47 protein-coding genes are annotated in these 56,250 nt (G+C 61.9%); 20 read left to right on the plus strand and 27 right to left on the minus strand.

All coding sequences use genetic code 11. The features are described 5' to 3' along the window. Positions 1-496 precede the first annotated feature (496 nt). From trxB to OXI69_16040, 4 genes are all read left to right on the plus strand, one after another. A complete protein-coding gene (trxB, locus tag OXI69_16025; GenBank protein MDE2667650.1) occupies positions 497-1,447 on the plus strand; it encodes a thioredoxin-disulfide reductase in 951 nt (316 codons plus the stop codon). A 484-nt stretch (positions 1,448-1,931) separates the two neighbouring features. Beyond that, positions 1,932-2,609, plus strand: coding sequence for a CDP-alcohol phosphatidyltransferase family protein (locus OXI69_16030; protein MDE2667651.1), 678 nt, complete (start codon positions 1,932-1,934; stop codon positions 2,607-2,609). Continuing rightward, positions 2,606-3,145 carry a GtrA family protein gene (locus OXI69_16035; GenBank protein MDE2667652.1) on the plus strand — a complete coding sequence of 180 codons (540 nt, stop codon included), beginning with the start codon at positions 2,606-2,608 and terminating at the stop codon, positions 3,143-3,145. The genes OXI69_16030 and OXI69_16035 overlap by 4 nt, the downstream gene beginning before the upstream one ends. Then, a complete protein-coding gene (locus tag OXI69_16040) occupies positions 3,142-4,032 on the plus strand; it encodes a hypothetical protein (protein MDE2667653.1) in 891 nt (296 codons plus the stop codon). The genes OXI69_16035 and OXI69_16040 overlap by 4 nt, the downstream gene beginning before the upstream one ends. A 37-nt stretch (positions 4,033-4,069) precedes the next feature. Here the strand turns inward: OXI69_16040 and OXI69_16045 are convergent, their stop codons facing one another. Continuing rightward, positions 4,070-4,462: a RidA family protein gene (locus tag OXI69_16045; protein MDE2667654.1), complete on the minus strand. Its 393-nt coding sequence runs from the start codon at positions 4,460-4,462 to the stop codon at positions 4,070-4,072. A gap of 181 nt (positions 4,463-4,643) precedes the next feature. Here OXI69_16045 and OXI69_16050 point away from each other — a divergent pair, with 181 nt between their 5' ends. Further along, positions 4,644-5,435, plus strand: a complete 792-nt coding sequence (locus tag OXI69_16050) for a prolipoprotein diacylglyceryl transferase (GenBank protein MDE2667655.1) — start codon at positions 4,644-4,646, stop codon at positions 5,433-5,435. A gap of 45 nt (positions 5,436-5,480) precedes the next feature. Here OXI69_16050 and OXI69_16055 read toward each other — a convergent pair whose 3' ends face one another. From OXI69_16055 to OXI69_16070, 4 genes are all read right to left on the minus strand, one after another. Next, the gene (locus tag OXI69_16055) at positions 5,481-7,811 is read right to left on the minus strand and encodes a DNA translocase FtsK (GenBank protein MDE2667656.1); all 2,331 of its coding nucleotides are present in this window, start codon (positions 7,809-7,811) and stop codon (positions 5,481-5,483) included. Between the two features lie 2 nt (positions 7,812-7,813). Continuing rightward, positions 7,814-8,632: an undecaprenyl-diphosphatase UppP gene (uppP, locus tag OXI69_16060; protein MDE2667657.1), complete on the minus strand. Its 819-nt coding sequence runs from the start codon at positions 8,630-8,632 to the stop codon at positions 7,814-7,816. Positions 8,633-8,677: 45 nt separating this feature from the next. Further along, positions 8,678-10,351 (minus strand): ribonuclease J, encoded by a 1,674-nt coding sequence (locus tag OXI69_16065; protein MDE2667658.1) that lies wholly within the window; start codon positions 10,349-10,351, stop codon positions 8,678-8,680. Positions 10,352-10,415: 64 nt separating this feature from the next. Beyond that, complete coding sequence (locus OXI69_16070) at positions 10,416-12,053, minus strand: thiamine pyrophosphate-requiring protein (protein MDE2667659.1); 1,638 nt, start codon at positions 12,051-12,053, stop codon at positions 10,416-10,418. 698 nt (positions 12,054-12,751) lie between these two features. On the opposite strand from OXI69_16070, the gene OXI69_16075 reads away from it, so the two are divergent. From OXI69_16075 to OXI69_16085, 3 genes are all read left to right on the plus strand, one after another. Beyond that, positions 12,752-14,131 (plus strand): MFS transporter, encoded by a 1,380-nt coding sequence (locus OXI69_16075; protein MDE2667660.1) that lies wholly within the window; start codon positions 12,752-12,754, stop codon positions 14,129-14,131. Between the two features lie 72 nt (positions 14,132-14,203). Beyond that, positions 14,204-14,434 carry a hypothetical protein gene (locus OXI69_16080; protein MDE2667661.1) on the plus strand — a complete coding sequence of 77 codons (231 nt, stop codon included), beginning with the start codon at positions 14,204-14,206 and terminating at the stop codon, positions 14,432-14,434. Next, positions 14,431-14,838, plus strand: coding sequence for a type II toxin-antitoxin system VapC family toxin (locus OXI69_16085; protein ID MDE2667662.1), 408 nt, complete (start codon positions 14,431-14,433; stop codon positions 14,836-14,838). Before OXI69_16080 ends, OXI69_16085 begins: the two co-directional genes overlap by 4 nt. Positions 14,839-14,919: 81 nt before the next feature. Here OXI69_16085 and OXI69_16090 read toward each other — a convergent pair whose 3' ends face one another. The 3 genes from OXI69_16090 to OXI69_16100 form a co-directional block, all read right to left on the minus strand. Then, positions 14,920-15,318 carry a type II toxin-antitoxin system VapC family toxin gene (locus OXI69_16090; GenBank protein MDE2667663.1) on the minus strand — a complete coding sequence of 133 codons (399 nt, stop codon included), beginning with the start codon at positions 15,316-15,318 and terminating at the stop codon, positions 14,920-14,922. Beyond that, positions 15,318-15,572, minus strand: a complete 255-nt coding sequence (locus OXI69_16095; protein ID MDE2667664.1) for a type II toxin-antitoxin system VapB family antitoxin — start codon at positions 15,570-15,572, stop codon at positions 15,318-15,320. Before OXI69_16095 ends, OXI69_16090 begins: the two co-directional genes overlap by 1 nt. 173 nt (positions 15,573-15,745) lie before the next feature. Continuing rightward, positions 15,746-17,047, minus strand: a complete 1,302-nt coding sequence (locus OXI69_16100) for a PQQ-like beta-propeller repeat protein (GenBank protein ID MDE2667665.1) — start codon at positions 17,045-17,047, stop codon at positions 15,746-15,748. A 322-nt stretch (positions 17,048-17,369) separates the two neighbouring features. Between OXI69_16100 and OXI69_16105 the strand changes: the two genes are divergently transcribed. Next, positions 17,370-19,055, plus strand: a complete 1,686-nt coding sequence (locus OXI69_16105; protein MDE2667666.1) for a gamma-glutamyltransferase — start codon at positions 17,370-17,372, stop codon at positions 19,053-19,055. 134 nt (positions 19,056-19,189) lie between these two features. After that, positions 19,190-19,636 (plus strand): DUF2141 domain-containing protein, encoded by a 447-nt coding sequence (locus OXI69_16110; GenBank protein MDE2667667.1) that lies wholly within the window; start codon positions 19,190-19,192, stop codon positions 19,634-19,636. Positions 19,637-19,669: 33 nt separating this feature from the next. Here the strand turns inward: OXI69_16110 and OXI69_16115 are convergent, their stop codons facing one another. After that, entirely contained in the window at positions 19,670-20,788 is a 1,119-nt protein-coding gene (locus tag OXI69_16115) for an FAD-dependent oxidoreductase (GenBank protein MDE2667668.1), read from the minus strand. 132 nt (positions 20,789-20,920) lie between these two features. On the opposite strand from OXI69_16115, the gene OXI69_16120 reads away from it, so the two are divergent. Beyond that, entirely contained in the window at positions 20,921-21,796 is an 876-nt protein-coding gene (locus OXI69_16120) for a sugar phosphate isomerase/epimerase (protein ID MDE2667669.1), read from the plus strand. Between the two features lie 10 nt (positions 21,797-21,806). Here OXI69_16120 and OXI69_16125 read toward each other — a convergent pair whose 3' ends face one another. Both OXI69_16125 and OXI69_16130 read right to left on the minus strand, forming a co-directional pair. Further along, the gene (locus OXI69_16125; GenBank protein ID MDE2667670.1) at positions 21,807-22,229 is read right to left on the minus strand and encodes a Rieske (2Fe-2S) protein; all 423 of its coding nucleotides are present in this window, start codon (positions 22,227-22,229) and stop codon (positions 21,807-21,809) included. Beyond that, a complete protein-coding gene (locus OXI69_16130; GenBank protein ID MDE2667671.1) occupies positions 22,222-23,367 on the minus strand; it encodes an amidohydrolase family protein in 1,146 nt (381 codons plus the stop codon). The genes OXI69_16125 and OXI69_16130 overlap by 8 nt, the downstream gene beginning before the upstream one ends. 822 nt (positions 23,368-24,189) lie before the next feature. Here OXI69_16130 and OXI69_16135 point away from each other — a divergent pair. After that, positions 24,190-25,389 (plus strand): integrase arm-type DNA-binding domain-containing protein, encoded by a 1,200-nt coding sequence (locus tag OXI69_16135; protein MDE2667672.1) that lies wholly within the window; start codon positions 24,190-24,192, stop codon positions 25,387-25,389. A 599-nt stretch (positions 25,390-25,988) separates the two neighbouring features. Here OXI69_16135 and OXI69_16140 read toward each other — a convergent pair. From OXI69_16140 to OXI69_16150, 3 genes are all read right to left on the minus strand, one after another. After that, a complete protein-coding gene (locus OXI69_16140) occupies positions 25,989-26,306 on the minus strand; it encodes a hypothetical protein (GenBank protein MDE2667673.1) in 318 nt (105 codons plus the stop codon). A gap of 8 nt (positions 26,307-26,314) precedes the next feature. Next, complete coding sequence (locus tag OXI69_16145) at positions 26,315-27,271, minus strand: hypothetical protein (GenBank protein MDE2667674.1); 957 nt, start codon at positions 27,269-27,271, stop codon at positions 26,315-26,317. An 87-nt stretch (positions 27,272-27,358) separates the two neighbouring features. Continuing rightward, complete coding sequence (locus tag OXI69_16150) at positions 27,359-27,916, minus strand: sigma-70 family RNA polymerase sigma factor (GenBank protein MDE2667675.1); 558 nt, start codon at positions 27,914-27,916, stop codon at positions 27,359-27,361. A gap of 742 nt (positions 27,917-28,658) precedes the next feature. On the opposite strand from OXI69_16150, the gene OXI69_16155 reads away from it, so the two are divergent. Beyond that, positions 28,659-28,847, plus strand: coding sequence for a hypothetical protein (locus tag OXI69_16155; protein MDE2667676.1), 189 nt, complete (start codon positions 28,659-28,661; stop codon positions 28,845-28,847). Between the two features lie 851 nt (positions 28,848-29,698). On the opposite strand, the gene OXI69_16160 is transcribed toward OXI69_16155, so the two are convergent. The 3 genes from OXI69_16160 to OXI69_16170 form a co-directional block, all read right to left on the minus strand. Next, the gene (locus OXI69_16160) at positions 29,699-31,036 is read right to left on the minus strand and encodes a DNA polymerase IV (protein ID MDE2667677.1); all 1,338 of its coding nucleotides are present in this window, start codon (positions 31,034-31,036) and stop codon (positions 29,699-29,701) included. Positions 31,037-31,522: 486 nt separating this feature from the next. Beyond that, a complete protein-coding gene (locus OXI69_16165; protein ID MDE2667678.1) occupies positions 31,523-33,229 on the minus strand; it encodes a carboxypeptidase-like regulatory domain-containing protein in 1,707 nt (568 codons plus the stop codon). A gap of 110 nt (positions 33,230-33,339) precedes the next feature. Beyond that, positions 33,340-34,122, minus strand: a complete 783-nt coding sequence (locus OXI69_16170; GenBank protein MDE2667679.1) for an ankyrin repeat domain-containing protein — start codon at positions 34,120-34,122, stop codon at positions 33,340-33,342. A gap of 389 nt (positions 34,123-34,511) precedes the next feature. Between OXI69_16170 and OXI69_16175 the strand changes: the two genes are divergently transcribed. Then, on the plus strand, positions 34,512-35,312 hold the full coding sequence (locus OXI69_16175) for an SDR family NAD(P)-dependent oxidoreductase (protein MDE2667680.1): 801 nt from the start codon (positions 34,512-34,514) through the stop codon (positions 35,310-35,312). A gap of 10 nt (positions 35,313-35,322) precedes the next feature. On the opposite strand, the gene OXI69_16180 is transcribed toward OXI69_16175, so the two are convergent. Both OXI69_16180 and OXI69_16185 read right to left on the minus strand, forming a co-directional pair. Then, positions 35,323-36,087, minus strand: coding sequence for a sugar phosphate nucleotidyltransferase (locus tag OXI69_16180; protein ID MDE2667681.1), 765 nt, complete (start codon positions 36,085-36,087; stop codon positions 35,323-35,325). Next, positions 36,084-37,520 (minus strand): phosphotransferase, encoded by a 1,437-nt coding sequence (locus tag OXI69_16185; GenBank protein MDE2667682.1) that lies wholly within the window; start codon positions 37,518-37,520, stop codon positions 36,084-36,086. The genes OXI69_16180 and OXI69_16185 overlap by 4 nt, the downstream gene beginning before the upstream one ends. Before the next feature lie 176 nt (positions 37,521-37,696). Between OXI69_16185 and OXI69_16190 the strand changes: the two genes are divergently transcribed. Together OXI69_16190 and OXI69_16195 are read left to right on the plus strand one after the other, a co-directional pair. Beyond that, positions 37,697-40,732 (plus strand): DUF1553 domain-containing protein, encoded by a 3,036-nt coding sequence (locus OXI69_16190; protein MDE2667683.1) that lies wholly within the window; start codon positions 37,697-37,699, stop codon positions 40,730-40,732. 38 nt (positions 40,733-40,770) lie between these two features. Then, entirely contained in the window at positions 40,771-42,246 is a 1,476-nt protein-coding gene (locus OXI69_16195; GenBank protein ID MDE2667684.1) for a DUF1501 domain-containing protein, read from the plus strand. Between the two features lie 3 nt (positions 42,247-42,249). Here the strand turns inward: OXI69_16195 and OXI69_16200 are convergent, their stop codons facing one another. The 3 genes from OXI69_16200 to OXI69_16210 all read right to left on the minus strand — a co-directional run bounded on the left by OXI69_16200 (position 42,250) and on the right by OXI69_16210 (position 44,184). Next, positions 42,250-42,462: a cold-shock protein gene (locus tag OXI69_16200; protein ID MDE2667685.1), complete on the minus strand. Its 213-nt coding sequence runs from the start codon at positions 42,460-42,462 to the stop codon at positions 42,250-42,252. 214 nt (positions 42,463-42,676) lie between these two features. Next, positions 42,677-43,426: an amidohydrolase family protein gene (locus OXI69_16205; protein ID MDE2667686.1), complete on the minus strand. Its 750-nt coding sequence runs from the start codon at positions 43,424-43,426 to the stop codon at positions 42,677-42,679. Further along, the gene (locus OXI69_16210; GenBank protein MDE2667687.1) at positions 43,423-44,184 is read right to left on the minus strand and encodes a hypothetical protein; all 762 of its coding nucleotides are present in this window, start codon (positions 44,182-44,184) and stop codon (positions 43,423-43,425) included. Before OXI69_16210 ends, OXI69_16205 begins: the two co-directional genes overlap by 4 nt. A 225-nt stretch (positions 44,185-44,409) precedes the next feature. On the opposite strand from OXI69_16210, the gene OXI69_16215 reads away from it, so the two are divergent. Then, complete coding sequence (locus tag OXI69_16215; GenBank protein ID MDE2667688.1) at positions 44,410-45,258, plus strand: phytanoyl-CoA dioxygenase family protein; 849 nt, start codon at positions 44,410-44,412, stop codon at positions 45,256-45,258. Between the two features lie 331 nt (positions 45,259-45,589). Here OXI69_16215 and OXI69_16220 read toward each other — a convergent pair whose 3' ends face one another. Further along, positions 45,590-46,366 carry a hypothetical protein gene (locus tag OXI69_16220; GenBank protein ID MDE2667689.1) on the minus strand — a complete coding sequence of 259 codons (777 nt, stop codon included), beginning with the start codon at positions 46,364-46,366 and terminating at the stop codon, positions 45,590-45,592. A gap of 27 nt (positions 46,367-46,393) precedes the next feature. Then, positions 46,394-47,161, minus strand: coding sequence for a phytanoyl-CoA dioxygenase family protein (locus OXI69_16225; GenBank protein MDE2667690.1), 768 nt, complete (start codon positions 47,159-47,161; stop codon positions 46,394-46,396). 301 nt (positions 47,162-47,462) lie between these two features. Between OXI69_16225 and OXI69_16230 the strand changes: the two genes are divergently transcribed. After that, positions 47,463-48,689, plus strand: coding sequence for a M24 family metallopeptidase (locus tag OXI69_16230; protein MDE2667691.1), 1,227 nt, complete (start codon positions 47,463-47,465; stop codon positions 48,687-48,689). A 134-nt stretch (positions 48,690-48,823) separates the two neighbouring features. Here OXI69_16230 and OXI69_16235 read toward each other — a convergent pair whose 3' ends face one another. The 3 genes from OXI69_16235 to OXI69_16245 all read right to left on the minus strand — a co-directional run bounded on the left by OXI69_16235 (position 48,824) and on the right by OXI69_16245 (position 52,243). Further along, a complete protein-coding gene (locus OXI69_16235; protein ID MDE2667692.1) occupies positions 48,824-49,237 on the minus strand; it encodes a type II toxin-antitoxin system VapC family toxin in 414 nt (137 codons plus the stop codon). Next, entirely contained in the window at positions 49,234-49,476 is a 243-nt protein-coding gene (locus OXI69_16240) for an Arc family DNA-binding protein (protein ID MDE2667693.1), read from the minus strand. The genes OXI69_16235 and OXI69_16240 overlap by 4 nt, the downstream gene beginning before the upstream one ends. A gap of 136 nt (positions 49,477-49,612) precedes the next feature. Continuing rightward, the gene (locus OXI69_16245; GenBank protein MDE2667694.1) at positions 49,613-52,243 is read right to left on the minus strand and encodes a hypothetical protein; all 2,631 of its coding nucleotides are present in this window, start codon (positions 52,241-52,243) and stop codon (positions 49,613-49,615) included. 129 nt (positions 52,244-52,372) lie between these two features. On the opposite strand from OXI69_16245, the gene OXI69_16250 reads away from it, so the two are divergent. Both OXI69_16250 and OXI69_16255 read left to right on the plus strand, forming a co-directional pair. After that, the gene (locus tag OXI69_16250) at positions 52,373-54,121 is read left to right on the plus strand and encodes a sodium:solute symporter family protein (GenBank protein MDE2667695.1); all 1,749 of its coding nucleotides are present in this window, start codon (positions 52,373-52,375) and stop codon (positions 54,119-54,121) included. Positions 54,122-54,407: 286 nt separating this feature from the next. After that, positions 54,408-56,009 carry a hypothetical protein gene (locus tag OXI69_16255; GenBank protein MDE2667696.1) on the plus strand — a complete coding sequence of 534 codons (1,602 nt, stop codon included), beginning with the start codon at positions 54,408-54,410 and terminating at the stop codon, positions 56,007-56,009. Positions 56,010-56,250: the final 241 nt, after the last annotated feature.

The raw sequence follows: 56,250 nt of genomic DNA on the forward strand, positions 1-56,250 counted from the left end.
ACGACTTGCAGGCAACCCTTGCCGCTATGTTCGATCATCGGTCGTTTCTCCCGCTTCATTGCAAATAGGAGTCCTCACAGGATCGGGACATGCACCCCGGGCGGCCGCACGATTGTGGTGTCGATCAGTAGCCCCAGCGACCATGATGACTTTGGAGCACTGTCGGTAAACATCAGAGAGTCCGCCAGGAGACCAGGTGCCGCCGCCTACGATCGCGGCCACACCAACCCGGAGTTCGCGTCTGCAGTGGGTGTTTTGGTTAAGCATAACGTAAATTTACCACACGAGTAACCGAAACTTACCATATAAAGATCGAAAGGGTCCCTGCCAATCGCTCACTTGTCCTCACTTCCCGGATTTGTTTCAAATAGGAAACGGGGAATTCCATGCGAGGGCGTCTTTGCATCCAATACCGAGCAGGGTATATTACATCTCCCGGTTCGGGAAGCCGGCAGTAGTCATTCCAAGGGCGGGGTTACAAAAAACGAGGTAAGCGGTGTCAGATCGAGTCGAAAAACTAGTGATTGTGGGGTCGGGGCCGGCTGGGCATACGGCTGCCATCTATTCGGCGCGTGCCGATCTCTCCCCCCTGATGTTCGAGGGATTCATGGCGGGCGGCGTGGCGGCCGGAGGTCAACTGACCACCACCAACGATGTAGAAAACTATCCGGGCTTCCCCGAGGGCATTAACGGGCCGGAGATGATGGACCTGTTCCGTCAACAGTCGCTGCGCTTCGGCACCCGAATTCTGACGGAGACGGTGGAGAAGGTGGATCTGAGCCGGCGCCCCTTCCGGGTGACGGCCTCCAGTGGGGAAACCCTGACCGAGACCTTGATCGTGGCTACGGGCGCTACGGCGCGGCGGCTGGGCATCCCCGGGGAAGAGCTTTTCTGGCAGCAGGGCATTTCCGCCTGCGCCGTTTGTGACGGTGCCCTCCCCATATTCCGCAACAAGGTATTGATGGTCATCGGCGGCGGCGATACCGCGGTAGAGGAGGCGACTCATCTGACCAAGTTCGGGACCGAAGTCATCGTGGTTCACCGCAGGGACACCTTGAGAGCCTCCAAGATCATGCAGCAGCGGCTCCTTTCCCACCCCAAGATACGGATGCGCTGGGACTCGGTAGCGGAAGAGGCCCTGGGTGACGACGCGCTCAAGAGCGTTCGCATCCGCAACGTCAGGTCGAATGCAACCGATGTGGTAGAGGTCGAGGGACTCTTTTATGCCATCGGCCACCTTCCCAACACGGGCTTTCTGGACGGACAACTCGAGCTGGACGACACCGGCTACATCGTGACTACCCCGGGGACCACCCGCACCTCTGTGGAGGGTGTTTTTGCCGCCGGCGACGTCCAGGACAAGGTGTGGCGCCAGGCCGTGACCGCCGCCGGAACCGGATGCATGGCGGCGCTGGAGGCCGAGCGCTTCCTGACGGAAAAGGCCTGAAGGAGTTCCCCGCGCTGCCGCACGCGCTCGGGTGAACCCCACACTGCGTCAGCCGCTACCGGAACGGGTGCGATCCTGGCTCGGTCAATGACTTCCCCCGCCGTGACCCTTTCCCCCAGACATCCCGCTCATCCCTGCGCCATCCCAGGGTGCCGGTTCGATTACTGCCGGATGCGGTTCGCCCTCCCGCAGTAGCGATTCCACCTTCTTGGCGTACACCTGGTGTGTCGTCTTCCTGAATTCTTCCCATGGTGTCGGGGCCTCCGGACACTGTCAGGGAAAACCTGCATTTCATCCTGCCCGATTCCGCAAGCAAAATCCCTGTAAGTCATTGAATTAGAGTGCGGATGTGAAGTTGGTGCGTCTTTGGCCACCAGCTTGCACAAAGACACCCCAGTCAGACGTTGCGGTCTGGCCGGCGACGACCCCGGCTGTGGATTGCGATTTCGATCGGACACCGCGGGAAGCGGAAAGGAGGCCGAAGATGAAGAAGGACAGGTCGATGCACCAGCGGGAACATGGGAGCCTGCTGGCCGTTGCGGAGAAACGGGCCCTGCTATGGATGGCCCGCCGCATGCCCTACTGGATAAATTCAGACCACTTGACCCTGCTGGGCCTGGTGGCGATGTTCGGAGCCGGCATGGCCTACTTTGCGGCCGGTCGGTATCCAACGGCGCTGCTGCTCGTGGTTCTTGCCCTGGCCCTGAATTGGTTCGGGGATAGCCTGGACGGCACGCTGGCCAGAGTCCGCGACCGGCAGAGGCCGCGCTACGGATTTTACGTGGACCATGTGATCGATATGCTGGGTTCCTGCTTCCTCTTGGGGGGAATGGCCTTGTCGGGTTACATGAGCCCCTTGATTGCGCTGGGACTGTTGGTGGCCTTCCTGATGGTGGCCGCGGAGGTGTTTCTCGCCACTCACGTCCGCCAGGTATTTCGCCTTTCCTTTCTGCGGGTAGGACCGACCGAGCTTCGCATTCTGCTGGCCGTGGGTACCCTCTTCCTGCTCCACAAGCCCTGGGTGCGGTTGGGAGACCTGGGTCCGTATCTGCTGCTGGACGTAGGAGGCGTGGCCGGCATGGTGGGTCTGACCGTGACGCTGATCGTTTCCGTTGTCCGCAATACCCGAGCGCTCTATCTGGCCGAGAAACTGCCGCAATGAACGGAAAAAGTCCCGGGGAAATTTCGCAATCGGCCAGTTCTTGGCCTGCCTCCGGCGTGCTGAGGCGCTGGGTCCTCTTTTATGCCGTGGGGGCAATGGGCATGATCGTGCAGTTATCGTTCCTGGGAATCCTTGTCCTGGGATTGGGTGTGCACTACCTGGTTGGAACGGGTCTGGCAGTGTGGATCGCAATCCTCCACAACTTCCTTTGGCACGAGAAATGGACCTGGGCCGAACGGACCCGTTCCGACCGTTCGCGCCGGTGGCGGCGTCTGGCCCGCTTTCACATGAGTAGCGGGATCGTGTCGCTGACTGGAAACCTGTCCCTGATGCAACTGTTTGTGGGCCTTTGCGAAATGGGGCATGTGCCCGCCTGCCTGCTCTCGATTGCGGGCTGCTCCATCCTGAACTTCTACGCCAGCGACCGGCTGGTGTTTTCGGTCACACCGGACCTATCGAATGCCCTGGGTCTGTGCAGGCTGGGGTTGGTCGTATCGCCGGGAGAACGGACGATCCATGAAAGGACACCATCATGAAAAATTCAAGGTCCAGCGGGAACCGCCGGATGCTGCTCGGGCTGGCCGCAGCGGTCTGGATTCTGCAGGCTCAATCACTGACCGCCGTCACCCTGGAGAGTCGGACCCTCCAGGCCTGGAGTGCCTATGTTGAAGCCACCGAACGGCGAATCGCTCAAGAAATTGAATCGGGAAGGCGCTTCCTGGCGTTGGACTTTCAACCATTCTCCCTGGCCGACCGGGAGTTGAGAACCATTGCCTCCGGAGGCATTCCAGTGGCCCGGATGGCGACCTTCGACCCGCGGGGGAGGGAATTCACCGTCGACGGCGGCGCCATCCATCACTGGCGTGGATGCGTCCTGGTGCCGGGTGCAGACCTGGAGGAGGTGCTGTCGCGAATCGCCAATCCGGGTCCACCCGATGAACTCCAGGAGGATGTCCTGGACTCGGCGGTGCTGGGCCGGGGGCCCGATTGGCTGAAGATCTACCTCAAGCTGCAGCGCTCCAAGATTGTGACCGTCGTCTACAATACCGAGCATCTGGTCAGCTATCGCCGACACAAGAAGGGGAGGGCTTCCAGCCGGAGCGAAGCCCTCAAGATTGCGGAGTTGGAGTTCCCCAACTCCGCCAGGGAGAAGGAGAAGCCCCAGGGATCGGACCACGGGTTTTTGTGGCGATTGAATTCCTATTGGCGCTACCAGCAGGTGGATGGCGGTGTCCTGGTCGAGTGCGAATCGCTTAGCCTGAGTCGTTCCGTTCCGGTCTTGCTGGAGTTCTTGATCCGGCCGATCATCAACCGGACGGCCCGCCAGTCCATGCAGAGGACGCTGGCCGAGTTGCGGGACCGTCTGATCCGATCCCGCCGGCAGAAAATAGCTGCCATCGCGCTGGGAGTGGCTCCCCGTTGAAGAATGCGGATTCAGGACGTCCTTTTTCTGATGCGGCTCAAGAGATGATAGCCGTGGCGTTGATTTCGATCAGATAGTCGGGGTGAACCAGGCCCGCCACCTGCACCAGGGTGCTGGCCGGATAATCACCACTCCAGAATTCGGCTCTCACCTCGTGAACGGCCTGGAGGTGTTCCATGTTCACCAGAAAGACGTTGATACAGGCAATGTCCTCCAGGGCGCCGCCGACGGGTTCCAGGGCAGCCAGGATATTATGGAGCACCTGCCGCGTCTGCAGCCGAATGTCCCCCTTGCCAACCAGATTTCCCTTGGCATCGATGGCTACCTGGCCGGAGACGAAGCAGGTGCGGCCTTGGTCCGCCACGGCAACGTTGGAAAAGATGCCGAAGGGGCGGCAGAGGGTCGGGGGATTGTAAACGGTCTTGCCCATGCTTGCTTCCTCCTGTGATAGAGATAAGAAGGGAATGCGGTCGCGGAAGTCGTGACGACACAGTCTAACCCAAACACGTCCCGAAACTCCGGCGCGGGTTCGGTCCATCCCATCGGACGCCGCCAACTTCGCGAAGACACAAACTCTCGATCGGTCAACGACTGTCCCTGAAGGGATCCTCATGTTCCCCTACTTCGAAGCTCCGGCCATCACGCTGGGCCCCGTCACCCTGCATGCCTTCGGGATGTTGGTTGCAGCGGCGATTCTGTTGGGCCGCTGGATGCTGGTGCGGCGGGCCGAGAAGCGAGGACTGGACGGAGAGACGGCCTCCCGGCTTGTTCTCTGGATGGTCGTCTGCGGTCTGGTGGGAGCGCACCTGGTCGCCGTGACTCTCACCGATCCGAGGGACCTGGTCCGGGACCCCCTGGTCCTGATTCGACTGTGGGAGGGACTGTCTTCGGTAGGTGGAATTGTGGTGGGGATTCTGGCCGGACTATGGTGGATGCGGCGTTCCGGCTTGAAGCCCTCCGAGGTTCGGGTCTATCTGGATCTGGTTGCCTTCGTCTTTCCCTTTGCCTGGATCCTGGGGCGGGCCGGCTGCGCCGTGGCCCATGACCATCCGGGAATTCCCACCCAGGGGTGGTGGGCCGTGCAGTATCCGGATGTCCCGCGCTTTGACCTGGGACTCTTGGAATTCTTCTACGCCCTGTTTCTGGCGGGATTGTTCCAGTGGCTGGATCGACGTCCCAGGAGCGACGGCTTTTATTTGGGACTCTTATTCCTGCTCTACGGGCCGGTTCGCTTCTTTCTGGACGAGCTTCGGGTCGGTGACGCCCGGTACCTGGGCTTCACGCCGGCGCAGTATGGGTGCGTGGTGGCAGTGGTTCTGGGGGGCGTGGTTCTATGGAACCTGGGAGGCAGCTCCAAGCGAAGAAGCGCTGCGCCTTCCAAGCGGAAGAAGCCGGTAGGTTGACCGGCGGGAAAGGAATGCCCGGAGGATTTCCGGAAAAGTGTGACCTCACTCCACCCGGGATTCGTCCATCTCTCGGAAATAATCCGGACGCTTCAGCACCTCTCGTGGCTTGCTGCCGTCGGGCGGACCCACGATGCCATCGTCTTCCATGATGTCGAGCAGCCGGGCCGCCCGTCCGTAGCCGATGCGTAGACGGCGCTGCAGGGTGGAGGTGGAGGCTTTGCCCATTTCCACCACGATGCGGACTGCCTGGTCATAGAGCTCATCCGTCTCACGCTCCATATCGTCAGTGTCTGCTTTCTCGGAGCGCTCTTCCACGACACTTTGATCGTAGGCCGGTTGCGATTGGGTCTTGAGGTGCTCCACTACGCGGTTGATCTCCTCGGTGGTTACCAGGGCGCCGTGGACCCGGGTCATCCTCGAGGTGCCGGGAGGAATAAAGAGCATGTCTCCCTTCCCCAGGAGCTGTTGAGCTCCCATCTGGTCCAGAATGGTGCGCGAGTCCACCTTTTGGGCGACACGAAAGGAAATGCGGGAGGGGAAATTGGCCTTGATGATTCCCGTGAGTACGTCCACCGAGGGGCGTTGGGTGGCCACGATCAGGTGGATGCCCACCGCCCGGGCCATCTGGGCCAGTCGCATGATGGAATCTTCGATGTCTTTTGAGGCCACCATCATCAGGTCGGCCAGTTCATCGATCACGATGACAATGTAGGGCAGGGGCGTGAGAGGAGCGTTATGCTCCTCCGAGAACAGCTCCATATTGCGGGGCTTGCGCGCAAAGGTATTGAACTGGTCGATGCTGCGAACGCCCACCGAGGCCAGCAGCTTGTACCGGTTCTCCATTTCCTTGGTCGCCCACTTCAAGGCATTGGAAGCCCGCTTGGGTTCCACCACCACCGGAGTCAGCAGATTGGGAATATCCTCGTAGACACCCAGCTCCAGGCGCTTGGGATCCACCATGATGAATTTCACTTCTTCCGGCGCGGACTTGTAGAGGATGGAAAGGATCATGGCATTGATCCCTACGCTCTTGCCGGCGCCGGTCTGACCGGCAATGAGCAGGTGAGGCATCTTGGCCAGATCGGCGACCACGATTTTCCCAACAATGTCCTTGCCCAGGGCAATGGTCAGCCGGGAGGTGGACTTCTGGAATTCATTGGACCGGATCACCTCGCTCAGCAGAATCTGCTCCCGATCGGCGTTGGGGACCTCGACTCCGACCGTTGATTTTCCCGGCAATCGATTGATGCGCACCGACTCCGCCTTGAGGGCCAGGCACAGATCGTCAACCAGGTTGGTGATACGGCTGTACTTGACTCCGGCTTCCGGCTTGAATTCATAGGTGGTGACGACCGGGCCGGGATGAATATGCAGGACCTTCCCGTGGACGCCGAACTCCTTGCACTTCTCCGTCAATTGGCCGGCACACTCCAGCAGTTCCTCCTCTCCGACGTCAGCCCTTCTGCCAGGGGCCTGGAGGAGGTCGATGGAGGGCATCGGGAAATCGGTCTGTGATCTCTGTGCCGCCGGCCTGACTTTGGTCTTCCTCGCGACAGCCTCGGGAGCAGCCTCGGCGGAGTCCTCTTGGCCGGCGAATAACGTTGGTGGGGAAGGCTCTTCCTCCGCGGATTCCCACTGCTTGATCTCGGAAACCTTTTGCGTGGTGACGGCTTTCCTCTCCTCGCCCCGCTTCAGTCTGGCCTCCAGCCTCTCTTTCTGTCTCTTCTTTTCCGATGCCTTGCGCCAATTCCGCCATTGAGCCTGCCATACACTCAGGAATCGCAGCCGTCTTCCCAGCCAGTCCAGACAAACCCTGAAGGAGAAGCGGGTGGCGACAAAGAGAGAGGCCATGAAGATCATGAAGCCCAGGATGCAGGCGCCGGCCCAATTGAAACGGCCCTGAAACCATTCCGCCAGAAGGTCTCCGACCACCCCTCCGGCTTTGGTGGTGCCGCCGGTGCCGACAATCGCTCCGTCCTGGATCAACCACCCCACCGTTACAGGCTGGGGAAACTGCAATGCCAGAAGAAGACACCCCGAGCCGGCCAGGCAAAGCAGACCGAAAATCTTGGTGGACGGTGTGTTGATTTTCCGAGAGCGCAACCATTTCCAGCCGAAAATCAAGAAAATGACGGGAAACAGGAAAGAGGTGTATCCGAAGGCATTCAACAGCAGATCAGCCAGGATGGATCCATATTTACCGATGAAGTTGTGCACCGAATCCTGGCCGATCAACTGGCGGGATACGTTGAACGAAGGATCCATCGGATGGAAGGAGACCAGGCTCAATATCAGTAGAAGGGCCAGACTGAGCAGCATCAGCCCTACGGCCTCGTTGAAACGAGAATGCGCGGTGGGTGCCAGAAAGCCCATGCCTACAGTCCACCCCGTTGGAGGATGATGAGAATCACGATACCCAAAAGGATACGGTACTGGACAAAAACATAAAGCGTTTTTTTCCGGAGGAAACGGATGAAGACCTTGATGGTGAGGTGACCAACGATCAGGGCCGTGAGAAACCCGGCTGCCAGACTCATGGCCTCGCCCTCAGGAATTCCTAACTGATTGATTTCGAGGAGCTTTTTGAGGCTGGCTGCCGCAAGGATGGGAACCGCAAGCAGGAAGGAGAAGCGGGCGGCTGCCTCCCTCGTCATCCCCCGAAACAGTCCGGCCGTTATGGTGATGCCGGAGCGTGAGGTCCCTGGAATCAGGGCTGCCGCTTGAGCCATCCCCACCCACAGCGCATCCGTCAGCGAAATCCCTTCCAGCTCCTTGGTCAATGCCGCTCGGCGTTCCGAAAGCCAGAGAAGCAGGGCGAAGAAGATCAGTGTTACCGGAATGATTTCGGCAGTCCGAAGCTGGGTAGCGACCCAATCCTCCGCCAACATCCCGGCAATGGCGGCGGGAAGGGTTCCCAGGACCAGAAACAGGAGCATGTGGCGCCCGTCGGACCGCTCCTGGGAGCGGGCTCGGGAGGGCCAAATGCTCTCCCGGAGGATTTCGGCGCAGTCTCGCCAAAAGCAGGTGAGAATAGCCAGCAGGGTGGCGGCGTGCAGAACCACGTCAAAGGTGAGCCCCTGATCCGGCCAATCCGTTATCCAGGGAACCAGAATCAAATGGGCGGAGCTGCTGATGGGCAGGAACTCTGTCAGGCCCTGCACGGCACCCAGGACAATCGCCTGCTTCAAGGTCATGGAGTTACCTGGGGACGCCCTCGAACAGGACTGCCGGGCGCCCTGTCAAATCTCCAGGATAACCGGCAGCACCAGCGGCCGCTTGGACGTCTGCTTGAACAGGAAGCGGCGCAAGTCGGTACGGATTTTCTCCTTGATGAGGGACCAGTCGGTCCTCTCTTCAACGCTGGAATCCTCCAGGGTTTCCAGAACGCGGTCGCGGGCCTCCTCCAGGAGCGTGTCGTCATCGTCCACGAAGACGAATCCCCGAGTGATGATCTCGGGCTGTGTCTCCATCTGCCCGCTGGCTTTATTGATAGCCAGAATGGGAAGCACAATGCCGTCTTCGGAAAGATGGCGGCGGTCCCTCACCACCACTTCCTCCAGCTCGTCCAGGCTGCCCTCATCGATAAAGATGCGGCCAACCGGAGCCTTGCCGTTGACCTCGGCCCCCTGCCGGCTCAGTTGAATGCGATCGCCAGTCTCGGCCACCAGCACCGTGTCTCCCACCGCGTGCAGGTTTCTGGCCAACTCCGCGTGGCGATAGAGCTGGCGGTATTCTCCGTGGATGGGCACGAAATGCCTGGGGCGTACCAGGTTCAGCAGGAGCTTGAGCTCCTCGGAGCTGGCGTGGCCCGAAACATGAATGGGAGGTTGGGATCCGTCGTCGTAATGGACGGCCGCACCTCTCTTGTAGAGATGATTGACCATGCGGGAAATGGTCTTTTCGTTTCCGGGTATGATCCGTGCCGAAATCACCACGGTGTCATCGGACCCGATCCTGATGTTCTTGAAGTTGTCCACGGCCATCTGGGGCAAGGCGGCCAACGGTTGCCCTTGACAGCCCGTCAGAATCAGGACTACGTGTTCCGGCAGCATCCTCCTGACGTCCTGTATCTTGACCAGCAGTCCGTCCGGAATGTTGAGGTAGCCCAGTTGGTGGGCGATCTTGGTCGTCGACAGCATGCTCCGTCCGGCGATGGCCACCTTGCGCCCGTAGCGCTGGGCCAGGTTGAACACGGTCTGAATGCGGTGGATGGAGGAGGTAAAGCAGGAAACGATCACCTTGCCCGGAGCGTGGTGAAAGATCTCGTCCAGCTTCTCGATCACGGCGGTTTCCGAGGGAGTGATGCCGGGACGGTCCACGTTGGTGCTGTCGGAGAACAGGGCCAGCACACCCCGGCGCCCGTACTCGGCAATTCGGGGGAGGTCGGTGACCCGGCCATCCAGGGGCGAGGAGTCGATCTTGAAATCCCCCGTGTGGAGGATCACTCCCGCCGGAGTGGTAATCGCCAGCATGACGGCATCCACCACGCTGTGGGTGACATGGATGAACTCTACCTGGAACTCGCCCATTTGCCGGGTTTGCCCGGCCTCGACGGTGACAAGCTCGGCCTGGTCCAGTAACTGGTGTTCGGCCAGCTTGGCCGAGGCCAGACCCAGAGTGTAGCGGGTGCCGTAAATGGGAACGTGGCTCAGAGCGGGGAACACGAAGGGCAGCGCTCCAATGTGATCCTCGTGGCCGTGGGTCAGCACGATGGCCTGAACCTGGGAGGCGTTGTCGATCAGGAAGGAGATGTCGGGAACGATGACGTCGATTCCCAAGAGCTCTTCATCGGGAAACATCAAGCCGGAATCCACCACGATCATCTGAGATCCGTAGCGGAACACCAGCATGTTCATCCCGAACTCTCCCAGGCCGCCGAGCGGGATGGCTTCAATAGACTCCTGAGAATTCAAGCATTGACCTCCTGTTTGGGCGCCAGGCCCGTTTGCCGGGATTTCATCCTGTCCTGGATGTGGGCTAGGGGAAGACCGACATGTCCGTTTCCTGGGTGGTCATGAACTCCAGCAGCACCGGCACGCCTTCCTGGGTTTGGCGGATTCCTCGCTGGAGGGCCGGCACAATGGCCTCGGCCTTTTCCACCCGCTCGGAATAGCAACCCAGGGAGCGGGCCATCTCGGCGTAGTTTCCTGAAATATCGGTGATTCGGTGCCTCACGCTGGCAGTGGGATAGAACTGCAACTCGGCAGCCATGCAGAAATTGTTGAGCAGGATGGAGAGGATGGGGATCTCTTCCCGAACCGCAGTTTCGAGGTCGGTGCCGGTAAACCCGATGGCGGCGTCTCCCCAGAGGTTGATGCACAGTTTGTCCGGCCGGGCCAGCTTGGCTCCCATGGCCAGGCCCAACCCGTAGCCCAGCTGGGTCGACTTGCCCCAGCCGATGTAGGACAGGGGGCTGACGCATTCCCAGAAAGGAGAGAGCTGGTCCCTGGGACTGCCGGAGTCGTGGGTGATGATGGTATTGGCAACGTCCACCGTCCGCATCAGGTCCCGGATCACCCGATAGGGGGAGAGGGGCTGATGAGAGGCGGTCAATTTCGGCATCCAGGCAGCCATCCACTCGTTCCTGATGGCTTGAATCCGTTGGGCGATTCCCTCGGCCCGCCCTCGGCCCTCCGGATTCAGTCGGGGCCTGATTTCATCGATCAAGGCTTCCAGCGCCAGGCGGGCGTCGCCGACCAACCCGTGCTCCACGGCAACGTCCTTGTTGATGTCGGCGGAGTCGAGCGTCGCGTGCAGGATCCTGGCGCCGCCCGGCATCGACAACCCGAAGGGAGTGGTGGTAAAGCTGCATCCTACCCCGAAGACGAGATCGGCCTGGTTGAGGAACTCATGCACCATCCGGGTGGTGGAACGTCCGCCCGAACCCAGGGAGAGTGGGTGGTTTTCCGGAAAGGCGCTCTTGCCGCCCAGGCTGGTCGTCACCGGCGCTTCCAGCAACTCCGCAAATTCCCGCAGGGCCTCCCAGGCCTTGGCGTAGTGGATCCCCTGACCGGCATAGATGACCGGTCGTTCGGCCTGGAGCAGCATCTCGGCCGCCCGCATCACCGATGGTCCGTCCGGACCATACTGGATTCTTGGCGCCGGCTGGTAGGAGAAAGACTCGGGGACTGCCTCCGACAGCAGGTCGGAGGGGAACTCCACCAGCACCGGACGAGGGCGTCCGTTCCTGACCTGGGTAAAGGCGCGGCGGAGCGTTGCCGACAGGTGAGCCGGAAGCGTGACCTGCTCGCAGGACTTGGTCACCTGGCGGTAGTTGAGCGAGGAATTGAAGTTGGGCTGCACCTGGGCCCATTCCCGGGGATGGCCCATGGGCAGGACCATGATGGGGGCCGACTCGGAGTAGGCCTGGGCCACGCCGCCAAAGGCGTTTTCGGCGCCGGGCCCGTTCTGCATGCAGAAGACGCCGATCCGTTCCCCGCTGTGCATCCGGCTGAAGGCGTCGGCCATGTGCAGGCCGGTTCGTTCCTGACGCACGATGACAGGCCGGATGCCTGCCTTGGACGCCGATTCGATAAGGAAGTTCAGAGGGTAGGCGAAAAGGACATCCACGCCCTCGGAAATCAGAATGCGGGCAACTGCATCGCCAACGGTCATGGAAACACAGTCTAGCACAGGTCCCGGACAACACCCGCCATCCATGGGATGCCGTCCGAGGCAGAAGGTGGCGCTTACCTGAAACAACAGAAAAAAGAGTGATCCACGAAGCTACACGAAGGACCACTAAGGTGTTGGAGAAGGATCAAGAGGGATTCACCAAAGGTCGGCAGGGGGGTCAACGAAGGCTACAAGGGACAAAAAGAATTTGTCCACGAAGGGGCCACAAGGACCGTGGCGAAGCCAGTAGGGGGCGCTTCCCACCGCATCGAGACTTACAGGGATTATTAACATCGATGCACAGGATGCACAGGATCTTGTTCAGGAAACGGCCAGCTACCAATGCCGGGAATCCGCAAGTCCGCACCGGATCATCGCCCGAACCAGCTTCTGGTGCAGGAAGCTCTCGTCCTGTTAATCCTGTGCATCCTTTGCATCGATGTTCAATAGGTAGAACACTCTGCTAACGGAAAGCGGTCCGTCTTCCTGACAGGCTATGAAGATTCCTTGTTTCACTCTCGTATGATCCGCCCGGCAGGGGGGGTGGTCTTGCCTGCAAATTCCCCGGCAGCAATCCGAAGTTCCCTTTAGAATGGGAGACGGGAGCACGCCGGCAATCGCACGGGTCCCCTGCCTGAAAGAATGCGCGGGCAGCCCTCCCAAAGCGTCCTTGTGCGAACAGCCCCCTCAGAGACATCTTGGACAAGACCCCCGATCAAAAAGTCGCCCTGGTCATCGCCACCCTGGCCGCCTTCTTCATCCCCTTCATGGGATCCTCGGTGAATATCGCCATACCTACCATCGGCGAGCATTTCGGCATGGACGCGGTTTCGCTGAGCTGGGTGGCCACCTCGTTTCTGCTGGCGGCCGCCATGTTTCTTCTGCCCTTCGGGAGGCTGGCGGACATCCATGGCCGCAAACGCGTCTTTGCCTGGGGTATCGCCATCTACACCCTGGCTTCCTTCCTTTCGGCCATTGCGCCTTCGGGATTGACGCTGATCCTGTTTCGAGGGCTCCAGGGGCTGGGGGGGGCCATGATCTTCAGCACCGGGATCGCGATCCTGACCTCCGTTTACCCGCAGGAGGAGCGGGGCAAGGTGTTGGGTTTCAGCGTGGGGGCCGTCTACCTGGGACTGAGCTTCGGTCCCTCCATCGGCGGGTTTCTGACCGAGCAGTTCGGCTGGCGGTCGGTGTTCCTGGTGCACGTCCCTATCGGACTGCTGATCGTTTCGCTGATCGCGGCCAAGCTCAAGGGGGAGTGGGCCGACGCCCGAGGGGAGAGCTTCGACTGGGTGGGTTCTCTGATCTACACCATTTCACTGATGGGGGTGGTCTACGGGCTCTCCCTGCTGCCCCAAGCGCTGGGAGGCTGGCTGGCCCTGGCCGGAGGCGCCGGGCTGATCCTGTTTGTGGGATGGGAACTGAAGGTCGACAGTCCGCTGATGAACATCAAGCTGTTCCAGACCAGTACCATATTTGCCTACTCCAACCTGGCCGCCCTGATTCACTACAGCGCCACCTTTTCGGTGGGATTCCTGCTGAGCCTCTACCTGCAATACATACAGGGCTACGGGGCCCAGAACGCCGGCATCATCCTGATCGCCCAACCGATCGTGATGGCCGTCTTTTCTCCCTACGCCGGAAGGCTCTCGGACCGCATCGAGCCCAGGATGGTGGCCTCCATCGGAATGGCCTTGACGGCCCTGGGACTGTTCCTGCTGGTCCTGCTCGACAGCGGGACCGGCGTCGGGATGGTCATTGCCAATCTGATCCTTCTCGGAATCGGGTTCGCCCTGTTTTCCTCGCCCAACACCAATGCCGTCATGAGCTCGGTGGACAAGAAATATTTCGGAGTGGCCTCCGGCACCCTGGGGACCATGCGGTTAACGGGGCAAATGCTCAGCATGGGCATCGCCACCCTGATTTTCGCCGTTTATATCGGCAGAGTGCAGATCACGCCCGAGCAGTATCCGATGTTTCTGAAAAGCACCCAGGTGGCCTTCCTGATTTCCGGCCTGCTCTGTCTGATCGGCATCCTGGCCTCCCTGGCCCGGGGGAAATTGCGGGCTGCTGATTGAGGTTGAACATCCGAACGAGGGATCGCCAATTTCAGGCTTGACATGTGGAGAACATGTAAGTAGGTTGTCCACATGTCAAAGATGATTCAGTTGCGGAATGTCCCCGACGATCTTCACCGGGTTCTCAAGTCTCGAGCTGCGTTGGCAGGGAAATCTCTTTCGGACTATCTGATTGCGGAGATTCGGCGTCACGCCGAACGCCCGACCATCGAGGAACTTCGCCTGCGGCTCCTGGCTCGAACCCGGGTTCGTCCGACTGTGCCACCGGCTCAAATGATCCGGGAAGAACGGGACACGCGGTGATTGTTGCAGACGCTTCGGCGGTCCTTGAGTTGCTCTTGGGAACAACTGCCTCGGTTGACATTCAGAGGCGACTTCTTGAGAGCGGAGAGTCTCTGCATGCGCCTCATCTGATTGATCTTGAGATAGCTCAGGTCCTGCGGCGGTACGTACTAATTGGGGAAATGACTCCGCAACGAGGGAAGCAAGCACTGGACGACTTGCCGGATCTGCCGATTATTCGCTACCCGCACGACTTGTTTCTCTCGCGTATTTGGGCACTTCGTCACAACGTAACGGCCTACGATGCGGCCTACCTGGCCCTTGCAGAATCGCTTCCGGCGCCATTGATTACTTGTGACGCTCGATTGGCCGCCACCCTCGGTCATCGAGCGACCGTCGAGCTTGTCCGGACGGGTCGCGCTTGACCATTCATATCTTTACCTCAAGAACGGGGCTCCGAATTCCGTCTGCCTCGAATTTCATGCGGCCCAGAGGGGCTGGTCTCTTCACGCTTCTGCAGCCGACCGAACGTCCGTTTTTGCAAAGTCCTCGCCCTTGAACAGGAGTGGGGCGTCCAGATGCCTGGCTAAGGCGTAGGAGAAGCAGTCGCCGTAGTTCAGGGACGCGCCATGACCGCTGCTCTTGCCGTACCTTCGATAGGCATCGAAGGCAATGTCGGCAATTCGGGGCGCAACCTCCATGACCATCATGCCGCTCTTGAGAAGGAAGGCATCCAACGCCAGGACCGCGCTGTCGCCGGTTCGAGCGAACAAGACTATTCTGGTCTCAAGCAGGCTAGCCGCACTGACATAAGTGGCGGTCGCCGCTTCGATCAATTCATTGAACTGGCGGCGTTCCGGTTCGTCGTTCATGATGGCGACGAGTGCCGATGTGTCGACAACCATCAGTCGGGAAGCCCCCGTTCGTCGTAGCCGATGATCTCTTCGGCACTCCGCCTGTCGTGGCGAGGCAACCCGGCGCAATGCAGGGCAATGTGGTCCAGTTCATCGGCAAGCCGGACGGCACGGCGGGTTTTTTCTACCTGCTCCAGTCTCTCCAGCACAGCCCGTTTGACGGCTTGGGTCAACGATTCTCCGGTCAGGGATGCGAGCCGTCTGGCCAAGGCGTGTGTGTCGGCGTCCTTGATGTTCAGTGGCATGGATGATTCCTCCATGGTGTAGTTTATGGAGGAAGTACAGAAAATTCAACCAAAGACGTCCTGCCCGCGCCAAGAGCCGGCAGGCTACACGTCACTTCAATCACGACGGAGCCTTCACAAGAATCGTTTCACATGCCAGCGCAACCATGCGGCCTCGATTTCTCCAGCGCTCCTCAGTACTCCAGGCTCGGCGACGCCCCGCCGTTCCTGCTTGCCCGGATGTCGTAGCAGTTGAGCACGCCCTGGTTGCGGATGTAGAGTCTGCCGCCGCTGACCACGGGGTGGGCCCAACTGGGCCAGCCCTGGTCAGCCACCTCGAAGCGCCCTTTCTCCCGATACCCATCCGTCGTGGCTTCGGCCAGGCCCACCACGTTCTTTTCGCTGAACAGGTAGAGATGGCCGTCGGCATAGGTCAACGATCCCTTGCCCACGCTGCGGTCCTTCCACATCACCTTCCCGGTCTCGAATTCCATGCAGGTGAGGATGGCGGCCGAGAACCCGTAGAGATAGCCGTCGACCAGGACGACCCCTCCGTGGTGGTTTCTCATGTCGCGGTTGAAGTAGACCTCCTTGGCCTCCATGGACCCGTTGTCGGCCTTGAGTTGAAGCAGCGCGCATCCGGTGCCGTAGTCGGAGCTGTAGAAGGCCTGGTCCTGGTAGAGGATTGGCGTGGTGACGTTGGCGGTGCGGTTGGCCACCGGCTCATAGCGCCACAACAGTTGGCCGTCCTCGGCTCTCAGTCCCACGGCCGCGGCAGCGGTAAAGGCCAGCAGGGTGCGGATGCCCTGGACTTCAGCCACCACGCAGGAGGAGTAGCCGGCCCGGTCGCTGAGTTCCTTGCTGGTCCAGATGGTCTCTCCGGTATTCTTGTTCAGAGCCACCAGGCTGGCCTGATCCCCGCCGGGCATCACGATCAGCCGGTCGCCGTCGACCAGGGGGGACTCGCTGATGAGCCACCTGGGATTCTCGCCCTTGAAATCCTTGAGGATGTTGCGGTGCCACAGGGTCTTGCCGTCGGCGGTTTGCAGGCAGGCCAGGTCGCCGTTTTCGGTCAGCACGTAGATGCGGTCCTCGTGAATGGTGGGAGTGCCCCGGGGACCGGGTCCGCGGCCGTGGTCCAATCGATCTCCCAGGGATGTAGTCCAGAGGGTCCGGCCGCTGCTTTCCTCCAGGCAAAACAGGGTGCTGTCGTTTTCGCGGGTGCCCTGGGCGAAGATCCGGCCTCCCTGAATGGCGACGCTTCCGTAGCCTTCTCCCAGGTCGGACGTGGACCAGACCAGGGAAGGACCGCCGGCCGGCCACTGCCCGAGCAATCCGGTTTCGGTGGAAAGGCCGGTTCTATCAGGTCCCCGCCACTGGGGCCACAAGCCCTCGGGAAAGGAATTGTTGGAATGGGGAAGCTGTACCTGGCTGCAGGAAGCCAAAACGAGAACAATGGCAAGCAGTGCAGTAATCGGGAGGCCCTTGTGGCTCATGGCGATTCTCCTTTCGCTGAAGATGGCCGCATTGTACACCTTTGCGGCCGGGCTTGGCCTCACTCAATTCGGGGTCGACGGGCCCTTTGCGTCCAGGCCGAACGACCTGTTTTCGACTTGAAACCAGTCCGGTTCCTGCCGGGCGATCGGCGTAGTGGCCGGACGACGTGCGCGGGGCGTCACAATCCCCGGCTGTGGTTTGCGATCGGCCGCAATTGTGATAAGACTTTAGCTAGATTCCCCTGGCCGAGTCCGTGAGCGCGTGGTTGGGGCAGCAGTCCCTGCAGGCTTTTGGCGCGGCCGGGTTCACAGGGAGGTCCTGATGAAGCTGGGATGGATTGGCTTGGTGGGCGTCGCCCTGGCGTTGACCGTCGCCTATTTTCCGAGAGAATCGGAAGAACCATTGGATACTGAAATGAGTTGGAACGCTTCGGGTCATGTCGGGGCGGTGGCCGCGGGCGACAGTCGCGCGGTGGACGCCGGGATCGAGATTCTGCGTGAGGGCGGCAATGCCGCCGATGCCGCCGTCGCCGTCATCCTGGCGCTCAGCGTGACCGACTACGGGCAATACTGCATCGGTGGAGAGGTCCCGTTTCTCATTTACGACACCCGGCGTGAGGCCGTGGAGGTGCTCTCGGGTCAGGGAGCGGCCCCCAAGCTGGCGACGCTGGAGCATTTCAGCAAGATCGGCGGGATTCCGGAGGGAGGGGATCCCAACAACCTCCAGGCTGCGGCAGTCCCGGCAGTCATCGACCTGTGCGTGACCGCGCTGGAGCGGTACGGCACCCGAACCTTTGCCCAGGCCGCCCGCCCCGTGGTGGAGATCCTGGACGCCGGTCAGGAACCCTGGCACCCGAAACTGGCCGGAACGCTGCGGCGCCTGATCGAGGCCGAAACGCAGGCCGAAGGAGATCGGCTTCAGGGACTGCGCGCCGTATCCGACCGCTTCTACCGGGGAGACATCGCCGAAGAGTTGGATGCCTGGTACCGGAAGCATGGCGGACTGCTGCGGAAGGAGGACCTGGCCGCCCACCGGACCTGGGTGGAGGAGCCGGTTGCCATCGACTATCGGGGCTATACCGTCTGCAAGGCCGGGGCCTGGACCCAGGGGCCCTATCTCTCCCAAACGCTTCGATTGCTGGAGGGGTACGACCTCCGGCAAATGGGCCATCTTTCGGCCGACTACATCCACGTGGTCGCCGAGGCCATGAAGCTGGCGCTGGCCGACCGCGATCGCTACTACGGCGATCCGCGTTTTGTGGAAGTGCCTCTGGACAGCCTCCTGTCGGATCCCTACACGCTTTTGCGCCGACCGCTGATCGACCTCGCCAAGGCCTCGCTCGAGGTTCGCCCGGGAGATCCCTACGGCATGCGTCCGATCCAGGTGTCCAGCAAGCAGGTTCCACGCAGTGTCGGCGAGTCCAGCGATACCACCACCTGCGTGGTGGCCGACCGTTGGGGCAACGTGGTGGCGGCCACCCCCAGCGGATGGGGCAGCCAGGTGGATGAAGGCGGAAGCACGGGCGTTACCCACGGGACCCGCCTGGTCAGCCTGAATACCTGGGAGGGACACCCCAACGTGGTGGCTCCCGGCAAACGGCCCCGTATCACATTGACGCCCACCATCGTTCTCAAGCAGGGCAAGCCGGTCATCGCCATCAGCGTGGCCGGGGGCGATCATCAGGACCAGGTGAGCCTGCAGTTGCTGCTGGACGCCATCGAATTCGGGATGGAGCCGGCTCGGGCCGTCACCGTTCCACGCTTCGCCACCGCTCATCACACGGGATCCTTCAGCCAGCCTGCTCCCCAGTTGGGAAGCCTGAGCCTCTATGAGGGCACTGACCAGGGGGTAGCCGACGATCTCAAGAGCCGCGGCCACCGCCTGCAATTCGTGGAGCGGGTGGCCAGTCCGGTCATGCTTCAGGTGGACCCGGAAGAGGGAACGGTTCTGGTGGCCGGCGATCCCAAGGCGGGCCGCCACGCCGCGGCATTGGAGAGTGAGGAGTGATGCAGGTCAAGCGCGCCCACGAATTCCGCCGTGCTCGCCGCGGATTCTCGGAGTGGAAGCGTTCTCGGTTGAATCATTGGCCTGACCCTCAACCAGTTTTGGTACTCGTCTCATTCAGGGGAAGGAACAGGCCCATGCGACACTCAATTCCCGTTTCAGTTGCCCTCCTGCTGCTGTTTTCCAGCATCCCCGAATCCCTGTTTGCGGCCTCCAGGGTAGCTGTCACCGTCAACAAGGTCAGGCCCGGAAGGGGAAAGTTGCACATTACGCTGGTCAACAAGGCACAGTTTCTGATGCGGAAGAAGTTGAAAAAGCCCTTGCAGAAAGGCATCGTCAAGCCATTGGGCAAGTCGGTTCAGTATGAGTTCCAGGATGTGCCCCCGGGGGATTACGCGGTTCAGGTGCTGCAGGACTTCGACGAAGACGGATTTATGACCGACAACTGGCTGGGTCTTCCTAAAGAGCCTTGGGGGATGTCCAACAATCCGCCCGTCGGACTCGGTGGGCCGAAATGGGAGCGCGCCAAGTTTACCGTCACCGAGAGCTCCGAGGTGGTGAAGGTCAGCCTTGACTTGAGATAGATCGGGAAAGCGAGGGTGCAACCCCTTTGCCCCTCAGTGGAACCGACCCGGAGAGAACGCGGCGGGGGCCGCGCCGGAAGGCTCTCGCAGGACCAGGCTGGCGGCCAGAAGTCCTACCGAGTAGCTGGCGGCCACACCGTGCCCTGCCAGCCCCGCCAGCCAGAAGAACCCCTCCACCGAAGAGTCCCATCCCACTACCAATCGACCGTCGGGAGCCAGGGTTCTGAGTCCGGCCCAGGATCGCCGAATGGGCAGGTCGGCCAGCCTGGGGTAGTAGCGGGTCACCTTGTCGGCCAGCATTTGCAGGGCTGCCGGATCGTCTGCCGCAAGACCGGGTTCTTGAGCTTCTTCGTCACATGGGCAGAGGAGAAGGCCGCCCGATTCGGGGCGAAAGTAGAGGTCCCGGCTGAGGTCCCAGACGATGGGCCATTGGGACTCGACCCAGTCCAGGGGCTCGGTCACGAACAGATGGCGGCGGTAGGGAACCAGCGGAACCGGAGAGGCCCCGGCCAATTGCCCGATCTGTCGGGCCCAGGCGCCGGCCGCGTTGACAACAATATCGGCTTTTATTTCTTCGGATTCGGTTTGGACGCCGCAAACCCTGCCCTGGCGGACCACAATCCGGCGCAGCGGGCTCGAAGTTTTCAGCCGGGCTCCCAGCGAGGCTGCCGCCTTCAGATAACCTTGCAGGAGGTTGTGGATGTCGACCACCCCGTCGGTCGGGCACCACAAGCCCCCCTCGGCCGGAGAACCCTCCAGGATCGGCACGGCCTCGACGATGCGTTCGATGGGCCACCATTCCGCCGGCACCCCGCGTTCGCAACTGCGGGCGCCGTCCTGCTTCAGCCTGGCCGAGTCCCCGGCCGAGGCCAGCAAGAAGGAGCCATTCTGTTCGAAGTGGGTTTCGAGCGGCCAATCCCGGGGCAGATTGCGAAGGAAGGCCGCTCCCCCTCGGGCCAGGGCGGCAATGGATTCGTGAGGCACCACTTGGCGCACCATGGCCGCGTTTTGTCCCGAGGCATGCATCCCGGGAACCTCTTCCTGTTCCAGGATGGTGACCCGTTCCATGCCCATGCGGGCCAGGTGAAAGGCCGTGGCTGCTCCGGCAAACCCGGCGCCCACCACCACAATGGAGGGCTGATGGTTGCTCACGGGAAGAATCCGATGTTGAGGTTCAGAAACGGCCGCCCGCGCGCACTCGTGCCGGGAGTGTTCCTTGCGGGCGGCCGTCCGCTATTGAGATAATGCAGTTCCAGCTAGTCCGTTCGCGAAAGGAACTCTGCCATGAAATTCGCCATGCACAACTGGATGCGCCAGGAATCCATTGAAACCACTATCGAGCGCCTCCACCGCCTCGGTTATGACGGGATCGAGATCAGTGGAGAACCGACCCAATATGATACAAGCCAGGTCGCCCGATTGCTGGAAAAGTACCAGTTGGCTTGCTGGGGCTCACACAGCATCATGATGCCGGGGCGGGACCTGGTATCCGAGGAGGCATCGGTTCGGGCCGAAACAGTGAAGTACATGCAGGCCTGCGTGCGCATGGTTCATGAGCTTGGCGGGTCGATTTTCGTGATTTTCCCCAGTGAGTGCAACCGGCTCGCGCGGGTGGCCGGTCCGGACCAGGAATGGAGGTGGGGGATCGAAGGGGTCCGCCAGATTGCCGAATATGCTGCCGAGCGCGGTATTCGCGTCGGTGTCGAAGCCCTGAACCGGTTCGAGACCCATTTCATCAACCGCCACGATCAGGCCCTGGCGCTGGCCGACGAGGTGGGGCCGGAAGTGGGCGTGGCTCTGGATGCCTTTCACATGAACATCGAGGAAGTCGACCCCCTGCAGGCCATACGCAACGTGGGCTCGCGCCTGATCGATTTCCACGTTGCCGACAACAACCGGCGGCCGCCGGGACAGGGAAGCTACGACTGGAAAGCAGTGATCCGGACCCTGCGAGAGGTGGGGTACGACTCCTATCTCACCCAGGAATTTGTCAATCCCGTCGATCGAACCCCCCTTGGAGTCCGGAAGGAGGCCGGGTCGGGAGAGGTCTCCGCCGACATGCTGAAATTCCTGCAGGATCACGGATCGGGCGTGATCAGCACCGAGGAGTACGACGAATCGGTCCGGCAAGGCATTACCTACCTGAAAACGCTCGTGTGAAGGGCGCCTGTCACACGTGCAGAACGATCCATTGGCGTTCCACCGTCACCGGAAAGGTCTCCACACTGGGTTCATTCTCCGCCCGGGATCCTGAACGGGCGGGTTCCACCGTTACCGGATAGACCTTCAGCTTCACCCCGTCCGGCTTGTGGACCGACCTGCCGGTTGTCACATCGAACTCCCACCCGTGCCAGGGACAGCGGATGATTCGGCCCTCGAGGCCGTAGCGAAACTCCCCTACCGGAGAGGGAAGCATGGTGCCGGTCACTTGCCCCAGGCAGAGGGGGCCTCTCTGGTGGGGGCAGAGGTTGAGCAGCGCGTGGTAGCTGCCCCCGATGTTGAAGACACCGATGGAACGCCCGCGGGCATCCACGATCTTGCGCTCTCCCGGCTGCAGTTCCTCGGTGGTGCACACCCGGTACCGCTTAGCCATTCCTTTGCTCCTCGACGTCCGGGGCTTGGTTTTCCAAGCTGTAGAGTTCCTGGGCATTTCGCCAGAAAATGCGTTCACCCAGCTCTTTTGGTACTTTGGGAAAGGCCGCCAAAGGAGAATCGAAGTCCCAATGGGGATAGTCGCTGGCGAACATCAGGACACGGTCGGCTCTCATCATCTCGAACAGCTCCAGCAACTGTGAGGTCCTGGGGGGCTCCTCAATGGGCTGGCTGGTGAAGCGCACGTGCTCCAGAATGGTCTCGCTGGGCAGACGCTTCAACCAGGGGGTTTGAATGCGCAAGGCCTTGTAGTTCTTGTCGAAGCGCCACATCAAGTGAGGGACCCAGCCGAAGCCGCCTTCGATGCATACGAACTTGAGCCCGGGGAATTTCTCGAATACCCCTTCGGATACCAGGCTGACCAGTTGGGCCATGTAGCTCTGACTGATGTTGGTGTGTTTTTCGAAGTAGCTGGACGGGTACCCGGCCGAGGTGGGCGGCCCGGAGATCCCAGATCCCTCGTGGCCGGGATGTATGGCCACCGGCAGGTTGCATTCCTGAGCGGCCTCGTAGATGGGGTGGTAGAAGGGATTCCCGTAGGGGATGCGCGAGGCCGAGGTCATGATGGTCTGCTTGATGCGCGGGTGCCCGCCCAGGCGGCGGATTTCCCGGGCCGCCGCGGCCGGGTTCTGGGGCGCGATCGCCAGGGAGCCGAACAGGCGCGGGTCCTCGCCAAGCCAGGCTTCGATCAGCCAGTCGTTGTAGGCTCCAGCCATCACCGGGGCGTAGTAGTAATCGGCCGAGGTGCCGATGCCCACGATCTCGGCGCCCGTCAGGATGGCGTAGTCGATGTCGTAAGCGTCCAGCAGTTGCTTGCGCATCGTCCGGTAGCAGGATCCGGGAGGCCCGCCCCTGGGAGGGAAGGCGTCGCGCCGCAGCACCCCGATCGGATTGGCGTAACCGGTGCCGGCCGTGTCCGGAATGGGAAATCCGCGCTCGCGCATGCCGGCGGGCAGATAGGGCTTGAGATCGTTCCAGCAGCGGGGTTGGTTGTGGACGTCGGTGTCGATCAGCGACAGGCGGCGGCCTCGCTTCCTGCCGGCCTTTTTCGTGGGATCGGCGTTGTCTTGGTGCCCCATCGTCTTTCCGGTGGTTGCCAAATGAATGGGAATGAGCGGCCGCTGTCGCTCATTTCCGATGCTGCAAGAATCTACCGCTCCCGGCATTTTCCCCCGATCCGGACCCAAAAGACAACGGCTTCCCGCATCCGGCTTGCTGGAAGCAAACGCCGGCGCCGGATGTCGGGAGCCGGTTCAAAGGCAAGCAGGGCCAAAGTTTTTATTCACATCGATGCACAGGATGCACAGGATTTTTTCTGGAGACGGGCGGGGGGCGTGCACGCGGGCAAACGGGAGCTTCCCAAAGGGAGCTTGTCGGCTTTCAGAGAAGTCGCCGGACGGATATTCCCCCAACCGCACGACCGGGTGGAAACCCCCGGGAGCGCGGGCGTCCCGCCCGCATGCACTCCCGTTCGGTTCCGCTGAGTTTCCCTGCGATGCGGCACCCGGCCACCCTGCCGGCAGGTACGGCATGTGCTCGGCCGAAGTAGAGTCCTGGCGCCGTTGCCGGTCGAGCCAGGTGGAGGAGATGAACGAGGCTGCGGGAAGACTTGTGCGGGCGGGACGCCCGCGCTCCCGGGGGGGCTTCATTCCCTGACGTCGTCGTACTTGATCCGCAATCAGGTGGCAGTCCCCTATGCCCCGTGGGACCTGTTCGAACTTCGGCGCGTCTTGATGGACGACTGGGCATGCCATTGCCAGCAAGATCCATCGTCGTCCATTTAAGTCTATAACGGACTGTATATTCAGTGATTTAAAACAATACACCATGAATCAGCCTGGCCCGTAACTTCCCTTGCAATCCATAATCAACCCCCATATAATAGGGGGATGCATACTGTAATGGATCCCGCCCACACTCCGCGAAAAACCAAACCCAGGGGCTGCCATCCCGACAAGGCCCTGTCGGCTCCCTTCCTGCGTTCCGCTCCGCCGGGAAGACACGCCGACGGCAACGGGTTGTACCTGTTCGTGCAGCCCAGCGGAACCCGGAGCTGGATTCAGCGGCTGGTCGTTCGCGGCCGACGCCGCGAGCTAGGTCTCGGCAGCGTCCGGTTGGTCTCGCTGGCCGAGGCCCGCGAAAAGGCGCTGGCCAACCGCAAGCTCGCCCGTGAAGGTGGAGACCCCCTGGCCGAGAAGCGCCGCGCCGAAGGCATACCGAGCTTCTCGGAAGCCGCCGCGCGCGTGCTGGAACAGAAGCGGGCCGGCTGGCGCAGCCGGAGTCACGCGCAGAGCTGGCTGAGCGGCATGGAACGCTACGCCTTCCCGCGCATCGGGAAGATGCCGGTCTCTGAGGTGTCGAGCGCCGACGTGCTGGAGATTCTCTCGCCGATATGGCACGTCAAGCCGGATATGGCCGGGAAGCTGCGCCAGCACATGCGGGCGGTGTTAGAATGGGCCGTGGCGATGGAGCTTCGCCTCGACAACCCCTGCGACCGCGTGGGACCGGTCCTGGGGCCTCAACACAAGGTGGTCGAGCACATGCGGGCCTTGCCTCACGGCAAGGTGCCGGCGGCCATCCGGACGGTGCGGGCATCGACGGGAGCGCCGGGCGTCAAGCTGGCCTTCGAGTTTCTAGTGCTCACGGCGGCCAGGTGGGGCGAGGTGCGATGGGCCGAGTGGTCGGAGATCGATCGAGACGAGGGTGTGTGGACCCTCCCGGCGAAGCGGACGAAGGCGAACCGCCGGCACCGGGTGCCGCTGTGTGGACGTGCCCTGGAGATCCTTGAGGCGACGCGGGCGCTCGGGGACGGAACCGGTACACTGGTGTTCACCGGCCGGCCCGGGAGAGCGATCGAGGAGAAGCAGCTGCGCCGGCTGCTCGGGAAGCACAAGATCGCAGCCGTACCGCATGGGTTCCGATCCAGTTTCCGGGACTGGGCGGCCGAGGCAACCGACCATCCCCGCGAGGTCATCGAGGCGGCCCTGGCGCACGTGGTCCGGAACAGGGTCGAGGCGGCCTATGCGCGCTCGGACCTGTTCGAGCGCCGGCGCCGGCTCATGGACGATTGGGCCGGCTACCTGGCTGCCCCGGCTGGCTGATCCACCGTTCAGCAGCGCTCGATGGCCTTCCCACCACCAGCACCCCTCTCGTGCGGCGCGCCCGGCGAGGCGGCGGGGACAGCGGGGCCGGTCCGCAACGCGTAATAAAGGAGAGCCAGCCTACCCAGTGTCATACACTGGGGCTGGCGAGGGGCTCCGCCCCTTCGAACCCCGACCGGGGGGAGTTCCCCCCTGCCCCCCATCACCCCCGCCGCTCCCTTCTCTCACTCCCATAACGGAGGCCTCGATGACGCGACAAGCGACACCGACGGGGCTGTTGCGGCGTTTCGGGGAAGCATTCGACCACAACGGCGAGGGCTCCGTCCTCTGAGAGAAAGGGGTTGTGGGTAGCAGGATCCCCGTCATGTTAGACCACCCCCCGTGGGAAAGTCGGGGCCAACCATCCCGGCCCCACGCACGAAGGGGAACCGCGCACACCGGGTCCCGCTGTGCCGTAGCGCCCTGGAGGTCCTGGAGGAGGCGCGGGCGCTCAGCTCCTGACACTTTCGGTGCCCAAAAACGTGCCATTTTCAATGCCCAAAACCCTGCAATTTTCGATGCCCATTGACAGTTGGGAATCGCCGCCTACCAGGCAAAGCTCACGGACTTAGTGGGAATCTGGATATCTCTGAATAGAGATCCGCAAAGAACCAGGCGTTCCCGGCAATGAGCGACAGGCTAGTTGTCCTGCCAGGTAACCCGTTAAGCCAGCGAATAGCCAGTGCCGCCAGCAGATAGGCACCAACCGGAAACAATCCCCAAACCTCGAATCTCGGAGTCAACGCAAGGTATGCGGAGGCCGGCAGAATAAGCGCCGCCGCCACAAGTAACAGGGTGGTCTTTCGCAGGAGCGCTCCGGCAAAGGCGACCAGAATACTGAGCGGCACGGACATCCAAAAGAACAGGCTGACTATCATGTTTCTCCTCAGCAGTTGGCGTAACCAATGAGCTCATACCCGTAGATTAGCCAAGAGAACTCTCCCCAATCTCTGTGACTGGTGCTCCATCTGGCCCAGCCGTTGTCGTGGCGCACTTCCGCTTTCTGTAATACCCAGGTCGCCACATCATCGTCTCCGAAGTCGTAGTTGTATGATCGGTTCCACGTTGTGTAGCGTGAACGGTAGGAGTTTACAAAAGAACTGCCACGGCACGAATCTACAAACCAGCTCGTGCCGATAGGGGTATTGGGATTGGCCCAGCATTCCCCACCTCCAACCGAGATGTAACTGCCATCCCCAGGGTAGTACCAACGAGCCCAACTGGTCGTATACGTTAGCATGTACTTAGGTGGGTCGTAGGTGACGATCGTGGTGGTGGCGCGTCCCAGGCATTCTGGATAGCTGGCACTGTTTTGTCGCTCTTCCTCGTCCATCTCGTCCAGGTCCGCCGTTACTCCCAACTTGATGCTGTAGACTTTAGCGATTTCCTGCTGCAGCCTCGACAGGCTGGGGCCATCTTGAGGCAGCTCTGCCGCAATTGCCCCATGAAGGCGCTGGGCATCCGCGTTTACATCCCACGTCATGTTCATGGTGCGATATGTGTTGGTGCGTGTATCGACCATCCAGAAGAAGTCCTGGATATCGCCCCCGTGCTGGCCTTCGATATTGACGACTCGGTACCCATTCTCTGTGCCCAGAGCGACAGACCTCAGAACAAAGTCGGTGCTGGAATGGGGCGCCAACGGAACCGGTGTGACTTGAACCGTAAGCCGAATCGCCTCATCCATTCGCGCCCGGGATCCGCTGTCGCGTTCATAACCCCACTCGTGGGCGCCGCTTTGAGTCCAGGCGTTGCCGGCAAGCAACGTCAGACAAAGCACCACTGAAAGAGAAAGGGACATGAACCGAGCGTAAGGTGACTTGTGGTGTTTTGTGACTCTCATGACCTCCTCCTTTGGGTTGCAACTGTTGGTATCGAGTCAAGCGGTATGTCCGCCTGATGCCCTATAAACGATTGAGGAGGCAATCGGTCACAACTTTTTTTCGATGCGAGTACTCAGCAAGCGGATGGCGCGATGCAGGCGGGTTCCCACACTCGAGCGGGAGATATGAAGGCGACAGGCGATTTGCTGGTTCGAAAGACGTTGGTTGGTGTGCAACTCAAGGACTCGGCGGTAGGTATCGGGCAGCATCTTCACCATCTCTGCCAACAGGGTCATCAACTCCTTTTCCTGAGCAATCACTTCCGGATTCGGAGCCAAGTCAAATATGTCTCTCTGAGCGACTTCACGGCGCCGCGCGCGGCGCACGTCTTTAGCCGTGTTGTGGACGATCTTTTTCACCCAGGGACAGGCCTTGGGTTTGTCGAAGCGGGTGTGGCCTATGGATTGAAGGATCTTGATCCAACTGGTCTGCAACACGTCTTCGGCGAGGCTATCGTCACCAGCCACTCGACTCGCCAGCGGTGTAAACCGCCTGGAGCAACAGACAATCCATCCCTCCAGATCTCTTTCCAGCAGCGGACATCCCTCGGCGGCCTGCTTCAGCTCGGGGGTGGGAATGACGTGGAAGTCATCAGATGGGTTCATTCATTACCCCCCAGCCCTGTGTCCCTTTGAGCCTATCGTTTTTCAGCCGTCAAGCGTTTGACAGGCTGCTGAGAACAAACGTGACCACTCATTGGGGAATCCCCAGCGACCGGCAGGAACACGGTTGCCGCTCCGGGTAGGAGCGGGGGTGTAAGGTGGACGACACCCCCTATCCTTTAATGCCTCGTCTCTGAGTCAGCGGCGGTGGGCCTTGCCGCCGCTCCCTGCCGTACCATAGGTGAGGACCAATCCAGATCACGGAGATAACGAAGATGCTGACAGTTCCCAAAACGGCCATAGACATTCGAGTTCCATTCAGGTTCAAAGGGACTCAGACGAAAGATCTTTCCTTTCCGGATCGACCGGCGCGGCGTCACGCAGGGGTTTGCCCTTTGAGGAGGCATTTGCACGGGCTGTTCCCTGGCGGCACAGGCGAAAATTGCGCCGGAAATGGACGTAGAGTCCGACCCGATAGCCCGTTTCTCCTAATCCGACCAGAGCTTGCCTGGTCTCCCCTTCGCCAGCATGGCATCGAGAATCAGATAGTTAGCTTACAGAAGATTTTGTGAATCAGGTGTGATAGTCTTGCTGTTTTCAGTGAAATTTTAGTAATTGTTCAGCAGAACGGCGCGAAAACGGCCGGCGGGACTACGGTAGTTTCGCGCATTCCTGCATCCCACGTTCCCTGGTTTCGCGCCGGAGGCGCCGGCTGCGTTCTGAAGCGGGAAAGGAGTTGGGAGCGTTGAACAACCAAGAAGAACCAGAGCGGGAGATCGAGGCGCTATGGGAGTCCATCTCCAGGCTGAGCGCCGCAAACCTGCGAATCAGCGAAAGTTCCGACCTCGAAACCGTCCTGCGCGAGGCGCTGGAATCCCTTCGCCAAGGCGTCCATCAACTTCCGCCTCTGGGGTGCACGCCGACGGCGTCGTAGGGGTGAATACTCTACAGAGACCAGGTTATTAACCTGGATGGTGCACACTTTTGACCACCACAACGCTTCTCTCTCAGAGGGCGGAAGCCCTCGCCGTTGTGGTCAAAGACCTTCACGAAACGCCGCATCAGTAGTGCGGCAACACGGAATTCCCGCGTCTGATGTAAAAAGGCGACGCGAGGCTGTGCCGCCTCGCTACCCCCGCCTCGCACGGCGCTCCGCCGCGCCGCACGAAAGCGGTGCAGGTGCCGCCGCCTGTGGGGAAACCGGAATGGCGGTTCGCTCAGTGGGCGGCATTCGGTCGGGGCCAACCGTCGCGACGTAACTGTTCGGTCAAGACGTGGGCTCGACCTCCTGCAGGCTTGTCCTCCATGCCGACCGAGCAACGGACGAAGCGCCCACCTCCATCGGGACTGAGGACAAAGAGCGGAGATGAGACCCGTGGTGTCGGAACGAAAGGGTCGGTTCGCCAGCCGTGTAAAGGGGTTTTGCGGCTAGCGAGCGTCCTCGGCTGGCCTGTCCGGAGGGTGGTCCAGCCGCTGGGCTGGTGGCTCAGCGGCGACACCGGCGCAATGTGGCTTGATCGCTGCAGGGAGGATGCCGATCAACTGTTCTTGCACGGCTTGGCCGAACGGTTACGTACGCCAACGTCCTGAATAGTCCGGTGGAATCCCGTTCAGTAAAAGGGATGCAATGAGGGGATTGTAGCAGGGTGATCAATAGTAAGTATATTGTTATTAATTACTTACGATTGATCAATTATATCTGATGGAACAGTGGGCGGAGTTCCCGGCCGGTGGGAATCGCGAATCGAAGGCCGTGCCGATCCGTTGATGATCGGACCTGTTGACCTACTCCACCTTTGAGGGTCCCTGCCGCTCAAGCTTGATACCGAAGCCTCGGCCCTTGACGACGGCGTCGCCTCCGAACTTCTCCCGCACGGCGTCCAGCGCTTTGTCAACCTTGCTTTGGGTCGACCCAATTCCGCTGAAGAGCTCGCCCTGGACAACCTGACCGGCCTCGACGAGGTCATGAACGCCGATGCCGATCAGGCGGAAGGCACGTCCGTCGGTTTCCCGAACCAGCAGGGGTTCGGCGGCCTGGAATAGTTCTTCGGCTGACCGAGTGGCACCCTGTAGGCGGCGGCTGCGGGTTACGATGCGAAAGTCGGCCGTTTTGAGTTTCAGCGTAACCCCTCTGCCGGCGATACCGGCCTTTTTCATGCGCCGTGCCACCGTCTCGGCAAGCTGCCACAGTATCGGGCGCAGCCCGGCCAACTCGGCGGTGTCCCTGTCGAGGGTGGTCTCCGATGACATGCTCTTGGCCTTGCTCTCGGGGTCGACCCGCCGGTCGTCTTCGCCCCGTGCGCACAACCACAACCGCCGCCCGATCTTGCCGTAACGGGCGACAAGCTCGGCCTCGTCGATGCGGGCCAGCTCGCCAATCAGGGTTATGCCGTCCTCGCGGAGGCGCCGGCCCATGGCCTTCCCCACGCCCCACAACAGGCTGACGGGCTTGTCGGAGAGAAAGGTCCTGGCCTCGGCTCGTCCGATAACGGAGAAGCCGCGCGGCTTGTCCCGATCCGAGGCGATCTTGGCGAGAAACTTGTTGTAGCTGAGCCCGATGGAGGCAGTGATGGAAAGCTCCTCCTCCACGCGGCGCGCCAGCGCCGCCAGAGTCGTCGCCGGGCTGGCACCGTGCAGAGCCTCCGTGCCGGAGAGGTCCATGAAAGCCTCGTCGATGGAGAGCGGCTCCACCAGAGGGGTCAAGTTCCGCATCATCGCCCGGACCCTACGTCCCACCGCGGCATACTTTCTCATATCCGGCTTGATGACGGTGGCGCCGGGGCAGGCTTTCAAGGCCTTGAACATCGGCATGGCCGAGTGCACGCCCTGGGCACGGGCGATGTAGCAGCACGCGGCCACGACACCCCGGTGGTGCCCACCGACGACCACCGGAAGGTCCCGCAACTCCGGCCGGTCGCGTTTCTCGATGGTGGCGTAGAAAGCGTCGCAGTCGAGATGGGCAATGGCGAGACCATGAAGCTCCTTGTGCCGCACGACGCGTGCCGATCCGCACGCCGAGCAGGTTTCGGCCTCGGGGGACGGCCGGTTGCCACAGTCACGGCACAGGGTTTCCACGGCATGATTATCGCACCCGGTAGGCTCCACAGGAAGATGTCCGTTCATGTGCCGGTCAGGTAGGACGATCCGTAACCGCCTTACGGCCGCATCCAGGATATTGCGACTGTCCGTCCAGAATTATCGCCGCCGTCGAGAATCTGACAGAGAGGAAAGTCGGAAATTCGAACCATTTCCCGGGGTCGCGGAGCGGACGTCTTTTCCACGGCCTGTCTTACCCCGCCAGGCGAAACCGCTCAGGCCTGACAAAACCCAACGCGCTGTGAGGACGAACCGGGTTGTCGTGGGTCCGCCAAGCCTCAATGCTACGCCGGGCGACGATTGGCTGATTCACGATTTTGTATTTTCTGGAGCGACTTCACGGCGGTGGGAAACCCGTGCATCCTAAGGTCCTGTTTTCTGGCCCGATCGGGCCAGGAGAACCCACCGATCGGTCCCTTATTGCCCAGGTAGGAGACGCCCGCAGGCCTCCTGCAGCGAGACCCCTCGCCACGGCGCACTTTGCAGAGCCGCATGACGGCCCATGGATTGCCGTCAATACACTCTCGGGGCCGGCAACGCCACCAGGTTTTTCTTCAACCTCTGGCCCTGGGAAAGATCGATCCGCTCCGCATCCCTTTCCAGGCTACTCAGGTAGTCGAGGTTGCTCTCAAGTCCGTACTCGTGATCGGTAAAAGCGCACACCAGGTACTGTGCCGGGACCAGGCCCTTGAGAGTAAACTGCCCGCGCTGGTCGGTTCGAGCCCTCCTGGTGAAGCGTGAGTGGGGCCCCCTGTATTCGGAGTCGGCGGCAAAGACCAGAACGGTCGCCGCCTGCGCGACTTCCCGGCCCTCCTCTTTTTCAACGACGCCGCTGATTTGAGCTCCCTCCGAGGAAACGTGAATCTCCACCCCGTCCAGCCGGTCACCGGATCTGACCTCTATGGGCCGGTCAGTGAGCTCCTCGGTCCGGATGCGGATGGACTCGACATAATGATTCCCCCGCGGGGGGAGCCGGACGACAAGGCGATAGGACGCCTCCTGCAGGTCCTTGATCTTGAAGGTGAAATCCTCTTCAACCCGGGAGCTTCTCCCGCCGGCATACCTCCATGCGCTGCCGATCGATTCCATATACAGCGAGATCCGGCGCCAATCCAAATCGGCCTCCTCCCGATCGGTCACAATCCTGCCGGTGATCTCCGCACCCGCCGCCAACACCAACGTCAAGCCCTCGATATCCTGGTCGGTCACTTCCACAACCGCGCTGGCCATCCGTAGATCCTCGTCTCTTTCCGAACGGGCAGTCAAACGGTGTCTTCCGGGAAGAAGGCCCTTGACCTTGAATTCTCCCTGCCGATCCGTGTCCACGCTGGGTTCCATCCCGGAAACGAGGAATTCGTCCGATTCCCTTCTCGATCTGATCCAGACCGAGTGAGCCGGCCTGCCCTCGGGAGTGAGCACCCGGCCGCTGATACCGTAGCTGCGGACTTCTATCAAGGTGAAGTAGAATCCCCCGACTTCTTGCCCCGCTGCTACCTCCACTTTGGCAGCCTCCCGAGGATTCAGCACTCCAGGGTAGTAGACCGGAGGAAACGACCGATCCGCTTCTTCCTCTCGATCGTCGAGAGGGCGAGGCACCGCGCTCAAGTAGTAGCTTCCCGGCCGAATGTCGAAGAGGCGGAATCGCCCCCGGTCATCGGTCTTGGCATGCCCCGCCGGAACCAGCTCGCGCTCACCGCCATAGCTCCTGTATTCGCTCAACGTCACCGAGACCTGCGAACGGGGTTCGTTGTACGGATCCACCACGGTTCCTTCCACCACGCCGCCTTGAATCAATGGGAAGTCAATGCCATCGAGGACCTGGCCCGGCGCCAGCGAAAGAGGGAGCGATCCGCGCCGCCTTCCCGATTGGGAGGGTTTTTCCCGGCTGTAGGATCGGCTGAGGTAGCCGTTGCGACTCGCGCGCAGAATGTACTTGCCCTCCTCCAGGTTCCTGATTTCGTATTCCCCCCGGCTATCGGTGCGAACGGTCCGAGTGACGGGGTCTCCTCGCCGGCCCGTCGAATAGAGCGTCACACGCGCCCTTACCAAGGGGCGCTCCCCCTCGGCAGCGAAGACCTGTCCTCGGATCACTCCCGATTGCCGGTCTGCGGGCTCTTTAGAGGACACCGCAGGAGTTTGAATCAGAGCCGGCTCACTGAAGGCGGCAACGCCAAGCAAGGAGCCAATGACCGCACCCCCCAAGAGGCTTCTTGTCTGCATGTCATCCTCCTGGGGGCCCGGAAGGTGAACGGCAGCCTCCAGGCACACAATCAAGCAGGGGAGCCTGGCCCGACATTTCTCCGGGGCCAGTCGGCAGCTCTGAAGGATCCCTACCAATCGGATGCGGCTTCCGTTTCCCAATCCCCTGTCAGACCGCAGCAATAATTGACGGTAGCGATGGTTTCGGCATCGAATCGCGCCTTGTCCTCCGGCGCCAGCAGCCCCTTCTCGACCAGGAATGTGTTGATTGTCCTCAAGCCCTCATCCCGCTTCGGACCCGCAGGCAGCCCCATTTCGAGAAAGGCCTGGAGTTTCAGGTAAAAGACTCCCCACACCCTCAGCCTTTCCCGATCGGGATGCCGGAACGTCGATGCCTGCTCGATGGCTGAAACGGCCCCATGGTTGCCGTGCTTCAAGGCCGTCTCGTAGGCCGTCACCCCCACATCGTTTGGGAGGTTCGGGTTGCCCCCTGCCTGGAGCAAGACATTGATCAGGGCTGCAGGGGCGTCATAGGCAGCCGCATGAAGGGGCGTGTCCCCGTATACATCCGGCCGGTTGGGATCCGCCCCGGCAGACAGCAGGGCTTCCACTTGCCCCCGGTAGACCGGGACCCTGCCGGATTGCTCGATGATTGACCGCAGCGGCGTGTTCCCGAAAGCGTCCGCCGCATCGGGATCGATGCCGGAGTTGAGAACCTCCTTCAGTTGGTCGTTGCTGCCTGAAACTATCGCCAGGTTGAGGTCCTCGACCGTCGCCATGGGTCTCGGTTGGCTGCCTTCCGAGCCCTGCCAGGACAAAATGTGGGACACGCCGAAGATCCAGCCCGTCAAACCGAAGGCAGCGAGCACAAGGTGAAACACCGGCGTCATCCATTTGCTTCCCAAGATATCCATGGCGTCCTCCTCGGCTGGTGGTTGGGATTGGACAGGAATTTTCCCTTACCCCTATAAACAGTCGAAATGGCGGTCGATTACAATTTTTTTTGCAGAGGGGACGTTCAGGACTGGCGGAAGGCTCTGGGCGATGCAGACGATAGTCTTGGGCGGCTTGCCGTTCCCAATGCAGCCAACCCGTATAGCGGGACCTGGTACCTGCTCGCGATAGGTCGGAAGGATCCGTTTTTTCACTCTCATAGGATCCGCACGCCAGGACAGGGGGCTGACTGACCTGCGGGGCGCGCTCGGAGTTCGTCAAAAGCCTGACCGATTTACCGGGAGTCCGGGTATACTCCGGGGCGGAAGGCAGCAATCTGCCACCGGTCGTCTGATCGAAAGGAATTTCCATGCGCATAGCGGATCGGGTCGCCGTCGTCACCGGCGGCGGCGGGGCTGTGGGAAGCGGCATCTCCCGCTGCCTGGCGCGGGAGGGCGCCCACATCGTGGTCGCCGACATTGCCCTGGAGGCTGCGGAGACGCGGGCCGAAGAGATCCGAAAGTTGGGGCGGCGGTCCTTCGCGGTTCAGGCCGACATCACCTTGGAAAAGGACTGCCAGGAACTGGTGGAGTCATCCCTGAAGGAGTTCGGGTGCATTGACATCCTGGTCAACAACGCCGGCCACTTCGGCGAGCGCCTGGGGTTGCCCTTCACCAATCAGACCGAGGAGGAGTGGGACGACAACTACACCATCAACGTCAAGGGACCCTTTTTCCTCTGCAAGGCGGTGGCTCCCCACATGATGGAGCGCCGTTCCGGCAAGATCATCAACATTTCCTCGATCGCCGCCAAGCGCGATCCCCAGATCGTGCCGGCCTATGCAGCCGGCAAGAACGCCCTGCTCACCCTGACCCGCATCGTGGCCAAGGACCTGGCACCCTATAACGTCAACGTCAACGCCATCTGCCCGGGAATGGTCTGGGGACACTTCTGGAAGCGCCTGGCGCCCCTGGTAGCCGCGGGAGAGCCCTCCTTTGCCGGGATGGAGCCCCGCGAGCTGTTTGAAGCCTGGTTCCACAAGAGTACGCCCCTGCAGCGCGAGCAGACACCCGAGGACATCGGCAACCTGGCCGCTTTCCTGGCCTCGGAGGAAGCCCGCAATATCACCGGCCAAACCATACACGTGGACGGTGGGGCAGCCATGAACTGAGCCGCAGGGGTCAGGATTCCTTCCTCAGTGCGGCGAAGAAGTCTGTTTCGAACAGCTTCTCGGCCTGTTTGAACCGTTCCGGGCTGCCCAGGTCCGCCCACTTGGCCTCATCGTCGCGGTGGCCCCGGATCGGTTGACCCTGTCCCGCCACTTCCAGGTAGGCGTCCACCAGCGAGAAGGGTGGGGGAAGGGTGAGCCGGTCCAGCAGTGCGGGGGAGATGATCTGGATACCCATGAAGGACAGGGGCGTGAGGGGGCCATCCGGCGATCGGGCCATGCGCTCTTGCCCGGTGGCGAGGGACTGCCAGCCGCACAGGCTCTCGCCAGAGTCGAAGAGCAGACGCCGGGAGCTTTTTCGTTGATGGACCGCCAGGGTCGCCAGAGCACCGGAATCGAGGTGGGCCTGCAGCAGCCTTCCCAGGTGCAAATCGCTGAGCACGTCCACGTTGTGGACCAGGAAGGGTTTCCCGTCATCGAAGAACCAGCCGGCTCGTTGAACGCCCCCGCCGGTGTCCAGCAGTTGTTCTTCCAGGGAGACTGCCAGGGTGAGCCCGTCCGGGCGGTGACGCCGGCGGTAATCGGTCAGAAATTCAGAAACCTGGTCCGCCAGATGGTGGGTGTTGACGATGATTTCCCTGAAGCCCTGTTGAGCCAATCGAGAGATGACCCCGGCCAACAGGGGGATCCCCTGAATTTCCACCAGCGCCTTGGGCCTTTGCCGGCCCAACCGGCCCAGGCGCGTTCCCCGTCCGGCTGCCAGGATCATGGCTTTCATGGCATGGATTCCAGCTCCCGGTGTTGAAGATCGATTCGAAGATCGTTCCGGGATCGGAGGTGGGCGGCCAGGCGCTCGGCGCAGAACACGGACCGGTGGCGCCCGCCGGTGCAGCCGAAGGCGACCGTCAGGTCGGTAAAGTTTCGCCCCAGGTGGTGATTCACTGCCTGGTCCACCAGAGTCCTGGCCTGACTCAGAAAGCGCTGTACCTCCCGGTCCTCTTCCAGGAAGCGGCCGACCTCCCGATCCCTGCCGGTGAGGGGGGCGTAGGCTGCAATGCGGCCGGGGTTGGGCAGAATGCGGCAGTCGAACACGAATCCTCCTCCGTGTCCGGTCCGGTCCCGGGGAAGGCCCTGCCTGTAGGAAAAGCTCTTGACGTGGACGGCGAGTCCCGGTTCCTGCTGCTGCCCTTTCCGGTTCAGGGAATCGGAACGGATCATGCGCTGCCACACCACCGACAGCTCCGGGAGCCGGACGGGCAGGGCGCCTTGGGCCAGGAGTCCTTCCAGGGTGCGCAAGCCATAGGGAATGCTGGCCTCAAAGTGGCTCTTGCCCTGATGGAGCCCCCGGTAGCCGTAGGCGCCGAAGGCCTGCATCAGGCGCAACAGGGCGTAGGGCCGGAAGAAGCGCAGGAAAGTTTCCGGTTGGAGGGGGGTCAGATTGCCGGCCACTCCGAGGTAGTGGTCCAGCAACCGATTCCTCAGGGACCAGGGCAGGTCCGCCTTGGCGTCCAGCAGCAGTGAGGCTACGTCATACTGCAGCGCCCCCTTTCGGCCTCCCTGGTAGTCGATGCAGTAGAGTCGTTCCTGAAACCACATGAGGTTGCGTGACTGGAAGTCGCGGTAGAGGAAGTGGTTGGTGTCGGCTTCCATCAGGAAATCGATCAAGGTATCGAAGTCATCCTCCAGGGCCTGTTCCTCGAAGGGAATGTCAACCAGCTTCAGGAAGTGATACTTGAAATAGTTCAGGTCCCAGTGCATCGATTGCCGATCGAAGCAGGGCCTGGGATAGCACTCCGAGTAGTCCAGATCCCGGCCGCCGACGATCTGGAATCGAGCCAGCGTCTCCAGGGACTCCCGGTAGAGTCCGATCAGGCGATCGGTGAATCCCTCCTCTCGGCCCTGGGTCGAGACCAGTGAGAAGAGAGTCACGTTACCCAGGTCCTGCTGCAGGTAGATATGGCGGTCCAGGTCGGAGGCGTAGATTTCGGGTACCGGCAGCCCCTGGCGGCGAAAGTGGCCGGAGAGGTTCAGGAAAGCCCGGTTCTCCTTGCGGTCCGGGTTGAAGGCGCCGATGACCGTCCGCTCCCTCCCGTTGATGCGGAAGTACCGGCGGACCGATCCATCAGCCGAAACCGGGACTATCCCCTCGGCGGGTTCACCGCACCACTGCCGGTAGAGTTCCTGCAGGCGGGTTTTGACGTCGGGGGCCATGGGTCTAGCAGAACCGGAATGCTTCCGGATGCACCTCGAAGATCATACACCAGGGCTGCCATCCCCCATCAAATCCCTCCCCACGGGAATCTGCGATCGAGGGGTCTTCTTTGTGAGCGCCACGCCCGACACCCCTGCCGCAGGGGTGATATAATCGCTCCTCAGAGGGTTTCATCGTGAAAGGAACAGCCCGCTACGCGAAACGGCGTCAGAGAACCCGCGTCGCCGCGGCGTCCGCTTCCGGATTGAAAAAGGGTTGGGTCATCCTCGGGTTGATGGGCATGCGGGTTTTGTCCCTGTCGGCCCAAGACGTGCGTCCTCCCAGCTTTGAAACCGACGTCCTGCCCATCTTTCAGCAGAACTGCCTTCATTGTCACAGTGACCAGGCTCGTCAAGGGGGATTGTCCCTTGAGACCCTGGAAAGGGTTCTGGCCGGCGGAGACTCGGGTGCGGTGGTGGTGGCCCACCAGCCTCTGGAGAGCCGGCTGCTGGTGCTGATCAACTCCGGCGGCATGCCCATGGGAGCGCCACCGCTGGGGGCGGGAGCCATCGAGGTGGTTCGGAGCTGGATTGAAGCCGGAATGCCCGGGGGAAGCGCGGAGGCGCCCGTTTCTGAAGCCGCGCCCGCCGTGCGTGAGCGGGAAGTGATGGCGGCCATTCTGGGAGCCAAGTGCCTGCCTTGCCACGGGCGGCGGCGCCAGGAGGCCGGTCTGGACCTGAGGACTCGGGAAAGCCTGTTGAAAGGAGGGCAGTCCGGCCCCGCCATCGTTCCAGGCAGACCGGAGGATAGTCTGCTGGTTCGGCGCATCCGCGCGCAGGAAATGCCACCACCCCACTTGCAGGAACAGTTCTCGGTGCGCGGCCTGACCTCGGTCGAGTTTGAGAAGGTGCAGGCCTGGATTGCCGCGGGCGCCCTGCCCGATCCCGAAGAGCCTCCCGAAGCCGACCCGCGTCGGGATACAACGGCAGGCTTAAAGGCTCGGCAATTCTGGTCCTTTCAACCGCCCCGCCGGTCGGTCGAACCCGATGTGACGGGGAGGGATCGCGTCCGAAACCCGGTGGACGCCTTTCTGCTGGCTCGGTTGGAAGCGGGGGGGCTGGGGTTTTCCCAGCCGGCTGACCGCCTGGCGTTGATGCGGCGGGCATACCTTGATCTGACGGGCCTCCCTCCTTCCCCCGAGGAGATCCGATCCTTTCTGGCCGACTCCGACCCGCGGGCGTACGAACTCCTGGTGGACCGTCTGCTGGAATCCGCCCACTACGGTGAGCGCTGGGCCCGCTACTGGCTGGACGCCGTGGGCTATGCCGATTCCGAAGGAGGGGTTTCCTCCGACGAAGTCCGCCCCCACGCCTTCCGTTACCGCGATTACGTCATACGGTCGCTGAATGCGGACAAGCCCTACGACCGGTTCCTGATCGAGCAGATCGCCGGGGATGAGCTCTTCGACTACAGGGCCGTCGAGACCTACAGTCCCGATCAGTTGGACCTGCTGGTGGCCACCGGCTTTCTGCGAATGGGGCCGGACTCGACCTACAGCACCGAGCAGAACAACCTGCCGGAACGCCTGGACGTGGTGGCCACCCAGATTGAGATCCTGAGCTCCTCCACCATGGGGCTGACGCTGGCTTGCGCCCGCTGCCACGACCACAAGTACGATCCGCTGTCCCAACGGGACTACTATCAACTGAGCGCCGTCTTGAGGACGGCCTACGATCCCTACGACTGGCTGTCGCCCAGCATGGGCTGCATCGGGGTGGGAGCCAACTGCAACGACACCAACACCCGCTTGTTGCCGCTGCCTTCCGACAGCGAGCTGCGGGAAGTGGAGGAGTACAACGCTCCCTTCAAGCGCAAGATCGCGGAACTGGAACGGCAACTGGAGGAGAAAACCCGTCCCCTCCGCAAGCAGCTGCTCGAGGAAAAGATGGCGGCCCTGCCCGAGTCCCTGCGGCAGGATTTGAAGGAGGCCTCGCAGGCCAAGCCCGAGGAACGCACCCCGGTTCAGAAATATCTCCTGGGCAAGTTTGCGGAGACCCTTCAGGTTACCCGGGCCGAAGTCCTTCAGAAGTTCAAGGACTTTGCCGAGACCTCCAAGGAGATCGAGGAGCAGATCAAGGATGAGAAAAAGAAGCTGAAGGGCAAGCCCAAGATCAGGGCGCTATTCGACATGGGAGGTCGTCCCACGCCCACTCGGATTCTGGGACGGGGCGAATACACCAATCCCGGGGATCAGGTGCTGCCGGGAGTGCCGGCGGTGCTCAACGGTGAGCTGATGCCCTACCGGGTGGAAAAGCCCGAATGGAGCACCGAAACCACCGGGAGGCGTCTGGCCCTGGCCAAATGGTTGACTCAGCCCAACCATCCCCTGACGGCCCGCGTCATGGTGAACCGCATCTGGCAGCACCACTTCGGCGTGGGGCTGGTGAGCACGCCCGGCAACTTCGGAAGCACCGGTGCGCGGCCATCTCATCCCGAGCTGCTGGATTGGCTGGCGCGCGAATTGGTGGATGGGGGTTGGAGCCTCAAGGCCCTGCACCGCCTGATCATGACGTCCACGGCCTACCGGCAGACTTCCAGCGCCGCACCTCTCTCTCTGAAGCGCGACCCCGACAATCGCCTTGTGTCCCGTTTTCCCTTGAGGCGATTGGATGCGGACGCCCTCAGGGACTCCATTCTCAAGGTCTCGGGACGGCTGGACCCGACCCGCTACGGTCCCGCCGACGAGCTGGAGATCAAGCCCGACGGAGAGGTGATCGCCAGGGAGAGTCCCGACGGATACCGCAGAAGCATCTACGTGAGGCAGAGGCGTTCCCAGCCTCTCAGCCTGCTGGAATCCTTCGATGCCCCGCTGCTGGTGCCCAACTGCCTCAAACGGCCGCATTCCACGGTTTCATCCCAGGCGCTGCACCTGGAGAACAGCCAGCTGGTGCGCCTCAGCGCACGGCACATGGCCGGTCGGGTGATTGATGCCGTGGGTGAGGATACTTCCAGGCAGATCGAGCGGGTCTATCTGCTGGCGCTGACTCGACCGCCCACTGCCGAGGAGTCCGCCAAGGCCGGGGAGGTTCTCCGCCAGTTGACTCGAGAATGGAAGCGGCATCTGGAAGTGGAGGTCCCGGCGGAACCGGTAGCCAGCAAGGCCGAGTGGCTGGCGCTGGCATCCTTGTGTCACGCCTTTCTCAACTCCGCCGAATTTCTCTATGTGAATTGAGGAGACAGGACACCAACTGCAATCGAGGAACAAGTCCGATGAACTTCAGGCAAAGGCAAGCTGTCCCCCGGAGTCGCCCCGCGCCCATTGACCGGCGGACCTTCTTTTCCCAGGTTGGCGACGGCCTTCAGGGAGCCGCCCTGGCCACCTTGCTGGGGAAGGATCTGCTGGGAGCGGATTCCCTTCTGGACGCGGGTTCGCGGCAGGTCTACGATCTGAAAAGGCAGCAGCCCCATTTCGAGCCCAAGGCCACCTCGGTCATTCAGTTGTTCATGAACGGCGGGCCCAGCCAGGTGGATCTGCTGGACCCCAAGCCCGCCCTGGAGAAATTCGCCGGTCAGCCTCCCAGCCGTGACCTTGCCAGTGAAATTCGAGCCGTGCGGGAAGCCGGTGGTCTGATGCCGTCCCCGTTCAAGTTTTCCAAGCGGGGTGAGTCGGGCATCGAGGTGTCGGAGGTGATGCCTCACCTGGCGAAGCAGGTGGACGATATCACCGTGATTCGCTCCATGTTCACGCCCCACATCGCCCACGAGTCCTCGCTGTTTGTCATGCACTCGGGGCGCATGTTTCCCGGACGGCCTTCGCTGGGCGCCTGGGTGGTCTACGGCCTGGGCACCGAGAACCAGAACCTGCCGGCCTACGTGGTGCTGGACGACCCCAAGGGGCTGCCCATCAACGACATCCAGAACTGGCAGGCAGGGTTTCTGCCGGCGGTCTACCAGGGGACCCGTGTGCGGTCCGAGGGTTCGCCGCTACTCAACCTGCATCCGAGGGAGGAATGGCCCAGTCCGGTGGTGAAGCTGTCCCGTTCGCTGCTCAGACACCTGGACCGAAACCACTTGAGCCGGCACCCGGACGAAGCCGAGCTGGAAGCCCGCATTGCCGGTTACGAGTTGGCGGCCCGCATGCAATTGGCCGCTTCGGATGCTCTGGATGTGTCTGGGGAATCCGAGGCCACCAGGGAGATGTACGGCCTCAACGACGAGCTGACCGCTTCCTACGGCAAACGCTGCCTGATGGCTCGAAGATTGGTGGAGCGGGGGGTCCGTCTGGTTCAAATCTACATTGAAGGCCAGATCTGGGACAACCACAACGCCCTGGTCAAGAACCTGGGTTATGCCTGCGGCAAGACCGACAAACCGGCCGCGGCCCTGTTAAAGGATCTGAAGCTGCGGGGATTGCTGGACCGCACGCTGGTGGTTTGGGGAGGAGAATTCGGCCGGCTTCCCATCGCCCAGCAGCCTGCCAGCGGCGAGGTGGGCCGTGATCACGGCCCCTCGGGATTCAGCGTCTGGCTGGCCGGTGGCGGAATCAAGGAGGGTACCGTCTACGGCGCCACCGACGACATCGGCTATAAGGCCGCAGTAAACCCCGTCAGCGTGCACGACCTGCACGCCACCATCCTTCACCTGCTGGGCATGAACCACCGGGAGTTGATCTTCGAGCGCGAGGGCCGCAGCGAAAGACTGACGGACGAATTTCCCGCCCGCATCGTCCAGGATATTATTGCCTAGCGTTTACTGCACGGCTGTAACGTTACTGGCCTTCAGCCCCTTGGGACCGCGTTCGATGGTGAATTCCACCCGCTGTCCCTCGTCTAGCGACCGGTAACCGTCCGCCTGCACGGCCGAGTAATGTACAAAGACATCCTCGCCGCCGTCATGGGAAATGAAACCGTAGCCTTTGCTTGAGTTGAACCACTTGACTGTTCCCTGAATTCTTTCTGACATAGCCCTTCACTCACTCCTTCTCCTGATAGTTAACACCCCGGATCTCCGAGTTTCGGGACAAAAAAAAGCCGCCTCAAATCGCGGCGGCTGCTTCAAGACCGAACAGACACTCGCCTCACCAGAGTCACCGGCCACTATACGCTTCGGTGTTTTTCTTGTCAATCCCGACCGTTGATCCTGGCCGGCCGGTGACTCGGGCCCTCCCCCTTGAATCTCAGATCCCGAGCAGCCGGCAGGCGTTCTCTCCCAGGAGCAGTCGCTTGGCCTCGTCGCTGATGTCTGCCGTAAGGATCTTGCCGATTTGGCATCGCGGATCCATCAGAGGGGTATCGGAACCGTAAAGCACCCGCTCCGCCCCGGCCTTTTGCACCAGTTCCTCCACCACTCCCGGACTGCGGAAGGAGGAGCAGGTTTCCAGGAAGACGTTGGGGCAGGTTCGGGCCGCCCGGATGGCCTGAGCGCGAAAGGGCTCGACGTTTCCGGCGTGACCGGCCACGAAGCGCGCCCCGGGGAATCTTGGCGCGACCTGGGAGAGGAAGCGGGGCGCGGTGGTGGGTTCGATGCCGGTGTGGGTGATGATCACGAGGCCTCGCCGGTGGGCGAAGTCGTAGACCGGGTCCCAGACGGGGTTGTCCAGAGGGAAGGGTGTGTAGGAGGGATAGATTTTGATGGCCCGCATCCCGAGGTGGTCGACGGCCCGTTCCAATTCGGGCGCCATTGTGTCCGGCATCAGCGGCGACACGTAGGCGAAGCCGATGAAGCGATCGGGATGGCGCGCCACAAAGCGCGCCGTCAGGTCGTTGCCTGTGCGGCCGTCGGGATAAAAGATGTTGAACAGGCAGCTCTGGTCGATGCCGACTGCGTCCATGGCTCGAAGCATTTCGTCGGGATCGTCCCTCATGCCCGTACCATCCCAGCGGCCGACATGCCCGTGAAAATCGATCACCCTGGTTCCGGCAATCATCGATCCTCCCCTTGCCTCAAGATACGTTCGAGATTCCCGGAACAGAGCAGTTCCAGATCGCTCGTCTCCAGGCCCAGGTGATGCAGCGAGAACAGCATCGGCCCCATGGCGTAGCGAGGGTAGAAGGAGCCGTAAACCAGGCGCCGGATTCCGAATTCCCGAATCAGCGGCGGAATCTTTCCCAGTCCTTCGTAGCGGCTCAGCTCCAGGTGGGCCCGGGGCAACTGCCGCAGAAGCGGAACGACGATCAGGGAATGGATGTAGTGGGCTCCCAGCAAAACCGTGACCAGGTCAGGGAACCGGCGCAGCATCTCCCTCGCCTCCACCGCCGGCGTGTCGGCCAGGGAAAGCCACAGGGGAATGCGCTCGGCAGCCAGCCATTCCAGCAGGTCCCCGTAGATCCAGTCCACAAAGGGAAGGCCGCATTCCCGGGTGTTGTGGAGGCGGATACTGGTGAGTTGGCCGGGGCGATGCAACTGCTGCAACTGGGCCAGGCTCTCGGGCGTGGGGTCGGCCACCCATTGGGGGTGCAGGGCCGATTGCCCATCCACCCAGGACAGCATCCGCTCATTGCCTTCGAGAGCGCTCATCGCCTCTCCCTCGAGGTGGTAGATCAGCGCCCGCGCCACCCCGTGCCGGTCCATTTCCCGCAGGAGTTGCTCGGGGCTTTCGAACGGCGAGGCCCGATTGCGGAGATGTCCCACGCCGATATTGGCGTCGAAAACAGGCACCCGGGCTCGGAAATTCAGGGTCGTCATGATCGAAAAGGGGTTTCTGTAGGCGCGGCCGCACGCCCCTGCGGACCTCCCCGGGATTATCTCCCAAGTCGGGGCGTCTGTCGAGCCCGCGCTGCCTGGGACCAGCCCCGTTTCGCCGGCCCGGCGCCGCTTGACCGTGGCGGGTTGCCTTCGCTAGCATGGGTCTGCGACCCGGTCGGGAATGCGGGTCGGGTGAGGTGAGGTCGAAACATCCGGGGGATACCCATGGCAACGCGAAAAGACAGGATTGTGGATACCGACTGGTCGGCCCTGACGCTGGGGCAACGCATCCGGCACCTGGAGGTCGAAGGTTACGTGGTCTTGCCCGACCTGCTGGACAGCGAACACCTGGAGCGCTTGAGGGCCGAGACTGCCAGGATGGAGACCATACCCCGGGACTACAGCATTCACCAGCGCGGCCGGTCCAGCGTCCAGTTCTGGGGCGGTCCCATTACCGACTTGATCGCTCATCCGCCCACCATCGCCTTTCTGAAGGAGCTTTTCGGGGACCGGATCATCATGATGAGCTACGGCTACGATCGTTCCGAGCCGGGCCACCCCGGGATCAGCCTGCACAGCGACGGCCAGCCCTGGGGTTCCAGGATTTTCGGGTACAACCTGAGCTGTCCCCGCCTGGTGCGTGTCCTCTACTACCTGGAAGACCTGACGCCGGAAGTCTCTCCCTTCAAGGTGATTCCCCGATCCCATCTGAGCTTCCACAACGACGGCAACCCCTACCTCCGCTACGAAGACCACCCCGAGCAGGTGATGGTCACCTGCAAGGCGGGCTCGGCCGCTCTCATCAACCAGAACGTTTTCCACGGGAACTTTCCCAACGTGGGCACCTACGCCCGGGAGATGCTGGCCATCGCCTACCGCCCCGCCTGGGCCGGCCCCGGAAGCGAGATCGACCCCTGGGATCCGGAAGAGCTTGCCAAGGTCCCACCCGCCGTCCGGGAAGTGATGGGTGACCGCAACACCCGGATCTGGAACTATGGCGGGGGCAACAAGCCTCCCAACATGCCCCTGGTCGCCCCCGGCATCGACCCCAGCCGCTGGGAACGGGTGAGCTGAATTCTTGGTCGTTGCAGATCGTTAGTGCCTCCGTGAAACACCCGCTGTCACCCATCCAACCCCGGCCATATTGGAAAATCCTATTCCGTGGCAGCGTTGGGGGTTAAGCGAGAGCGGCGTAGCCGCGGTAGAGGCGGGTTGACCGAGGGAACGTCTCCTACAGGTCTTCCTTATAGAGCAGCGTAGCTGCGGCTTAGGGTAGCCCCGGGCGGGAGCCCGGGGTGGTTTGAACCCCGCTATGCCTTAGCCGCGTAGGCGGCGGATTAATGGCTGATTTCCACAACGCGCCGCCTGTCCAAAACCACGCCGATCCCCCTGTGAGAAATACCACTCAATCGGACGGAACAGCGCTTACCCACTGGGCGAAGTAGGCGGGAGCCCATTTGCGGGCCAGGTGCAGGTTCAGAAGGACAAGACTGCTGTAGGGGAGTGAGGTCTCGGCTTCCATCCAGGCCTCGGCTGCGGCAAAGGAGGGCAGCTCGACCAGCCCCACTTCATGCCAGTCCGCCTGGGGAGCCATGAGCCGGAAGACCTCCAGCCGTATTAAGCCGTGGCGTTGGGCGATGGCCTTGAACTGGCGGGCCTGCTCAACCTGTCCGCGCTCCTCGGCCGACAGCTCGGCGGCCCCGGGCAACCAGCGCCGGAAGGTGAGAACCACCAGGCTGGTGGAGTCTATCCGCAGGGATGGAATCCGATGGGGGTCACTACCGGAGTCAGGCGATTTCCGTGCGGTGGGACGGGAGGTCCGGTCATTGAAGTCGTCCTGGCACACCCGCCGTGCGAGATGGTACTCGTAGTATCCGTAGCGCCCGTAGGGCGGGGCCATCTCGGCCTGAATCCAGGCTTCGGCTCCCGCCAGGGAGGGGAATTCGATCACCCAGAAACGTTGCCAGTTGTCTTGGGGACCCAGCAGTCGAAAACCCTCCAGGTGCATCAAACCGTATCGACGCGACACCGACAGCATCAGGTCGACATGTTCCTGTGAGAAGGCGTCCTGTTCCCTTTGGGAGAGAGCATGCCATGCGGGGAGTCGGCCACCCTTGAAGAGGACCACCACCGAGTCGCCGGGATTTGCTGCGTGTCCGGCAATTTGGTCGCTGGGTGTCATCAGCTTTTCAGCCCGAGTTCCGTCGGCCTACTGGAAGGGTACGGGGGTCCTCGGGAAGTGGCCGAATTGGTCTCGCCCGCAGACCAGGACCGGCCGGTAGTGTCTTCCCAGAGAGTTGGCTCGAACCTGCCTGACCCGCGGAGAAATGAATCGGATCGCCAGACCGCAGCGCCGTCTGGCGGAGCGGTTGGGGTTGCTTCCGTGGATGAGCATGCCGTCGTGGACCGACATCTGGCCGGCCTTCAGCACAAGGTCCACCGTTTGGCTCGAGTCGAAGCTCTCCTCGGCGATTTCCTGGTTGATGCTGAGCAGATTGCCGGCCGTCGCCGAGGTGCCGTGGGTCAGAATGCCGTGGCGGTGGGACCCGGGAATGACCCGCATGCAGCCGTTGTCGACATCCACGTCGTCGATGGCCAGCCAGGCGGTGACCGCCCGCGGCGGTTCCAGTCCCCAGTAGGTCACGTCCTGGTGCCAGGCCACGAACTTGTCGCCTCGGGACGTGGAGGGATACTTGCAGAAAAAATGGTTGCCCAGGAGAAGGACATCGGGGCCGAGGACCGAACGGATCGCTTCCAGAACCGGAGGATGGGTGCTGAGTCTCCAGACGAACTCATGGGTGAAGTGCAGATTGTTCAGCCCGATTTCGGCTTTGCCCTGTCCCTGGTCGGCTTCCAGGGCGTCGAACTGCGACCGGTAGTCCTTCATCTCGGATTCCGGGAAGACCTCCAGTCCGGTCAGATATCCCTGGCTCTGCCACATCTCTGACCTGGACTGCTCCAGGGTTGTCGTTGGCATCCGGTGCTGACCTCCTCGGGCTCAGTCTAATTCAGTTTGGTGCGAGCCGAGCAATTATTTTGATCGGTCATCTCCCCCACTTGGATTCACTGGCGACGGCGCAGGGGATCGGTATTGTTTTATGAACATCGGTGCACAGGATAAAGAGACGGAGGTGAAATCCTTTTCGCCCGGTGCTATTCTTTCGGCACGGGCCGGTCGCGACAACTATTCCGCCCAGGGCGGATCTCGATTCAAAGCCCCGGGGCAGAGCCGGGCTAATTTTTCTGTCGGCAGGTTCGGCAGTCATGGGAGGTCAGGGATGGAGTCACAGGCGATTTCCAGACAGGAGTTTCAGAGCCGCTACCATCGTGTGCAACGTTTCCTGGAGGACCGGCAATTGGGGGCTTTGCTGGCCTATTCTCCGGCCCGCGAGCACAAATGGGGTCAGACGGGCCATGTCTCCTATCTGTCGGGTTGGGCCAACGATGACCGGATTGTGGAAACGGTGGTAGTGGTGCCCCGCCATGGCGACCCGGTGATGCTGGCTGCCGGAATGCAGTTCATGTTCGAGCAGGCCGCGGAGGTGTCTCCGATTGAGGATATGCGGTTGGTGGAAGCCGTCGACCCCAACGCGGTGGCGGGTCATCGCGGGGGGGGCGACGACCAGGGCCCCCGCGACTTTGCCGGTCAGACCCTGGCCGTCCTGGAAGAGAATGGACTCGGAGGAGAACGGGTGGGAGTGGTCGGGGTGAGCACCATGCCGGCTCCCTTCTACGAGGGACTGGCTCTCGGGTTAGGGGACCGGCTCCATCGCGTGGACGACGTGGTTTCCCAGCTCCGTTCCGTCAAGAGCGAGGCGGAACTGCAGTTAATGCGGCGGGCGGCCGAGTTGAGCGATCTGGGATTTCAAACCATGCTGGAGGTTGCCAGGCCCGGACTGCCCGGAATAGAAATCGTGGCCGAGATGGAGCGGATGGCGCGCCGGGAAGGAGCCGACCACGCCAAGTACTGGATGGCTTCAGGTCCGCCCCCGGACTGGAATAATACCCGGCTGGACATCAGGCCCCATGAGCGCATCCTTCAATACGGCGACCTCATGGCCAGTTGCTCCTACATTGTCTACCAGGGATACTGGTGCCACGGGCATCGCACCGGAACCCTGGGGAAACCCTGCGACGCCCTCACCAGGTTGTGCCAGGTGACACGTGAAGCCCATGATCGGGCTCAGGAGATTCTGAAGCCGGGCACGCCCGTGGCCGACTTGGGCCGGACCATCCGAGAGCATGTGGAGCCCCACGGTCTGGATCTTCTGGGGGGTAGAATCGGACACGGAATCGGCATGGATTACAGCGAGCAGCCCGTTCCTTTCGACGACAGCAACCCGGCTCCCATGCAGGCCGGAATGACCGCCGTGATGCACGCCGTCTTCGGCCTGCCCGGAACCGGCAAGATGTTCGTCCCGCTCGGCGACGTGTTCCATCTGACCGAAGACGGTCCGGAACTCCTGATGGGGTTCCCCCGAACCCCCTTTGTTGCCGGGGTGTAGACTGCTCTCAGGTGAATTCGTGATCCTTGTGGAAGGGGATCATGGGATCGTCTTTGCCCTTTTTGCCTCCAGACCGCATCCGCTCCTGGTGAGCAACAACTCGCGCCAAGTCAAAAGGACAACCCCATTTTCACTCATCCCCTCGTCGATCTCGCAAGCGTCCGCAACGACACCGCCACATCTGCGGCGCCTCGCAGGACCTCATTGTCCAGAGTAGCCAAGGGAACGCCCAGAACCCGAGCGAGCGTGACGAACTGGGCATCGTAGGCACTTAGACCGCACTCCAGCGCGACATCGATCACCTGGTGTCCGGACAGGCTGGCGATGCGGCCTCCCAGAACGACAGCAGCATCATCGCTCATCGCTTTGGCTTGCTCCGAGGTTAGCGCGCCCCGCCGCACGAAGCCGATCAGGACGTTGTGCAACTCACTCATGAGGATGCTGGGGGCCGCCCACTCGGTCTCCCGCTCGAACAACACGGCCGCGTCGGTACCGTCTGCTCCGCCCATTAACAGACGAACCATCACATTCGTGTCGACTACGATCATGGTCGTCCCATGTTCCGCATCTCACGTAGCCTATCCTCGCTGAGATCGACCGGTCCAAGTGTCTTGTTTCGCTGCCGGATGCGTTCCAGGAGGGCTTGCGGGTCTATCGGCTCGGGGCTGACTGACGCCATTAACCTCGCCAGGATCTCCCCGTTCAGGCTGCGGTGGTTCCGGTTCGCGGATGACTTGAGTTCCCGGTGCAGGAAATCGGGGATTCCGCGAAGCGCTATGTCTGGCAAATTAGCCTCCTTCGGCAAGTGTAATACCATAATGATATCATAATAATGTCATACGATACCCTGGTTCGGCAACCCGGGAGAAGAGGTGTTCGACGCTGGCGCGTTTCTTGTAGTGGGTGGCGAAGCCAGGGGACGCTCAGACAGCCGAGAGATCGTCGATCACCTGGCGGCAGTTCAGGATCTTCTCGGCCAGGTCCAGCGGACGGTAGTAGTAGTGGTTGGAGGCCTCGAAGGCAATGGTGGAGTGCCGCCGGGCGATGGAGAATTGAGCCTGGGCCAGCTCGATTTCCGCCCAGGCGATCTCAATCATCCGCCGAACAGTCGGGGGCCTCTCCTCCTGGACCTGCCGAAGCTTCTCCCTCAACAGGTAGAACTCCACCTGGTTGGCCGTGCTCTGGAAGTGGTGCCGGCAGGTTTGGGCGATCGCCAGGTCCATCTCTGCGAAAGCCTTTCTTGTCGGGGTCACTTTCTCCGCGCCCTGCCGGAAGCGGGCCAGCCCCCGGCTCCAACCCGCGGCCAGCTTGCGGAACTGCTGCTGCACGACTTCGGGGGGGTAATCCCCCGACCACTGCCTGAAATCGTCCTGGGGGAACAGCATCATGCTGGAGCGGTACCCGGTGGGGTGAAGACGCAGCGAATTGGCCGGCCCGTGTTGGGTGGGAATGTTGTAGATGCGGACCCCGTAGGGGAATTCCTGGAATGCCCGGCTGAACTCTCGCCAGGCCTCGACCATCAGCGGGGCCGCCTCCGGGCCGTAACGGCGGGTTGCCAGTTCCACGAGGATGTCCGGGTTGGATCCCGCGGGCCGAAAATAGTGGGCCTTGGCCGCCTCCAGGTTGGGAGAGGCATAGCCCCCGCAGGTCCAGGAGGGCATGATGCCGCTGATGCCTGCCCTGGAGAGTTTCTCGCAGTGTTGAAGGATCAGATCCACCACGGGAATGTAGGGAACCGCCGAGATCTCCCAGGTGTTGTTGAATTGCAGCTTGGCCATGGTGCGGATTCCCTCCCGGTCGGCCCTGGCCCAGTTGCGCCTGGCCCGGGGCCCGGGGCCCACCACCGAAATGGAGTACTCTCCGACCTCTGTCTCGACTCCACCCCTGGACACCGGCTGCTCCCACTCGCTGATGCTCATGAAGCGCACGTCCTTGGGCAGCAGGGGAATCAGCCTGGCTGCCAGGTCGTCTCCCCAGCCCCAGTCCCAGGCGATGACCTCGGCGCTCGAGCCGGCTCTCCGAACCCCTTCCCTAAAGGTGCCGATCAGCTCGCCGATCGTGTCCCAGCTCTTCCGTTGGGAACAGCGGGGGCACCCGTCGGCGCGGGGAGCTTCCCGGCCCCAACTGCCGCCGTGCGAAAAGCAGTTGGTGTGGTTTTCCGACATGGTGATGGAGAACCATCCCCCCAGGTCGGGGACCTGACGCATGACATGGGTAAGGCTGTCGGCGATCCACCGGCGCACTCGGGGGACGCTGGTGCACATGGCGAAGAAGTCCCGATCGGGCGAACCCTTGATGTCGGGATGCCGGTCAAAGAAGGATGGTGGCATGGCGCGCGGCTCGTTCAGGTAGAGATAGATTCGGATGCCGAACCCGAGGGCGTGCTCCACTAGGGAGTTGAGCCGTCGCAGCCGTTTTTCCCAGTCCTTGCCGAATTCCGGAAACTCGGTGGAGGGGGCCAGGGTGCTCAGCAGGGAATGCATCCAGACCCCGTTGATGCCGGCCCGGCCCAGCGCTTCCAGGTAGGCTCCGGGGAAGGGGTCGATATCCTCTTCCAGGAGCGGATCTCCGAAGAGCGCCAGGTAGGAGTAGAGGTAGCGAGGGTCCCAGGCTGTCTCGCGCCGGAGGGTCCCCTTGGGCACAAAGGGTCCGCCTCGAAGCTCCATCCGGTCCTGAATCCAGTAGAGGCCCTGCCGGACGTCTTCTTCCTCCTGACCGGTGATATGCAGCTCCCGAGGGCTCACCTGGACTTTGAAGCCTCGAGTGGCTTCGTCCCCGGCAGAGCTTACTGCCATCCGAATGGTTTTGCCGCGGGAAGGCGGGGCGGTGGTTATCTCCACCCGAGCTCCCATGGAGCTGCCAAGGTAGTCCTGGAAGCGTCGGGCGACCTGGGCCAGCCTGGGCTGGTCAGGCTGCACCAGGTTCCAGCCGCTGCTTAGGTCCACTTCTTCCCGGGAGGCTCTTCGGGTGGCATCCCGCAATTGGGGCCGCCGGGTCAGGCTCAGTTCCCGGACAAAGTGGAAGGGCTCCTGACCGGGTTCCTGGATCCGGCTTCCCAGCGTTTCCTTCAGGATCTCGCGGATGTGCGCGGCCCGGCGCAGTTCTTCACCGGTGGGACTGCGATAGAGCAGCTCTCCACAATCAGGCTTGGGCCCCAGCTTGATATCCAGGAAATCGTCTTCCTTGAGGGCGAACTCCAACTTGGCACGGTCCCAGTCCAGGAGCCGGATGAGTTGATGGCGAGAGAGCAGATGCCAGTTCTGGCGGATCACCGTGATGTGTATCCGCCTGAGCTGATCGGGACTCAAACGGCGCTTCGGGGGAAGGCCCATCGCGTCCCCCAGGGCCAGCACGTTGGCTTCGCTGGTCTCCAGCACCCGAGCGATCCGGGAGGTGTTGGCCAGCTCCCAGTTGCGCCACACGAACTGGAAAACACGATTGGGGAAATGGGGCTCCGGAATGGGCGGGAGCGAAGCACTGGGAGGACCGCCGGAGCGGCAGCGGCTGAGGCCGAGAGCCAGCGGACCCAGGTAAAGAAATTCCCGGCGTTGCATGGAGTCCCCTTTCGCGGTTGCAGCGTCGCAGTCCGTTTTTCGGCGCCAGTGGGTCTTTTCCGGAAAAGCCTAACACCGAGGCCGGGCGGCGGCAATACGGATGCAGTCAGGGTGATAGAATGACCGCCCATGTTCTCGACCCTTCATCCACTCGACCTGGCCGTCCTGGCAGTCTACTTCCTGGTGGTGACCTTTCTGGGAGTAGTGGTCGGCAGGAGAAAGACCAGGAACCTTCGCGACTTCTTCACCGCCGGGGGCAAGTGGGGGTCACTGGTGGCCTTCATCTACGTCTTTGCCTCCTCGGTCGGCGGCGCGGAGGCGGTGGTGGTGGGCGGTGCGGCCTACCGGAGCGGGCTTTCGGGCGTTTGGCTCTGGTTTGCCGGAGGCGTTGGCCTGATCGTCTACTACATCTTCGCCCCCATCTACAAGCGAGTAAGGGTGTTCAATCTGGCCGAGGTCTTCGAGATGCGCTTCGGTCCGGGGGTGGCCAGCTGCATCGCCATCATGGGGAGCGTCCTCAGCCTGTTTGTCATCGGCACCTTTGCTCTGGCCGTGGCCAAGACCATTGCCGGGCTGACGGGATGGTCGGTGGAAATCACCCTGCTGGCCGCCTGCCTGGTGGTGGCTCTCTATGTGGGATCGGGCGGCCTGATGTCATCGTTGCTGACCGATCTGTTCCAGGGGGTCTTGTCGCTGACAGTCTTCTGCTTTCTGCTGTTGCCATTCCTTTGGGGAGAAGTGGGCGGGTTTCAGGGGCTGGTGAATGTCGCGCCGGAACGCTGGGCGCTCTTCTCGGAGGAGATTCCGCTGACCTACGTGCTGGCCTTGATCCTAGGCGGACTGGGAGCGGTGGCCACACCGATTCTGTTCAGCTTCATGGTGGTGGGCAGGGACGAGCGGGCGGCCACCCAGTGCGCATGGAGCCATATCTGGAAGCGAATCATGACGGTGCTGTTTGCCGTCTACGGAATCATGTTCGCCATCTACAAGCCCGGACTCCATACCCAGCCCTTGCCTCAGGATACCGAGCTGGTTTGGGGGATCGTGATGAAGGAGATCGTTCCCGCCGGCCTGCTGGGGTTGCTGGTGGCCAGCTTCTTCGCCGCCCTGATGTCCACGGTGGACACCGTGGCCACGGCCAGCTCCGCCATGACGGTGGACTATCTGTTCAAGAAGCGCTGGTTCCCGGGTCGCAGCCAGGCATTCTACCTCCGCTGGGCCCGGGTGGGAGGGGTGGTGGCCGTTCTGCTGGCCTACCTGATTACCCTGCAGTTTTCCACGCTCAAGGAGATCGTCGAGTTTCTGGCGCCGCTCCAGGGATTCCTGGGCATCCCCCTGTTTTTCGGGATCGCCTGGAGAGGAGCCAATCGGCGCGGGGTCTGGGCCGCGCTGGCGGTGGGAATCGGCCTGCTCTGGATCGTGCAGATATTTCATGACGGGCCGCCCAGCACCAAGGTGCCGATGAGCGTCTTTCCCCCGATCGGGGCGGCCGCCTTGACCATGTACCTGGTCAGCCGGCTGACGCGGCCCGAGTCGCAGATACGCCTGCAGCGTTTCTACTGCATCCTGAATACGCCGCTGGGGCAAGATGAGCGATTGAGCGCCGTGGGAATCCGGCTGCCGGCCATGGAGGGCTCGGACGGGGGCGCCCAGGCCGAAGAGAGGCTGGATGAGCCGGCCCTGGCGCAGCTCTATGGGTCCTATTCCACTCGGAAGATCTGCGGGCCGGAGAGTGCGATCGAGCTGGTCCGGGAGCCGGGCCTGGAGTGGTACTACAGGGGTCTGCTCTGGTTTACCCTGTGCTGCGCCCTGATGGTGTCCCTGGTCTGGGCGGGTTCGGCGCTGATGGTGTTTCTGAGCTCGCAGGCGGGAGGGTAGCCGCTGTTGGCTGGAAACCGGTTCAAAGTCGAGCATGGGCAAATTTTTGATTCACATCGATGCACAGGATGCACAGGATTCTTTCAGGTAACGGTTAGCTTCTAATGCCGGGAATCCGCAAAATCGCACCGGAACATCGCCTGAGCTGGTTTTTCGTGCAGGAAGCTCTCGTCCTGTTAAGCCTGTGCGTCCTGTGCATCGATGTTCAATAATCTTGTTCCCAACAGGCCATGAACTTCTCTTGTTTCACTCTCGGATGATTTACCCGGCAGGGCAGGAGCGCCACTTGTCTGAGTCAAATTCCGCAAGACTCTTTGTCGAGGGGTATGCGGATCGACTGAGCGTTCCGGCCGGAGACGGGATCGGCTTTCACGTTTCGACCAACTTGCCCCGGTACTCGGTGGAGATCGCACGTCTGGGAGCGGAGCGGAAGGTCGTGTGGACCCGGGACAACCTGTCGGGGGCCTGTCATCCGGTCCCGGCCAATGCCTCCAGCCACGGCTGCGGCTGGCCTCCCGCGTTCCGAATCAACGTGCCCCGAGACTGGTGCTCGGGGTACTACAGCCTGGTCCTTCGCGGAGAGGGAGTCCATCGCCGGGTCCGCGGCGAGATCTCCTTCGTGGTTAAAGCGGCCCGGCCGGGGCGGGAGTCCAGGATACTCCTGCAGCGCACCACCAACACCGATGCCGCCTACAACAGTTGGGGCGGGTACACGCTCTACAGCGGCCCTGACGGCCCCGCCCACCGGGTCTCCTTCGACCGGCCCTATGCTGGGTTCGACGAGGATGGCATCTACCTGTTCGCACTCGAAGGCCGGTTCGAGAACGAACTGGATGAGCGGCATATCTCCAATGCTCTGCGGGCGGCCTTTAAGGGGGTCGGAATCGAGATTGCCGCCCATTCCTTCGTTCAGGTGACCCGCCCGGGCCACCGCTGGTACCTGGTGGTTCCTGGCATTACCTACACCTTGAAGTGGGAACGGGGGCAACTGAGAGTCTATGACGGATTCACCACCTGGGAAAGCGGTTGGCGCAACTGGGAGCAGTTCTTCGTGGCCTGGGCCGAGCGGTCCGGCTATACGCTGGAGTACGCTGTCAACACCGACCTGGAGTTCTGTCCTGAGCTCCTTCGGAACTATCGGCTGGTGCTGAGCGTGGGGCATGACGAGTACTGGTCTGCGCCCATGCGGGACCACCTGGAGCAATACGTTGCCGACGGAGGCAACGTGGCCTTCTTCAGCGGCAATAACCTCTGGTGGCAGGTTCGCAGCGAAGACCGGGGGCGAGCCCTGGTCTGCTGGAAGGACTACAAGCGGGATCCTTACTTTGCCTCCGGCCGACACGACCGGCTCACCACCCTCTGGTGTCACCACTTGATCGGGAGGCCGGAAAACCGGCTCACCGGAGTCAGCTTTGCCCGGGGGGGCTACTACGACTTCTTTGATCAGTACCGCGACGACCCGGGCCACTACACCGTTCATCGGTCCGATCACTGGGTATTCGAGGGCACCGGGCTAAGTGACGGCGATCCTCTGGGAGGCCTGGACAGGTTGGTGGGCTACGAGTGCGACGGCTGCGACTTGCGGTGGAAGGGAGGCCGGCCGGTTGCCACCGGCCGTGAGGGGACACCGGAGAATTTCACCATCCTGGCCACGGCGCCGGCGGCCCTCTCTCACGCGGACGACTCGGTGCGCCTGGCCTCGGAAGCCCTCTATGGAGAGGGGACTACCAGGGAAATCACCCAGCCCGGGGCTGCTGTCATGGGCCTCTACAGCCGCGGAGGCACGGTGTTTACCACCGGATGCACCGAGTGGGCCAAAGGCCTGAGGGGTAGGGACAAGACCGTGGAACGCATCACGCGCAACCTGCTGGACCGACTGTCACGGTAAGTGGATAGTGGTCAGCGGCCGGTGATCCGTTGAACCACCGCCCTGGAGGGCGGATCATTCGAGGGAAAACAGCGGACTCTTACGAACCTCGGCAGCAGGGCCCCCTGCGGCTCGACTGAGGACTGAATCTCCTATGTGGCGATCTCGCGGATTCCGTCCCCCCCCACCGGTTCGACTGCGGGCGGGGCCCTTGTCTCACCGACTCCTGTACCGTTCTGAGAAGGACCTTTGGCGGATAATC

The organism is Acidobacteriota bacterium, assembly GCA_028875575.1.
In the GTDB taxonomy this organism is placed as follows: domain Bacteria; phylum Acidobacteriota; class Terriglobia; order Versatilivoradales; family Versatilivoraceae; genus Versatilivorator.

Excerpts from the sequence above, each read along its gene's own strand:
- OXI69_16030 (MDE2667651.1), top strand. The coding sequence starts at position 1,932 with ATGAAGAAGGACAGGTCGATGCACCAGCGGGAACATGGGAGCCTGCTG.
- OXI69_16035 (MDE2667652.1), top strand. The coding sequence starts at position 2,606 with ATGAACGGAAAAAGTCCCGGGGAAATTTCGCAATCGGCCAGTTCTTGG.
- OXI69_16040 (MDE2667653.1), top strand. The coding sequence starts at position 3,142 with ATGAAAAATTCAAGGTCCAGCGGGAACCGCCGGATGCTGCTCGGGCTG.
- OXI69_16045 (MDE2667654.1), bottom strand. The coding sequence starts at position 4,462 with ATGGGCAAGACCGTTTACAATCCCCCGACCCTCTGCCGCCCCTTCGGC.
- OXI69_16050 (MDE2667655.1), top strand. The coding sequence starts at position 4,644 with ATGTTCCCCTACTTCGAAGCTCCGGCCATCACGCTGGGCCCCGTCACC.
- OXI69_16055 (MDE2667656.1), bottom strand. The coding sequence starts at position 7,811 with ATGGGCTTTCTGGCACCCACCGCGCATTCTCGTTTCAACGAGGCCGTA.
- uppP (MDE2667657.1), bottom strand. The coding sequence starts at position 8,632 with ATGACCTTGAAGCAGGCGATTGTCCTGGGTGCCGTGCAGGGCCTGACA.
- OXI69_16070 (MDE2667659.1), bottom strand. The coding sequence starts at position 12,053 with ATGACCGTTGGCGATGCAGTTGCCCGCATTCTGATTTCCGAGGGCGTG.
- OXI69_16080 (MDE2667661.1), top strand. The coding sequence starts at position 14,204 with ATGTCAAAGATGATTCAGTTGCGGAATGTCCCCGACGATCTTCACCGG.
- OXI69_16090 (MDE2667663.1), bottom strand. The coding sequence starts at position 15,318 with ATGGTTGTCGACACATCGGCACTCGTCGCCATCATGAACGACGAACCG.
- OXI69_16095 (MDE2667664.1), bottom strand. The coding sequence starts at position 15,572 with ATGCCACTGAACATCAAGGACGCCGACACACACGCCTTGGCCAGACGG.
- OXI69_16100 (MDE2667665.1), bottom strand. The coding sequence starts at position 17,047 with ATGAGCCACAAGGGCCTCCCGATTACTGCACTGCTTGCCATTGTTCTC.
- OXI69_16105 (MDE2667666.1), top strand. The coding sequence starts at position 17,370 with ATGAAGCTGGGATGGATTGGCTTGGTGGGCGTCGCCCTGGCGTTGACC.
- OXI69_16110 (MDE2667667.1), top strand. The coding sequence starts at position 19,190 with ATGCGACACTCAATTCCCGTTTCAGTTGCCCTCCTGCTGCTGTTTTCC.
- OXI69_16120 (MDE2667669.1), top strand. The coding sequence starts at position 20,921 with ATGAAATTCGCCATGCACAACTGGATGCGCCAGGAATCCATTGAAACC.
- OXI69_16125 (MDE2667670.1), bottom strand. The coding sequence starts at position 22,229 with ATGGCTAAGCGGTACCGGGTGTGCACCACCGAGGAACTGCAGCCGGGA.
- OXI69_16130 (MDE2667671.1), bottom strand. The coding sequence starts at position 23,367 with ATGGGGCACCAAGACAACGCCGATCCCACGAAAAAGGCCGGCAGGAAG.
- OXI69_16135 (MDE2667672.1), top strand. The coding sequence starts at position 24,190 with ATGGATCCCGCCCACACTCCGCGAAAAACCAAACCCAGGGGCTGCCAT.
- OXI69_16140 (MDE2667673.1), bottom strand. The coding sequence starts at position 26,306 with ATGATAGTCAGCCTGTTCTTTTGGATGTCCGTGCCGCTCAGTATTCTG.
- OXI69_16145 (MDE2667674.1), bottom strand. The coding sequence starts at position 27,271 with ATGAGAGTCACAAAACACCACAAGTCACCTTACGCTCGGTTCATGTCC.
- OXI69_16150 (MDE2667675.1), bottom strand. The coding sequence starts at position 27,916 with ATGAACCCATCTGATGACTTCCACGTCATTCCCACCCCCGAGCTGAAG.
- OXI69_16160 (MDE2667677.1), bottom strand. The coding sequence starts at position 31,036 with ATGAACGGACATCTTCCTGTGGAGCCTACCGGGTGCGATAATCATGCC.
- OXI69_16165 (MDE2667678.1), bottom strand. The coding sequence starts at position 33,229 with ATGCAGACAAGAAGCCTCTTGGGGGGTGCGGTCATTGGCTCCTTGCTT.
- OXI69_16170 (MDE2667679.1), bottom strand. The coding sequence starts at position 34,122 with ATGGATATCTTGGGAAGCAAATGGATGACGCCGGTGTTTCACCTTGTG.
- OXI69_16175 (MDE2667680.1), top strand. The coding sequence starts at position 34,512 with ATGCGCATAGCGGATCGGGTCGCCGTCGTCACCGGCGGCGGCGGGGCT.
- OXI69_16180 (MDE2667681.1), bottom strand. The coding sequence starts at position 36,087 with ATGAAAGCCATGATCCTGGCAGCCGGACGGGGAACGCGCCTGGGCCGG.
- OXI69_16185 (MDE2667682.1), bottom strand. The coding sequence starts at position 37,520 with ATGGCCCCCGACGTCAAAACCCGCCTGCAGGAACTCTACCGGCAGTGG.
- OXI69_16195 (MDE2667684.1), top strand. The coding sequence starts at position 40,771 with ATGAACTTCAGGCAAAGGCAAGCTGTCCCCCGGAGTCGCCCCGCGCCC.
- OXI69_16200 (MDE2667685.1), bottom strand. The coding sequence starts at position 42,462 with ATGTCAGAAAGAATTCAGGGAACAGTCAAGTGGTTCAACTCAAGCAAA.
- OXI69_16205 (MDE2667686.1), bottom strand. The coding sequence starts at position 43,426 with ATGATTGCCGGAACCAGGGTGATCGATTTTCACGGGCATGTCGGCCGC.
- OXI69_16210 (MDE2667687.1), bottom strand. The coding sequence starts at position 44,184 with ATGACGACCCTGAATTTCCGAGCCCGGGTGCCTGTTTTCGACGCCAAT.
- OXI69_16215 (MDE2667688.1), top strand. The coding sequence starts at position 44,410 with ATGGCAACGCGAAAAGACAGGATTGTGGATACCGACTGGTCGGCCCTG.
- OXI69_16220 (MDE2667689.1), bottom strand. The coding sequence starts at position 46,366 with ATGACACCCAGCGACCAAATTGCCGGACACGCAGCAAATCCCGGCGAC.
- OXI69_16225 (MDE2667690.1), bottom strand. The coding sequence starts at position 47,161 with ATGCCAACGACAACCCTGGAGCAGTCCAGGTCAGAGATGTGGCAGAGC.
- OXI69_16230 (MDE2667691.1), top strand. The coding sequence starts at position 47,463 with ATGGAGTCACAGGCGATTTCCAGACAGGAGTTTCAGAGCCGCTACCAT.
- OXI69_16235 (MDE2667692.1), bottom strand. The coding sequence starts at position 49,237 with ATGATCGTAGTCGACACGAATGTGATGGTTCGTCTGTTAATGGGCGGA.
- OXI69_16245 (MDE2667694.1), bottom strand. The coding sequence starts at position 52,243 with ATGCAACGCCGGGAATTTCTTTACCTGGGTCCGCTGGCTCTCGGCCTC.
- OXI69_16250 (MDE2667695.1), top strand. The coding sequence starts at position 52,373 with ATGTTCTCGACCCTTCATCCACTCGACCTGGCCGTCCTGGCAGTCTAC.